Below are 57,671 nucleotides of genomic sequence, written 5' to 3'. Positions count from 1 at the left end.
CATGTACAGCCGTGAAAAACACAAGCTGCGCCAGACCGGCTACTATCTTCAGGACCAGATGTCCTGGGACCGCTGGCGCTTCACCCTGGGCGGGCGCTACGACCAGGTCAGCGTGTCGAATATCGATAAGCTGAATCAAACGCGCAGCGATCTGGATAAGAACAATTTCAGCACCCGCGCCGCCCTGCTGTATCTGTTCGACAACGGGTTTGCCCCGTACATCAGCTACTCTACCGCCTTTACGCCCACCAGCTTCGCCGACGAAAACGGCAACGTGCTCGATCCGATGAAAGGCAAGCAGTGGGAAGCCGGGCTGAAGTATGAGCCAGAAGGAATGAACAGCCAGTTCAGCGCCTCGGTATTCCGCATCAATCAGACCAATATCGCCACCAAAGAAGAGCCGACCGATCCGTACCGCTCGATTGGCGAAATTGAGTCGAAAGGGGTGGAGCTGGAGGCCATCAGTCAGCTAACCGACAGCCTCCGTCTGCAGGCGGCCTATACCTACACCGACATCCGCTATAAGAAAAGCAGCCCGGAAGAGCAAGGCAAGCGTGCCGTTTACGCCCCGCGCAACCAGGCCAGCGCCTGGCTGAGCTATGATGTGAAAAGCGGCCCGCTGGATGGTCTGACGCTGGGTTCCGGCGTGCGCTACGTCAACGGTATTACCAGCGACCGCTTGAATACGCATACCCTTCCATCCTATACGCTGGTGGATATGACGATTGGCTATGACCTGTCGCAGGTCGGGATTAAAGGCCTCAGCGCGCAGCTGAACGTCAATAACCTGACCGACAAGAGCTACGTTGCCGCCTGTAACTCGCTCTCTTACTGCTACTTTGGCGCAGAGCGCAGTATCGTCGGCAGCGTCTCCTGGAAGTTCTGATCGCGCTAAAAAGCCCGGAGTTTTTGCTCCGGGCTGCAGGTTAATCTTCCGCTTTATGAGCCCACGCGGGCATGGCCGTTAAATAGCGCATCGCTCGCTTGCGCGATTCCGCAGGCCCAACTTTCTGCCAGGAATCGAGGAACTCAGCCAGGCCGGAAACGGCATCCTCCCAGGACTTAAGCTTCCCCTCGCTATCGCAGCACCAGGCGCAGTAATCGTCGCTTGCGCTTTTCGCCTCCTCGGCGGACATCGGCATTCCGCAGGCCTGACAAAACCGTTCTTGCTGTGACATAGGGCGCTCCTTTCTCGCAAATTGAGCATAAAAAATACAGCATTGTTTGCACAATAACGTTCTGCCAGTTCAAATATCCGTAAATTATTGAGGGTTATTGTTGTATCACCCAGCACTGCTCCCGATTCTCTGAACGCGTTCGTCTACACTAAACAGGGACAGGTGTTTGACGCAGCTGATTCAGGCGCATCCACGGTTTAAAACAAATCAAGACAGGACGCAATCATGCAACTTAACGACCCTACCCTTTTTCGCCAGCAGGCATTTATTGACGGACGCTGGCGCGACGCCAGCAGCGGAGAAACCCTCGGGGTTACTAACCCCGCCAACGGTCAGCAGCTGGGCAGCGTGCCCAAAATGGGCGCCGAGGAAACTCGCGAGGCGATCGATGCCGCCGCTCGCGCGCTGCCCGCGTGGCGCGCCCTTACCGCCAGGGAGCGCGCCACTATCCTGCGCCGCTGGTTTGATTTGATGATGGAGCATCAGGACGATTTAGCGCGCCTGATGACGCTGGAGCAGGGGAAACCGCTGGCGGAAGCAAAAGGCGAGATCGGCTACGCCGCCTCCTTTATCGAGTGGTTTGCCGAAGAGGGTAAACGCATTTACGGCGACACCATTCCCGGTCATCAGGCCGACAAACGGCTGCTGGTGATTAAACAACCGATTGGCGTAACCGCCGCTATCACTCCGTGGAATTTCCCCTCGGCGATGATCACCCGTAAGGCGGGCCCGGCGCTGGCCGCAGGCTGCACGATGGTGCTCAAGCCCGCCAGCCAGACGCCGTTCTCCGCGCTGGCGCTGGCGGAGCTCGCTAATCGCGCCGGGATCCCCGAAGGCGTATTTAACGTGGTGACCGGTTCGGCCAGCGAAGTGGGTAACGAGCTCACCGGTAACCCGCTGGTGCGCAAACTCTCCTTTACCGGCTCGACGGAAATAGGTCGCCAGCTGATGGAACAGTGCGCGAAAGATATCAAGAAGGTCTCGCTGGAGCTGGGCGGCAACGCGCCGTTTATCGTTTTTGATGACGCCGATCTGGATAAAGCTGTCGAAGGCGCGTTGGCCTCCAAGTTCCGCAACGCCGGACAGACCTGCGTCTGCGCCAACCGCCTGTACATTCAGGATGGCGTCTACGATCGCTTCGCCGAAAAGCTTCAGCAGGCGGTCAGTAAGCTGCAAATCGGCGATGGCCTGCAGCCGAACGTCACCATCGGGCCGCTGATTGACGAGAAAGCGATCGCCAAAGTGCAGGAACATATTGCCGATGCGCTGGACAAAGGCGCGCGGGTGGCTACCGGCGGGAAATCCCATGAGCTGGGCGGAAACTTCTTTCAGCCCACAATTCTGGTGGACGTCCCCAGCGATGCGAAAGTAGCGAAAGAAGAGACCTTTGGGCCCCTCGCCCCGCTCTTCCGCTTTAAAGATGAGGCAGATGTTATCGCTCAGGCCAACGATACCGAGTTCGGCCTGGCGGCTTATTTCTACGCCCGCGATCTGGGCCGCGTCTTTCGCGTTGGCGAAGCGCTGGAATACGGCATTATCGGTATTAATACCGGCCTTATCTCCACCGAGGTGGCTCCCTTCGGCGGCGTGAAATCCTCCGGCCTCGGTCGCGAAGGTTCGAAGTATGGCATAGAGGATTACTTAGAAATCAAATACATGTGTATTGGGATTTAATCAACCCTCGCGCCAGCTTCTGCTGGCGCAGCTTATTTAACGGTCATTTCCCTCGGTAATAGCTGGAAATACGTTTCGCGGCTGGGTTCATGAGGACATCCCGATATCCTGCCCGTCTCAGCGCCATTCATTATGCTTAATAACAATGCGAAAAAGGGCGTTGGCTATAAGAAAAAGTTATCAATCATCCATTCCGGGCAGGTTCGACATAGGATTAATCGTAGGCTACAATAATCAACGCCGGTCTGAAGCTTAATTTCTTAATAGATTCATAGAGATAAATTTTGCTTTTCAGCGGGATATGACATCATTTTATTGACTATAAAACGAGCAAAAAGATGACGGATAGCACAATTAAAATTTATAACGCCCGCTACAGTAAGCTAATGAAGCTACTGGATTTTTTTGCCGTTAACCTGTTCATTTTTGCTTATTTAAAATACTTTCTCGTCGAACCATCTACGGCCTCTCTGTTCCTCGGAATAATATATTCCCTGATTTTTATCCGGGCCAACGAGCACTTTCAGTTATATTCAGGCCAGTTTAAAGGTCAGTATTTTAAAAAATTAACGAAGCTTTTTTTTAGCGTCTGTATTAGCGGGCTGCTGACGTTTTTATTGTTTGTGATTGCTGAACTATTAATGAACAATCATGCCAGTACGAACGCGCTGCTGCTGGCTGAAGTGATTGCACTATGCTCGCTGGCCATATTCATTAGTATGTTTCTTATTCGTATTATCTCCAGCCGCTATTTTTTCAAATCCAGACTCAAGGTGGCTATTTTAGGTATTACGCCAGCCGGGTTGGCCATTGAGCAGGCGCTGTTTAAGGAGTATACCCATAACGGTATTGAAATTACCTTCTTTGAGGACCGCGCCGTACAGCGCGACAGCCGCCTGCTCAGCATTGAGAAAAAAGGCAACTCGCGCGACCTGCTGGCGCTGGCAAAAGCAGGCGAGATAGATGAAGTCTATATCGCCCTGCCGATGGTCGCCCAGCAGCGCATTCGCCAGTTCTTAAACGAATTTTCCGATACCACCGTAGATGTGTTTCTGGTACCGGACCTGTTTTCCTATAGCTCACATATTTCGCAGCTGCGGATGTTTGGCAATATCCAGACCATCAGCATTTTTACGTCGCCGTTTGAAGGTGAAGGCGCGGTGCTCAAGCGTATCGAAGATATTGTTCTCGGCACCTTGTTCACCCTCGTCAGCCTGCCGGTAATGCTCGCGGTGGCCATCGGCATCAAGCTGACGTCGCCAGGCCCGGTGCTGTTTAAACAAAATCGTTATGGTCTGAACGGTAAGCAGATCGCGGTATGGAAGTTCAGAACCATGCGTGTGATGGAAAACAGCGCGGTCGTCACCCAAGCCACGCGTAACGATCCGCGTATTACCCGCTTCGGCGCCTTTCTACGCAAAACATCGCTTGATGAACTGCCGCAGTTTTTTAACGTGCTGCAGGGAACCATGTCGATAGTGGGTCCCCGCCCGCACGCGGTCGCGCACAATGAGCAATATCGCGTGCTGGTGGAAAACTACATGATTCGCCATAAAGTGAAGCCCGGCATTACCGGGCTGGCGCAAATTCACGGCTTTCGCGGCGAAACTGACACGATTGATAAAATGGAAAAACGCATTCAGTACGATCTGGAATATATTCAGTCGTGGTCGCTGCTGCTGGATATCAAAATCGTATTTTTAACGTTTTTCCGCGGATTTGTGGGCAAAAATGCGTTCTGAACTCACTTTCCTCGCGGGTCTGCTGGCGATACCTTGCGCATGGGCGGACCTGCAGGCAAAACCACATACCGGCGTGGCTGGCATCGATTTCGAGAGCCAGGTGGGTTATGACGTCGGTTACAATGACAACGTGACCTGGCAACGCTACGGCGGCAACGAAACCGCTTCCTCCTGGCAGGGTATTAAGCCGATTTTTAAAGCGATCGGCGAGCGCTATGAAGATCGCTATTTACTGATGTACTCGGGCGATTACCGCCGCTACGCCAGCGATAGCGCTGATAACCGTGATAACCATTTTTTTATGTTTAACGGTAAGTGGCGCTTCGGCAGTATGCATGGCCTGTCGTTGGATCTTGATGAAACGTTCGGCCATGAAGAGCGCGGCCGCGATACCACTGAGGGGTTTCTGCCCGAGCAGTTCAAAGAGTTTGGCATTAATAAACCCATCGCCACGCGCTTCTTTAACAGTGAACTACGCTATAGCTACGGGGTGCCGGAAGGGCGCGGCAAAGCTGAAGTTGCGCTGATGCATAAACAGCTGCGCTTTCGCAATCTTGACAGCATTGAGGACGCCAGCGCCGACTTTCATTACTACATGCACGATCAGGAGTGGCATGAAAACAGCCTGGTCGCCGAGCTTTTTGATCAAAAAGCCAAAACGCTGCGCTACCGCTACAGTTTTATTACCAACCAGCGTCGCTATGAGCTCAACCCGTTAAAAGACAGTAATGAATACTATCTGCTGATGGGTATGAAAAACCGCCTTTCCGGCAAGACCGAGATCAACGGCAACGTCGCATGGCTGTATAAAGATTTTATCCATAACCCCGACTCACAGGGGTTCAACGGCCTGAACTGGGATATTAATGCCGACTGGAAACCGCTTGAACAGATAAAACTCAACTTACACAGTTCACAACGGATAAAAGATCCCACCGACTCCGGCGGCTATATTCTGGTATCCAATTTTGGCCTGGGCTACGAGCACCACTGGCTGGTCGACAGATTCTCCACCCTGGTTGATTACTCTTATATTACAGAGGATTACAAGCACCAGACCAACGGACGTAAAGATCGATCAAACCTCGTATCGCTGACCTTCAACTACGACTATCGACCATCCGTTAATTTTCAGCTGAAGCTGCAATGGAACACGATGCATTCGAATAAAGAAAAAGATGCCTTTTATATTGGGCCAGACTATGACCATGAGGTCGAGCGCACGCTGGGCTACAACGACTCGGCCATTATTTTTATGACGCAGGTACAAATATGATCCTTAGCTATGGAAAACGGGCGGCGATTTCTCTTCTGGCGCTATGGCTGGCGGCCTGTTCGGCGCCGCCGCAGACGATCCGAACGCCGCCGGATGCCGTTTATCATCTGGACCAGGGGGATGAGATCAATATCGCGGTTTCCGGCGAGCAGGATCTCACTATGCGCGTAAAAATCGATAATAGCGGCAGCGTTGATTATCCTTATATAGGCTCCCTGATGCTGAAAGGAAAAACGCCCGAACAAGTCGGCAATGAAATTGCCGATAAGCTGCGCGGAAGCTATCTGCAGGCGCCAATGGTCACCGTGAGCATTGCCGAATACCGTAAAATTTATCTGTTAGGCGAAGTCAAAAAACCGGACGGCTACGCCTGGGAGCCCGGCTTAACGGCGGAAAAAGCCATTGCGCTGGCCGGAGGGTTCACCGACCGCGCCGATCGCCATGACATCCGCATTCGCCAGTTTCGCAGCGGTAAACTGCTGGAAAACGTCGCCGCCGACTCCGCCGTACAGGCCGGAGATACCATCATTATTGGCATGAGTTTCTTCTGATATGGCTATTTCATTAGTTGAAAATGGAAAGAAGAAAGAAGGCTTTATCGACTTCACGCCTTATTTCAACAAAATCAAGCACAAGCTGATTTGGTGCCTGGTGGTGGTCGTGGTGGCTGCGGCGGCGTCGTGGATCCTGACGCGCTTTATGTCATCCAGCTATACCGCAACCGCAACGGTGCTGTTTAAAGCGCAGTCGCAGGATGTAACCCCCCTGCCGCGGCTGGAAAACTACGATTCCACCCGCAGCGATTACTATGAAACCAAATACGCGCTGATGGGCTCCCGCGTGGTACTGGAAGCCGCAGTGAAAGCGCTAAAGCTGGATCAGGACCCGGAATTTAACGGCGGGGATAAGCTTGATGAGGCCGCGCGCGTCAATAATGCCGTGCGCTCCCTGCAAAAAAACCTGACCATCTCCGGCGTGCGCACCACGCAGCTGGTATCCGTTTCGATGGAGGCGAAATCGCCGCAAAAAGCCGCCGATATTGCCAACGGCGTGGCGCAGGCCTTTATCGATTACAGCCTGGCGCAGAAGCAGAAAATCTTACTTCAGGCTCAGGGCTGGAACGAAAAAATGATGGACGATCTGCGCAATAAACTCGATCGCCAGAAAGCCGATATCGATGATTTTCTCAAACAGAACGGTCTGCTGACTTTTCGCAGCATGGATGGCTACGAAACCGAGCGCCTGGGGATCGTGATTAACCATCTGGCTGACGCGACCCAGCGCCGTTTGAAAGCGCAAACGGTATGGGACAAAGTGCGCCGCCAGCAGGGAAAAGCGCCGGAAGCGATCATCTCACTGCCGGAAATTTCCGGTCATCCGCAGATTCAGGATCTGCGGATCGCGCTGATCCAGACGCGACGTAACTTATCGGAAGCGGCAAAACACTATGGTCCTAAGCATCCGAAATACCTCCAGGCTCAGGCCCAGCTGCAGGTCGTTAACGGACAAATAGGCCAGGTGCTGGGTGAACTGCTCAATGGGTTACGTCAGCAGTATCAGATTGCGCTGGACGATGAGCAGCACTATCAGCAGATGCTCAACGATCAGAAAGCCGACTTCCAGGCGCTGGGCGCTAAGCGCGATAAATACAACACCATGATGACCGCGCTGAACAAAACCGAAGAGCTGTATAAATCGCTGTATCAGCGGGCGAACGAGCAGAAGCTCTCCGAGAGCTTTTCGGTTCCTGATGAAGTGATCTACGATGCCGCCGTGCCGCCAAATCAACCGTCTAAACCGCAGCGCGGTCTGCTTATCGTGATGGCGACCCTGATGGCGCTGGCGCTGTACATTATGTACCTGATTGTCAGCACCGCGCTGGATAAAACGGTCAACAGCATCAGCGAACTTAAAGCTAAAACGGGCCTTGATGCCAGCGGTGAATTCCCGCAATTGCCTCAGGCGAACAGCGCGAAGCTGACGTTCCAGAACCTGCTGTATGCCGACATGATCCACAGCCTGCGCCTGGCGCTGCTCGGTCAGAATAATCATGGAGGGATGATACTGGTGACCTCGGCACAGGCCGATGCCGGCAGCAGCCTGATTGCCGAAATGCTGGCGTGGTCCGCCGCTAAGTCAGGTAAAACGCTGCTCATTGATGTGGACTACCTGGCAAGCGATGGGCTCTCCGCGCGCTATCCGCAGCATAAAACGGGCTTTAGCGAGCGTCTTGCTGACCGCAGCGCCGCGCCTCAGGCGGTGGTCCCCCTGGCCGACACGCTTGATTTTATGCCCCGAGGCGAGCTGAGCGACTCCGCGCTGCTGCTGTTCACCTCTGAGCGGCTCCCGGCGCTGCTGACGACGCTGCGGCAGACCTACGATTATCTGATTATTAATGCGCCTTCGCTCTGGCTGGCGCAGGACGCCCTGCTGCTGGCGCCGCACGTCGATATTACCCTGCTGGCGATCAACGCTGGCGAGCAGGCGTCGCGCATTCGCGACGCGCAGAATCGTCTGCAAACCGCCGCGCCTACGCCAGTCGCCACCATGCTTAACCGGGTTCAAGAAGAGAATCTGGAGACTCAGGAAGGCAAACGCCTGCCCGAGCGCGGCATGGGCGAATTGATTTCACCGAAGTAGCGATTATGAATTTAATTAAGAGTATTTCTTCAATCGCCAGCTCCTCGGTTCTTTCGCAGGCGATCGGCGCATTTTCCGTGTGGCTGATTTCCCATCGCTACGGCATGGCGGAAGTCGGACACTATGCGATGATCTACAGCAACGTGCTGATTGGCGCTCAGGTTTGCACCTTTGCGTCGCAGCTGCTGATCCCGCGCCAGGAGGAGCATGAGCTGGGGCAGAACGTAGTGTTTTGCCTGCTACAAAGCCTGATTCTGGCGCTGCCCTGGGCGGTCATCACCGGGCTGATTTTCCATCTCAATATTGCGTTTCTCTATCTGCTCACCTTCGGCTATGCGCTGGTTTTGATTGCCGAGAACCTCTCGCTGCGCGGCGGAAACTATCAGTTTCTGACCTTTCAGCGCATCGCCGTGTCGCTGGTCGTAGCGATAGCCCTGCTGGCGATGCCGAATACCACGCTGTTCTATATCGCCTGGATGGCCGGTATTTTGCTGCTGCTCAGCCTCTGTCTGCTGCGCTTGTTCCGCTTCAGTACCCTGACGCCAGCGCATTTTTCTCCGCGCGCGAACGCTCTTTTTGCGCGTCAGCACTGGCAGCATCTCAGCCGCGTCGGCAGCGCGGAAGTGCTGGCGATGGCCAGCAATAACCTGCCGACGATGTTGATAAATGTCTGGTTTTCACCGCTGGTCGCGGGCTATTTCTCGGTGGTAAGCCGCTTCTGTTTATCTCCGGTGATGATTGTCGGTAACGCGGTGCGCAACTCCATCTTTTCAAAATGGTCGATGGATTTTCGCAACAGCACCTTTAACTATCCGGAGTACAAAAAGATTCGCCTGCTGCTGATGGCCGCGGCGCTGATCTGTATCCTTGGGATCTGGATTTTCTATCCGCTGGTTATGCGCCTTGGCTTTAGCCAGGAGTGGCTCAATTCCATTCCGACCTCACGCTATATGTTGCCCTATCTGTTCGCCGCGCTGGCCGTCAGTCCGCTGACCGTTATTGAGCTTATCTTTGGTTCTAAACGCTATTTTTTACGTATTCAGATAGAGCAGTTGCTAATCATCGCCGTCGCTTTTGTCGTTCTGCCTAAGTTGGGCCAGAGCTATGAGATAGCCCTGCTGACGTTCTCTCTTCTGACCAGCATTCGCTATCTGTTCATCCTGCTGAAAATGAACAAACGGGCGCTACAGCTCTCCCGGCAGGAGCAGAAAATATGCAGCTAAATACCGGCCGCTATCTGGAGGCATTCGCGCTGACGACCATCGTCTTCTGCGGCACGATTCAGTATTTCACCGGCGTGGCAGCCGTACTGTGGCTTCCTTTTTTCATGGTGCTGGTGATGGTGGTTCTGCTGATGATGCAAAGCCGGGCGCAGCCGCTGGCGCTTAGCGCGCGCGAGAAGGTGGTGCTGGCGCTGTACCTGACTTTTATCATCCTCAGCCTCTGCGCCACGGTTTTACAATCCGGCATCGTCACCGCTATCGTCGGCTTTAAAAACGAACTGGCTCTGTCGCTGGTGATGTTTTGCATGCTGCTCGGCATGTTTCGCGAGTCGCAGCTGCATCGCCTGACACAGCTTTTTTACTGGCTATTCTACGTCCAGTTCCCGCTGGCTATCTATCAGGTGCTGGTAGTGGTGCCAAAACGCGTGGCGCTACGCGGTGAGGATGAAAAGTGGGATTCGGTGGTCGGCACGTTTGGCGGCGACCCGATGGGCGGCGGCAATACCGCAGCAATGGGGATGTTCTGCCTGCTGATTATGCTGCTGAAGGTGTCCGAATTCAAGCACGGTATCTGCTCGTTCAAGTCGATGGCGACGCATATCGTGCTGGCCTTTTTCCTCTGCGTGGTCGGCGAGGTAAAATTCGTGATTCTGCTGTCGCCGTTCTTACTGGCACTGCTGTGGATCATGCCCGCTTACGTTAGCGGTATCAGTAAAGTCACCCTGCGCTCATTGATGATTATCGCCGCCGGCATGGTGGTATTAATTTTTGCCGCTATCACTATTCTGGCGTCCAACTACTCGTCGGCCTTCGGCGGAGATCCGACAAAAAGCGCGCTCTCGGTATTTATCGATTCCCTCGGCTATATCTTTGATACCAACTACATTATGGAAAGCGGCGAGCTCGGCCGATTTACCACTATTTTCTTCTGGCTCCAGCATAACGAACTTTTTGGCCCCGGCGGAATGCTGTTTGGTTACGGTCTGAACGCCACCAACAGCGGCAGTACCGTCTCCCCCGGCTATATTGGCGCCTGGTATCACCTTATTCTCGATTCCACCGCGCTGAGCATGCTGCTGTGGGAAGTCGGTATTATCGGCGTGATCTTATTTATCGCCATGATTGCTTCTATTCTCGTCGGTATGCGGCCGAAAGAGACCTTTTCCCGCTACGATCTTAAACGTGAAGATTTACAGCTGCTCAGCTCCGCGCCTGCATTTTACGTCTTTGCCATTGGCTGTTTGCTCAGTCTTCCCTACAGCCAGATCCTGATGATCATTCCCATGCTACAGTTTTTATTATGGCTGGCCCTCGGGGCGCTTATTGTCATTCATCGTTCTGTCCGTCTGAATTCCGGTACCCAATATGAATAAAACGCCATCAATTACCGTCAGCATTAAAACCCTCAACGAAGCGCAGGGTATTGAAAAAACGATCGACAGCGTCCGCAAGCAATTGCAGCCTTATCCGCATCAAATTATCGTCGCCGATAGCCTGTCCACCGACAATACCCGGGAGCTGGCCGTCGCCAAAGACGCGATGGTGGTCTGCCTCGATAACGCGAAAGATCGCTGCTGCGGCGTGGGTCATCAGCTGGGCTGGTTGTTCAGCGAAGGGGATTACCTGCTGCTGCTGGATGGCGATATGGAGCTGGAGCCGGGTTTTCTCGACACCGCTGTGGCTTTTCTCGAAACGCATCCCGAGTATGCGGGCGTGGCGGGCAGCGTCGAGATGGATGACGCCGCTAACTATGAGTTTAAATCGCGCAAGCAGCGTCTGCATCTTATCTATCCGCAGGGCGATACCGATCATCTTGGCGGCGGCGGGCTCTATCGCCGTTCAGCAATCGAGAAAATAGGCTATCTGACTAATCTGAACCTTCACGGTTATGAAGAAGCTGAACTGGGGATCCGTTTGCAGGCCGCGGGCTATAAGCTCCATCGTCTTGCCGCACCCTATTTTAGCCATGCATCCTATACCATGCCGACCTTCAAAATGCTGGCCTATCGCTGGAAGAACGGCTTTTTATGGGCGCCGGGTGAACTATTACGCAACTGCTGGGGAAAAAAGCATTTCCCCGCCGCGCTTAAGATTGTTCGCAACGAACTGATATTCACGCTGTATATCCTGATATTGATTATTTGCCTGCTGACGTTCAATCCCGGGGTGATTATCATCGCCCTGCTTCCGCTGCTGGCGTTTATCGCGCTGAAGGCGATTAAAAATAAATCGCTGCGCGACGGCGTCCAGAGCGTAATCAACTTATCGTTATTTTCCGCAGGCATGGTGCGAGGCGTCATTAACCCCGTTCGCGATCCGCTGAAACAGCCCGCCGTGACCGTCTCTAACCCAAAACATATCCAGACAGAACATGAAAATATTATTCGTTAATAAATTCTTCTTTATTAAGGGCGGAGCGGAAACCGTTTTTTTTCAGGAACGAGACGCCATGCTGCAAGCCGGCTATCAGGTTGTCGACTTTAGCATGCAGCATGCGGAAAATAAGCCTTCGCCCTGGGAGAATTTCTTCGTACATAACGTGGATTATCATCAAAGCCACGGCCTGACGGGTAAGCTCAAAGCGGGTATCGATTTTATCTACAACGCCGAGGCCTGCAATAAACTCAATACGCTGCTGCTGGAACAGCGCCCGGATATTGTGCACTTTCACAATATCTATCATCAGCTGACGCCCGCATTGATTGGCGTCGCTAAACGCTTTGGCTGCAAAACGGTACTGACGGCGCACGATTATAAAATCGTTTGTCCATCTTACACCATGCTGCGCGATGGCCACGTCTGCGATGACTGTCTTACCGGTTCGGTGAGCAATGCCTTTCGCCATCGCTGCCAGCAGGGAGACACCTTTAAAAGCCTGCTGCTCTCGCTTGAGGCCTACTGGCAAAAGTTCGCGCAAAATTACGCCATGCTCGATTGCATTATCGCTCCCAGCGAATTTATGCGTCAGACGCTGCTGCGTAAATTACCCAGGTCGCGGATCGATGTGATCGTCAACGGTATTGATGCCAGCACCACGGTCCAGGGCGATACTGCGGGGGATTATTTCCTCTATATCGGCCGCTTGAGCCGTGAGAAAGGCGTGGCTACCCTGGCGCTGGCGCAGCAAAAAATGCAGCAGTCCATGCCGCTGAAAATCGTCGGCGATGGCCCTCTCGGCAGCGACCTGCGCGCCCGCTTTAGCGGTCCGGAATTTCTCGGCTATATGCGCCATGGAGAAGCGCTCAACGCGCTGATTCGCGGCGCGCGAGCGGTGATCGTCCCTTCCGAATATTATGAAAACTGCTCGATGTCGGTGCTGGAGGCGATGGCGTTCGGCCGCCCCGTCGTCGGCGGCAATATCGGCGGTATTCCGGAGCAGATTCGCGATGGCATTGATGGCTATCTGGTGGAACCTGGAGATGCCGACGCGCTGGCGCGCATCATGGATAGCCTGGCCGCCAATCCTCAGCAGGCGCGTGAAATGGGCATTAACGCACGCCAGCGGTTAGAGGATAAATACGATCTCGCCCGGCATATGCAGGTTCTGCAGGAACTCTATCAGCAGCTTGTGGGGGAAGCGAAATGAAGCTTAAAGTGACGGTGCTCGGCACCCGCGGTATACCGAACGTCCAGGGCGGCGTGGAGACCCATTGCCAGAATTTGTATCCCGAAATCTATCAACAGAATCATGCTGATATCTGCGTCATTGCCCGCTCGCCGTACGTCGACTACCGCCGTAGCGAATATAAAGGCGTACAGCTGAAAAGCCTGTGGGCGCCCAAAAGCCGCAAGTTCGAAGCCATTATTCACTCTACGCTGGCCGCCTTCAGTACCCTGTTCGACGGTTCAAATGTCGTGCACGTTCACGCGGTCGGGCCTGGCCTGGTGGTCCCGCTGCTGCGCCTGCTCGGCAAACGCGTCGTTTTTACCCACCACGGCCCGGACTATGACCGGCAGAAGTGGGGGAAAATGGCGAAGGAGATGCTGCGCCTCGGTGAAAAATGGGCGGTGAAATATGCCAACGAGGTCATTGTTATCTCGGAAGTGATTAATACGTTGATTCAGACCAAACATGGTCGTTATAACGCGAACGTGATCTATAACGGCGTGCGCCAGTCGCAGCTTCCCGCCGAAGAGGCCCGGCAGGCCACGTTGGATCAGTACTCTCTCAAAGCCGGGCAATACGTTGTCGCCGTCGCCCGCTTTGTTGAAGAAAAAGGGCTGCACGATCTGATTGCCGCCCACAAAGCCGCCAACTGCTCGCAGCCGCTGGTGCTGATTGGCGATGCCGATCATCCGGATGAGTATAGCGAGCGGCTGAAGAAACAGGCGGCCGCTACCCCGGGGGTGATCATGACCGGTTTTATTAGCGGCGATCCGTTGCATACCCTGTTCTCACAGGCCGGGCTTTTTGTTCTACCGTCTTACCATGAAGGGCTGCCTATTGCCCTGCTGGAGGCCATGTCCTGGTCACTGCCGGTTATCGTCAGCGATATCCCCGCTAACCTGGAGATTGGCCTGCCTGCCGGGGACTATTTCCCGGCAGGTGATGTCGCCGCGCTGGCGCAAAAGTTGCAGTCCTGGAGCGGCGAGGAGACCGTGGATTACAGCCAGTTAATGCCCAAATACCGCTGGCCGGACATTGCAGCGAAAACGGCTCAGGTCTATCAGCGATTAACGAATAAGAGTCAACCGTGACAAAATCAACATCCGACCTGGTCATCGAGCGCTTTTATTCCGCGCTTGACCCGGAAACAGAAGCCTCATTAACGCCGGAGCAGAAACGCGGTATCGAACAGGCGCTGGTGAGATCGAGCCTGGCGTCGCGCCATCGTATCGACTTTCGCCATAGCTTTCCGTTTCTGCATCGTCGCTATTTTGTAGTCTTTTTATGCGGTCGCGATCTGCGCAAAATTCCGCGAGAAAGCACGCTGCTCGGGCGTATATTTTCCACCCTGGCGATTACGTTTGCCGTACTGTTCGCCATTCTTGCCGTGCTGCTGGCGCTCTATATGCTTAAATCTGCGCTGGGTATCGATGTGTTTAAGAACTTCCACGTGGGTATCTGGACGTGGTTTGTAAACCTCCACGATAAAGTGAATTAACGATGAGCTCTTTTTCACTGCGCCGCGCCGCGCTGCTTTTGGCGCTACTGCTGGCCGGAGCCATACCCTCTGCAGCGGTACTGGCTGAACGTACGGTTGTCACCCCGCCGGCCTTCACCGGTCTGTTAACGAATCCTGGGATCGGCGTGGCCAGTTTCCACGATGGTTATGGTCAGAAGCCCTCTCTGAAAGAGTATCCGGACACCGGATTTGAATACGATCGCTTTTACTGGAGCGATCTGGAGCCTGAAGAAGGCGTCTATAATTTTGCGCCGATCGATCATGCCTTCAGCGTCGCCGCCCAACATCAGCCGGCAATGAACGTCGGATTACGTTTCATGGCGCTCGATGAGCCACAATCAGGCTCGAAAATCCCCGCCTGGCTTATCGCCAAAGGCATTCAGGGACAATGGGTCGAAAATGGCAAAACCTTTGTCCCGGATCTCAGCGATCCGACTTTTATCGCCTATGCGCAAAAGCTGCTTAACGCCCTCGGCGCGCGTTATGACGGCAATCCTGAACTGGCGTTTGTCGATATCGGCATGGTGGGTTCATGGGGCGAATGGCATAACTCCAATTTCCCTGACGTCGCGCCGTTGATGGAAAAGTACACTCCGCAACAGCTCAATCGCTACGTTGATATGCACTTCAGCAGTTTCCCGAAAACGCCCAAAATTATGTTAATCAGCGGCGGCGACTCGCTGGCCTGGGCCAGCCAAAAGGGCGCCGGATGGCGCGCGGACTGCTGGGGAGACTGGCATAACTTTTCCCCGGAGTGGAGCCATATGCGCGATGACTATCCTCAACGCCTGGCCGCAGCGCAGAAGGCGTGGGCCGGTTTTAACACTGGCTGGCAGCACGCTCCCGTTAGTCTTGAAATTTGCGGTTATATGGCGGAGTGGGAAAGCGTTCAGCACTATACCCGCGAGGAGGTTCAGGCCAGCTTTGACTGGGCATTAGCGCAGCACGCCAGTACCCTGAATCTGAAATCGCGTCCGGTACCGGCCGCCTATCGCGATATCGTTGATAACGCATTATTGCGTATCGGCTATCGCTACCGGGTGAGCCGGCTGGAATTTGATACGCCCGTGCGTAGCGGCACTCCGCTTACGCTGAATGTTACCTGGCGTAACGACGGCGTCGCTCCAGCCTATCTCCCGTGGCTTGTACAGTGGCGAATAGTGAATGATGCGGGTACGACGATGACGCAAGTCCGTACGTCGGACGATGTTCGCCAGTGGCTGCCCGGCGACCATCAAAGCAACGTCACGCTGCCGCTGCCTGCGGGCCTGCCTGACGGCCAGTACCGCCTGGAAGCGGCGCTGACCAACCATCAAAATCTACCGCGTATACAACTTGCTAACGAAGGTCAAACCGGTGACGGATGGTATTCACTGGCTTCGTTTAACCTTAAGGAATAACCATGTTTGAGGCTATCAGGCTGGTCGGACGGGAAATCAAATCCTGCGGCGGCATTAAAGCGAAAATCGCGCTTCTGCTCTATCGTCTGGCAACGCTCTACCGCAGTCGTAACCCGCTGTGGAAGATCTGCGCAATTCCCTTCGTTATTCTCAATATCGTGATTAACGAGTGTTTATTTTGCATTGAGCTGCCGTGGCGAGCGCGCATTGGATATGGGCTGAAGCTGTTTCATCCGCACTGCATCGTTATTAATCGGGGAACGATCATCGGCCAAAATTGTACTCTGCGCCAGGGGGTCACTATTGGCAGCGTGACCGATAGCCAGGGTCAGGAAGGCAACAGCCCGCGAATCGGCGATAACGTAGAATTTGGCGCCCACGCCGTGGTGATCGGCGCGGTCACGCTAGGCGATAACGTCAAAGTCGGGGCAGGCACGGTAGTGACCAAAGATCTGGCCGCAGGCATGATTGCCGTCGGTCAACCCTATCGGGTATTAAACGGCAATTAGTGTGGGTTTGCCTGGGGACAAAACCCACGCTGGTAGAAACGCGGGTTTTATTGCTAGCCGGATGGCAACAGAAGGTTGACTCTTAGGCTCTCAGCTTAACCGGCTCGCTAAAATCATCAGCAGGTTCCAGCTTAAGGTTAAACGTTGCCAATAGCGCTTCGGCTCGTTGGTGAAAATCGCGCAGCGTCTTTTCGAGCTTTTCGGTGACTTCAGGATCGTCAATCGCGACCGGACGCCAGTCGCCTTCTTTATCGAATAATCCAAACTGGTAGCTATAGGTGAAGCGCGATGCCTGCGCTTCCATCTCCATCCACCATCCCCAGAATTCGCGTTTTTCAGGCGCCGGTTTTACGTTGACGCAAACTGCCAGGCAATCGAAAAAGAAGCGGTTGTCTTCACATTGCTCCTCACGGATGTAAGGGCCCAGCGCCGTGAATTTCTTAATCAGCTTACTCTTTAGGTGTCCACTCGGTAACGTCATTGCAATCTCCTTTGGTGATGCCATGACGTTACCAAATCGATAGAATTTAGCAATATATTAACTAAATCTATGGCTAATCCAGCGGGCGATCTGCCGTAGGGCGTGATCGAAATTGCGATAAACCGGATTGAACGGGATCTCCAGCAGCTTGCCGTCGGATGAGGATGAAGTGATCAATCGCGACTCCTCTTCCGGGCTGAACGGATCGTCTTTCCAGAAGCCCGAAAGCATTGGCGTAGGGCAGCGGCGCCCCAGCAGTCCCTGAACCTTCAGGGAGTAGCGGTTAAGCTCCACGCGCAGCGCTTCGTCGGAAGCATCGTGCATTCCCAGACGCGAAGCCAGAACGTCAAGATACATTTCCGGCACCCGTCCCTGATGCAGCGGATCCACCAGCAGGCCGTGCACCACCGGGCCCAGGCAGGCAACCGCCTTCAGGCGCTGGGATTCCAGATAGCCCAGCCGTACGGCAATGTTGGCGCCAAAACGGAAACCAAAGGCGGCCACGCGGGTATGATCGACCCATGGCACATTGGCCAGATGCTGCAGCACATACTGGTGCAGCATACTCGTATCCTGGGTCAGCTTGCATTTTGACGAGAAACCAATTGAAGGCATATCCACGGTCAGCATAGCGATGCCCAATGGCGCAAAATAGTTCTCATACAGGTTGTAATAATCGGTCTGGAGCGCGTCAAGGCCGCCGCACATCAGCACCGTCGGGAACGGCCCCTCGCCTGGCGGCATATGCAGGAACCCGGTGATCGGCGCCGCGCCAGGGATGGAAAACTCCAGCTCGCGCAGCTTGCCGGGCAGCCGCTGAGCCGCCTCTTCGTAAGCCCGGTATGCCAGCACCTGCGCCTGTTCCGCCAGCTCATCGCCTTTAATGTGCGGATAGGCGGCAATGCTGTACAGGTTTGCCGCATGCAGCCAGTGGCGGCCACTGATGAGCAGATCCTCTTCCTGGCCGGCCTTTTGCTGCCAGTCCATCGCCTGTTTCGCCCATTCAAAGATCCAGTTGCCGCCGCGATAGCCGACAACCGTATCGTAAAGCTCCGGATCGGTTCGCTCCGCATCGCTCATGACGATGCGCGCCTGCACGTCGAGGATTTCCTGCGGCGTCACGCCACGCCAGATCCACATCAGGCGATTAATCAATCGATACCAGTGATCAACGTTATTGCCGCTGAGCGCGGACTGGATCGGTTGCTGCGCTCCGGTATTGAACCGGCGCACCAGCGTAGAGGTTTCCGGATGTTTGAATCGGGGTTTAAACAGCGTTTCGCTAAGGTTAGCCTGGGACATGTGCAGCCTCCATCATGTTGCCACTGAAGCTATTGTAACCTGCGCAAGGGTAAAAAAAACCACGCCCGGCAAAACCGGGCGTGGTAATTAGCATTTATGCGGGAAATTAACGACCTGCGATAGGCGGTACGAACACCACGCCCATATCCCACGGCTGTTCAATCCAGGTATCCTGCGGAATATCAATAACATAATCGTCAACCAGCGGACGACCGGCCGGTTTTGCGAAAATAGTGACAAAATGCGCTTTAGGATACATTTCGCGGATAGCAACGGCGGTACCGCCGGTATCGACCAGGTCATCGATAACGATGAAGCCTTCGCCGTCGCCTTCTGCACGTTTCAGAACCGTCAGCTCACGCTGGTTATCGTGGTCGTAGCTTGAGATGCAAACGGTGTCAACATGACGAATACCCAGTTCACGCGCCAGTAGTGCTCCCGGTACCAGACCGCCGCGGCTAACGGCAATAATGCCTTTCCACTGTTCAACCGGCAGCAGGCGGGTTGCCAGCTTGCGGGCGTGAATCTGCAACATGTCCCAGGTGACGACGTATTTTTCGCTCATGTGAAGTGTCCCAGCCTGTGTAATACGGCTTAAATAATGTTCGAGGGGGAAAATGGTTGCGCGAGATTATAGAGATCTGACGCGCTAAAAACCAGCGTTAAGCGGCCACGACGACTCTTTTTACGTGGTTTACACTACCAGAGTACGCGGAAAGTGGTATTCTCAACCCCATCGCGCAAGCCCGGGCTTGTAGTGTATTCGATTGCTAACCCTCGATCTGCAAACGACTTTTGCAGATGATTGTAAGGAGACTCATCGTGTCTGAACTGTCTCAATTATCCCCTCAGCCGCTGTGGGATATTTTTGCCAAAATCTGCTCTATTCCCCACCCGTCCTATCACGAAGAACAGCTCGCTGAGCACATTATGGGCTGGGCAAAAGAAAAAGGCTTACACGCGGAACGCGACCAGGTTGGCAACATTCTGATTCGTAAAGGCGCCACTGCCGGTATGGAAAACCGCAAACCGGTAGTGCTGCAGGCGCACCTCGATATGGTGCCGCAGAAAAACAACGATACCGTTCACGACTTCACTCAGGACCCGATTCAACCTTACATCGACGGCGAGTGGGTCAAAGCGCGCGGCACGACTCTGGGCGCCGATAACGGTATCGGCATGGCTTCCGCGCTGGCGGTGCTGGCTGACGACAACGTTGTTCATGGCCCGCTGGAAGTGCTGCTGACCATGACGGAAGAAGCCGGTATGGACGGCGCCTTTGGCCTGCAGCCCAACTGGCTGCAGGCGGATATCCTGATCAACACCGACTCCGAAGAAGAGGGTGAAATTTACATGGGCTGCGCGGGTGGGATCGACTTCACCTCTGACCTGGCGCTGACCCGTGAAGCCGTTCCGGCCGGTTTCCAGAGCTTTAAACTGACCCTTAAAGGGCTGAAAGGCGGCCACTCCGGCGGCGAGATCCACGTCGGTTTAGGCAATGCGAACAAACTGCTGGCACGCTTCCTGGCGGGCCATGCTGAAGAGCTCGATCTGCGCCTGGTCGATTTCAATGGCGGCACCCTGCGCAACGCCATCCCGCGCGAAGCGTTCGCGACGGTAGCCGTAGCCGCGGACAAAGCGGAAACGCTGAAAGCGCGAGCGAATGAGTACCAGGAGATCCTGCAAAACGAGCTGGCGGCTAAAGAGAAAAATCTCGCTGTGCTGCTGGAGTCGGCGGAAAATGGCCAGCCTGCGCTTACGACTCAATCTCGTGATACCTTTGTGCGCCTGCTTAACGCCACGCCGAACGGCGTCATCCGCAACTCTGACGTGGCAAAAGGGGTGGTGGAAACCTCTCTGAACGTCGGCGTGGTGACCATGACCAGCGACAACGTGCAGATTCACTGCCTGATTCGTTCGCTGATTGACAGCGGTAAAGATTACGTCGTGAGCATGCTGGACTCTCTGGGCAAGCTGGCCGGTGCGAAAACCGAAGCCAAAGGCGCCTATCCAGGCTGGCAGCCGGACGCCAACTCTCCGGTGATGCATCTGGTACGTGAAACCTATCAGCGTCTGTTCAACAAAACGCCGAATATCCAGATTATCCACGCGGGCCTGGAGTGCGGTCTGTTCAAGAAACCGTATCCGGAACTGGATATGGTTTCCATCGGGCCAACCATTACTGGCCCTCACTCTCCGGATGAACAGGTGCATATCGAAAGCGTGGGCCAGTACTGGACGCTGCTGACTGAGCTGCTGAAATCCATTCCGGCGAAGTAAGACAACAAAGGCCCACTCCTCAGGAAGTGGGCCTTTTCTTTATAACGACTCGCTCATTAACGCCCGCTAAACGTTCGCAGCGGATTACCGCGCTCAATCTGATGATGGAACATTCTCCGCTCAGACTTCAACGCCGCACTCTCATTCTGCCGCTGCTGTTCCAGCTTCCAGGCAATCAGCAGACGCGCCAGCCGTTTGTTCGCATGCTGACTCCGCTCCGACTGCACCTTTACGCTGATGCCGCTTGCCGTATGAATGGCGCGCACCGCGGAATCGGTCTTGTTCACGTGCTGCCCGCCAGGCCCGGAAGAGCGCAGCGTTTCAAAACGGATCTCGCTGGAGAGCATCTGTTCATCGCAGGAAAAGCGCCCTACGCCAACATACCAGTTTTTGCGCCCGTGATGCGGCCTGAACGGACTGGAAAAGACCCATTGCAAAGTGCCGCGCCAGCTTTCGCTGAAAGCAAACGCGCCGTCGCCATTCAGCGAAAGCAGAACAGAACGCAGGGTGCCGGCATGACGTCCTGGCTCACTTTCCAGCAGCGTCAGGGAAAGCCGCCGCTCTGCGGCTTCCTTTATGAGCCGCTCCAACGTCAGTTTCACCGCCAGACAGCATTCATCCGGCCCCTGAGCGGAAGAGAGTTGCAATAAAATCATGCGCTTTTCCCTCCGCTGGTTTTCAGCGTCAGCAGCGGACGCAGACGGGCGATCGGTTCGACCAGTCCGGCCTGCACCAGACAGTTAAGTACGCTTTCCACGGATTTATACGCCTGCGGCGCTTCTTCATAGATCAGCTGACGATCGCGGCAGATCACCCTGCTTCCCAGCTCGGTGCGCGCCAGCTGAGCCGGCGTATATTTGCCGGACAGGCGCCCTTTGCATTCGGTTCGCATCCATTTCCGCCCGGCGCCATGCGCCAGCGAATGCAGGGTCTCCTCGCGGGTAACAGGCTGCACCAGCCAGCTGTGGTCCCCGCGAGAGCCCGGGATTATCACCAGGCCCCGGTCGTCCGGCGTAGCCCCTTTGCGATGCAGCCAACCCTGCAGCCCGTCAACAGAACAGGACTCGACAAAGTTATGCGCGATATCCAGTACGCTCCGTCCGTCGGCCCGTATCTGTTGCAGGATGCGGGTGGCAATCAGATAACGATTCACGCGTGCAAAAGCCAGCGCATCATCATGTTCTGCCAGATAATCCCGAGCCGCAGCGCTACCTTCCGCCAGGCCATCGTGCGAAAAAGCCGCAATATGGCGCTGCAGTATGGATTGCCCGAGGCCGCGCGATCCGCTGTGCGCCAGCAGCAGCAGGCGCTGAGCATCAAGGCCGGCCTGCTGGAAACGGTCGTTATCCACAACCTGCTCCACCTGCTGCAGTTCAGCGAAATGGTTACCGCCGCCAATCGATCCCAGGGCGCTGCGCCAGGGATGGGTCAATAAATGTTCCGGCAGATGCTCGTCCAGCCAGCTTGCTTGCGCAACGTCCTCCATAGCGGACAGTTTCTTCTCAAACTTATCCGCATTGTATTTTCGCGCGAGGATATCCGTTTGCCACAGCGCCATGCCGCAGCCGATATCGTTACCCACCAGTGCCGGGTAGAGATGGCCCAGCGAGAAGAAGACTGCGCCGATGGGATAGCCACGCCCGGGATGTAAGTCTGGCATTCCCACCACGCGCTGCATGTGGGGTAAATTTGCCGTCGTGTGTAATTGTTGGATCGCTAAACCTTCGATCCACAGATCGTCTGAACGAATATAAGAAATAGATTCAGACGTATAATGAACATTATTGCCCATATACCAATCCATATTAAAAAATAAATAAAGGATGTGGCAGACGTTACCAGGGCAAAAAAGAGAGTTATTCCTGGGAAGGCCTGCAAAGTGCGTTCTGGAAATCTGTATTCATGGTGAACCTCCTTTGCAGTTAATAAATAGGTGAAAGTGCGCGTATAGTAATCAGGCGTTAAATCTATTGCAAGCCGATTTGCCGCCGCATCAAATAATTAAGAAAACGTTCACCCCGCGCCTCCACTTCCTGTGGCTGAATAACCGTGAAGCCATGACGCGCAAAAAAGGGCTTTGCCGTAATACTGGCCTCTACCGTATAAATGCGCTCAGGAAGCTGCCTCAATAGCGTATTGAGCAGCGCGCTGGCGACGCCCTGGCGGCTATAGTCGGGAGAAACGAAGAGTAAATCGATATAGTCATCTACGGCGGTAATAAACCCGACCGGCGAGGCATCATTTATTGCCACCAGTACGCGTGACGCCGCGAGTTTTTGCCGCCAGCGGGCTTCATCAACCTGCGCCCAGGCGGCAATTTGCCGGGGGGAATAATCGGCGCTGGCTGTCTCTTTAACGGCGCGTAAAAATAGTGCGCATAGCGCCGGAAAATCCCGCTCTTCGTACATTCTTATTGTTAACATTGTTACAGTCCCAAAACGAGTTGTCGCTCCAGCTGCGGATCAAGCAGCGTCACATGTAGCCCCACCAGCCTGACTCCCCGACCTCCGCGCCGCTCGTGCCAGGTTTTATGCGCGGTAGAAATCAAATCATCTTTATTCAGCCGGGGCCAGACATGCTCCTGGGTCGTGAGCTGGAAATCATTAAACTTCAGCTTGACCCCCTGGCGAGCAATCCGCAAATCCGGTTTAACTTTCGCCAGGCGCCGTTCAAGTTCTGGATAGAGGTTCTCAATAATCGACTCACACTCCGCCCATTCGTGGATATCCTCTATCAGGGTTCGCTCAACCCCCACCGATTTGCGCTGGCGCTCGCTGCTGATTTCTCGTTCATCAATGCCGTGGCTGCGTTCCCACAATATTCGCCCGAATTTACCAAAGCGCTTGAGCAACATTGCCAGATCGCTGTTCTGTACATCTTCGCAGGTTCTCAGGCCCATGCTTTCCAGCTTCGCGGCGGAGACTTTGCCGACGCCCGGGATCTTCGACAGCGACAGCGTTTTGACAAACTCCGCTACCTGGTGCGGCGCAATGACAAACTGGCCGTCAGGTTTATTCAGATCCGAGGCGATTTTTGCCAAAAATTTTACCGGCGCAATGCCGGCAGAAGCAGTCAGATTGAGCTCGCGATGGATGGTCTCACGGATCTCCTGCGCCATCAGCGTTGCTGACCCCTGACAATGGACGCTGTCGCTGACGTCAAGATAGGCTTCATCCAGCGATAGGGGTTCGATTAACGAGGTATAGCGGGAAAAAATCTCCCGGATATGGTTCGAGGCCTCTTTGTAAGCGTCGAAACGGCCGGGAAGGAGCGTCAGGTGTGGGCAAAGTTTCAGGGCGGTGGCGGTAGGCATAGCGCTGCGCACGCCGAACTTACGCGCCGGATAGTTAGCCGTACTGATAACGCCGCGCTGTACCCGACTGCCGCCAATGGCGATAGGGATATCGCGCAGCGCCGGGTTATCACGCATTTCAACCGCTGCGAAGAAGCAGTCCATATCTACATGGATGATTTTACGCATAGCCAAACCTTAGACTGTACATGCATACAGTATAGCAAACTATGGCGAAATTTAATCTTTTTAAATCCACAACCTTAAAAAACGTGCTACAACATAAAAATGCAACAAATATGATTTATTTTTCATATAGTTATATTAATAAATAAGGTAAAACCCAATCATGAAATCAATAGTAACTGCGCTCGGTTTACTTATTGCCAGCAGCGCCTGCGCAGCACCTCAGCTTATTGCTCATCGCGGAGGTACCGGCGATGCCCCGGAAAATACACTTCCAGCAATAAAACTCGCCCTGGAAAATAAGGCCGAGGCGATCTGGATAACGGTGCAATTAAGCCAGGATGGCGTCCCGGTTTTATATCGTCCTGGCGATCTTTCCGCGCTGACTAATCATACAGGGAAAATCTCAAGCTATAGCGCAGCCGAACTGGCACGCATGGACGCGGGGTGGAAATGGGGCGATGAAACTCACCCCTGGCGCGGTAAAAATGCAACGATTCCCACGCTACAATCGGTGCTGGAACAGTGGCCGGAGACCTTCTTTTACATCGATATCAAATCGCCTGATGCCGACCCTGCGATAATGGCGGCTCGGCTTGGCGATGTGTTAAATAAAACCCATAGCCTCGCCCGCGTACGCGTGTATTCAACGGACGCTCGCTATATCGCAGCGCTACCAGAGTCAATTCCCCATTTCGTCAGCCGGGACGAAACGCGAACAAAGCTGGCGACCATTTCTCTTAGCCACCAGTGTCAGCCCACCAACTCACCAGGGGACGAGCACTGGTACGGCCTTGAGCTGAAACGCAAAGTAGAAGTCATCGAGAAGTTCACCCTGGGCGAAGGCGTATCGCCGGCCACACTCACCTGGGATAAAGAAGCGATGGACTGTTTCCGCTCACAGGGCAAAGCCCATATCATATTCTTCGGCATTAATAATGCTGATGATTTTCGTACGGCAAGCGAGCTTGGCGCCGACGGCGTAATGGTTGACTCACCGGCAAAAGCGAAAACGTGGTAAATCAAAAAAGGCCGCACGGTGCGGCCTGCTAGTTAAATGATGCGATCCTGATTGCGCTGCGCTTCGCGTGCCATGCGTTTTTTACGCGCATCGCAGGGCTCAGGGCAGTCGCAGACCTTTTCCAGACCCAGCGATGAGATCCCCCCGCAGCTGCCCTGGATAGTTTTTCGCTTGATCAGATACCCGAGCGACATTCCCAGAATAACCAGCGCGAAAATCACAAAGGTCGCGACAAATACCGTCAGCATCATTAGCCTCCAAAATCGTCGAGCATGATGTTTTCATCCTCAACGCCGAGATCTTTCAGCATTTTGATGACCGCGGCGTTCATCACCGGCGGCCCGCACATATAGAATTCACAATCTTCCGGCGCCGGGTGATCGCGCAGATAGTTTTCATACAGGACGTTGTGAATAAAGCCGGTATGACCGGTCCAGTTATCTTCAGGCTGCGGATCGGAGAGCGCCACGTGGAAGGTAAAGTTCGGATTTTCACGTGCCAGCTGCTCGAATTCGTCATCATAGAACATTTCTCGCAGAGAGCGCGCGCCGTACCAGAAGCTGATTTTACGCTTACTGTGCAGGCGCTTAAGCTGATCGAAAATATGCGAGCGCATCGGCGCCATCCCGGCACCGCCGCCGATAAAGACCATTTCAGCGTCCGTTTCTTTGGCAAAAAATTCCCCAAACGGCCCGGAAATCGTCACTTTATCGCCCGGCTTCAACGACCAGATATAGGAAGACATAATTCCCGGAGGCGCATCAGGTACCTGCGGCGGCGGGGTTGCGATACGCACGTTGAGCATGATGATGCCCCTCTCTTCCGGATAGTTAGCCATGGAGTAGGCGCGTAACGTAGGCTCTTTTACATCCGAGACATAGCGGAAGAGATTAAATTTATCCCAATCGCCGCGATACTCATCCGGAACGTCAAAGTCAGCATAAGCGACCTTGTGCGATGGACATTCGATCTGAATATACCCGCCTGCGCGGAACGGAACCGCGTCGCCGTCCGGCACGCGCAGCTTCAGCTCTTTGATAAAAGTGGCTTTGTTATCGTTCGAGATAACTTCACATTCCCACTTCTTAACGCCAAAAATCTCCTCCGGCAGCTCAATTTTCATGTTCTGCTTCACCGCGACCTGGCAGGCCAGGCGGCATCCCTCTCTCGCCTCACGCTTGGTGATATGAGAAAGTTCGGTAGGCAGGATATCACCGCCGCCCTCTTTCACCGTCACCCGGCATTGGCCGCAGGAGCCGCCCCCACCGCAGGCCGACGAGACGAAGATTCCGTTGCTGGAGAGCGTATTCAGCAGCTTGTCACCCGCCGGAGTACGGATCTGTTTATCCGCTTCGTTATTGATTTCAATGACCACATCGCCCGCATTCACCAGCTTCGAACGCGCGGCCAATATCAGCCCGGATAGCACCAGGACGATCAGCGTGAACATCACTACGCCAAGAATTATTTCCATACTTTCCGCCCTTATAGCTGCACACCGGAGAATGACATAAAGCCCAGCGCCATCAGACCCGTGGTAATAAAGGTGATCCCTAACCCGCGCAGACCCGCAGGCACGTTTGCGTATTTCATTTTTTCGCGAATACCCGCCATCGCCACAATCGCCAGCAGCCAGCCGACGCCGGAACCAAAGCCGTAAACGATGGATTCGGTGAAGTTATAGTCGCGCTGTACCATGAAGGAGACGCCGCCAAAAATCGCACAGTTAACGGCAATCAGCGGCAGAAAGATCCCCAGCGCGTTATAAAGCGTCGGGAAGTACTTATCGAGGATCATCTCCAGAATTTGTACCAGCGCGGCAATCACGCCAATAAAGGTGATGAAGTTCAGAAAGCTTAAGTCAACGCCTTCCACCAGCGCGCCGTCGCGCAGCACGAGGTTATACACGAGGTTATTGATCGGTACCGCCAGTCCGAGTACGACCGTTACCGCAACGCCGAGACCGAAAGCGGTTGAGACCTTTTTCGACACGGCGAGGAAGGTACACATTCCCAGGAAGAAGGCCAGCGCCATGTTTTCAACAAACACGGCGCGGACAAACAGGCTAATGTAGTGAGCCATGGTCGGTTACTCCTTTTCCTGCTGTTCAGGCTTCCAGCTGCGCACCGCCCAAATCAACAAACCGATAATGAAGAACGCACTGGGTGCCAGAAGAAACAGACCATTTGGCTGATACCAGCCGCCGTTCTGCACCGTTTCCAGCACAGTAATACCGAATAGCTTACCACTGCCGATCAGCTCTCTCAGGAAACCGACGATGATTAGGATCGCCCCGTATCCCAGACCGTTGCCAATACCGTCCATAAAGCTCGCCAACGGCGGCGACTTCATGGCATAGGCTTCGGCGCGCCCCATCACGATACAGTTAGTGATGATCAAACCGACGAAAACCGAAAGCTGTTTCGAGATCTCATAGGCAAACGCGCGTAGCACCTGATCGACGACGATAACCAGCGAAGCGATAATCGCCATCTGTACAATGATGCGCACGCTATTCGGAATGTGGTGGCGAATCATGGAGATAAACATGCTGGAGAATGCCGTAACCAGCGTCACCGCAATGGTCATTACAAAAGCGGTCTCCAGCTTGGTGGTCACCGCCAGCGCGGAGCAGACGCCCAGTACCTGCAGAGTGATAGGGTTATTAGCGATAAGCGGCCCCACCAGCACGCGCTTCATTTCTTTCATGTCGCCCAAATCAGCCATTATTCAGCTCCCCTTCTCGCACCTTTTGCAGGAATGGGCCAAAGCCCAGTTTGCCCATCCAGAAATCAAAGCTATGCTGCACGCCGTTTGATGTCAGCGTTGCGCCCGACAGGCCATCAACGGCGTGCAGGTCGCCAGGACGCGCGCCGCCTTTGACGATTCTCAGCGCAGGCATCCCTTTATCATCAAGCACCTGTTTACCGACGAACTGCTGGCGCCAGTTGGGGTTTTCAATTTCCCCGCCCAGCCCCGGCGTTTCGCCATGATCGTAATAAGTGATCCCTTTTACCGTACGGCCATCGGTTTCCAGCGCCACAAACGCGTACATCACCGACCACAGACCGTTGCCGTAAATAGGGAGTACGACTTCCTGAATCTGCTGTTTTTCATCACGCACCAGATATATTTCGGCGATATTACTGCGGCGTTTAATACCCGCCGGATCCTGGCTGGCTTCCAGCTGCAAGCTCTGCTGCGGATCTTTCAGGGCCTGGGCCTGATTAAATTTGCTCGGGTCTTTATCCAGCAGCTCCCCGCTAGCGAGATCGACTAATCGTGGAGAGATGCGGGCCTTAAAAATATCGGCCACTTCATCTGCGCTCATTCCCTGCTTCATCAGACCGGCAACCGCCAGGATATTGCGCTGTTTATCAAGCGCGCGCTGCTCCTGCTGGCGCGATTTTAGCCCGACGGCAGAACCGGCGACCACGATTGAGCAGACCAGGCAAAGCACCAGCACCACCAGCAGCGTTTTGCCGATGCTATCGTTACTTTTATTCTCAGCCACGCGACTTCCTCCGCTTAATATTGGCCCGCACCACCAGGTAATCGAACAGCGGCGCAAAGAGGTTGGCGAAGAGGATCGCCAGCATCATCCCTTCCGGATAGGCCGGGTTGACGACGCGAATCAGGACGCACATCACGCCGATCAGCAGGCCGTAGCTCCATTTACCCTTATCCGTAAACGACGCGGACACCGGATCCGTCGCCATAAACATCATGCCGAAAGCAAAACCGCCGAGAACCAGATGCCAGTACCACGGCATGGCAAACATCGGGTTGGTATCAGAGCCAATGAAGTTAAACAGCGTCGCGGTAGCCACCATGCCGAGGAATACCCCAGCGACAATGCGCCAGGAAGCCACGCGACCGAAAATGATGATGGCGCCGCCGATCAGAATCATCAGCGTCGAAACCTCGCCAATCGAGCCCGGAATATTGCCGAGGAAGGCATCCATCCAGCTTACCGGCTGTCCGCTTGTGACATTAACCAGCGATTCACCGCCGCCGCTAGCCCACTGGGACAGCGGCGTCGCGCCGGAAAAACCATCCGCTGCGGTCCACACCAGATCGCCGGAAATTTGCGCCGGCCAGGCAAAGAACAGAAAGGCCCGCCCCGCCAGCGCCGGGTTGAGAAAGTTACGCCCGGTTCCGCCAAAGATCTCCTTGGCCATGACGACGCCAAACGTGATCCCGAGCGCAGCCTGCCATAGTGGCAGCGATGGCGGTACAATCAGCGCGAACAGGATTGAGGTCACGAAGAAGCCTTCGTTTATTTCGTGCTTACGCACGATAGCAAACAGGACTTCCCAGAACCCACCGACAAGAAACACGGTGATGTAGATAGGCAGGAAAAATACCGCACCCAGCGTCATCATACTGAGCCAGCCGGCATCAGCGGTGAAGTTTACCCCCAGCCACTGGGCAATGCTGTAGTGCCAGTTCCCGGCGATGACCTGCTGCAGCTGTTCAGCGCTATATAATTTAGCCAGTGCCGGTATGGTCTGCAGACCAACGTTATACATTCCCCAGAACATCGCCGGGAAAACGGCGAACCACACCAGTATCATCATCCGCTTAAGGTCGATGGCGTCTCTGACGTGCGCCGCTCCGCGCGTCACCTGACCGGGTGTATAGAACAGGGTCGCCGTCGCTTCGAACAACGGGTAGTATTTTTCCAGCTTGCCGCCGTGCGTAAAGTGCGGCTCAAGTTTGTCAAACAGTTGCTTTAAGCCCATCACTTATCCTTCCTGCTCAATCTGGGTTAACACGCTGCGCAATGCCGGACCATATTCATACTTGCCGGGACAAACGTAGGTGCAAAGCGCCAGGTCTTCTTCATCCAGTTCCAGACAGCCCAGCGCCTGCGCGCTGTCGGTATCGCCCGCCAGCAAATCGCGCAGCAGCATGGTGGGCAGAATATCCAGCGGCATCACTCGCTCATAGTTGCCAATCGGTACCATAGCCCGCTCGCCGCCGTTGGTATCCGTCGAGAAATTAAATAGCTTACGCTTCAGAAAGTGGCCGACGGTGGTACGGGTAATGGAGAATTTATCTTTCCCCGGCATCACCCAGCCGAATAGCTCTTTCTCGCGCCCCTCTTTCACAACGCTTATCTGTAAATGAAAGCGCCCAAGGAAAGCATGAGGCCCGCGCGCATGGGTTCCGCTGAGGACTGAACCAGAGATAATGCGGTTTTCATCGTCCAGCAGCTCATCTTCAAGCAGTTCATCAAGGCTGGCGCCTAAGCAGGTCTTTAACAAACGAGGCTCTTTGACCTGCGGGCCGCCAAGAGCAACGATGCGTTCGTTGTACAACTCCCCTTCAAGGAACACTTTGCCGACGGCGATAACATCCTGATAGTTAAGATGCCAGATCTGCTTTTTCAGGCTGACCGGCTCAAGAAAATGAATGTGAGTCCCCGCCAGCCCGGCCGGATGCGGACCGGCAAACTGATTAAAGGTCACCTGGCCGACAGGATGCCCGCCAAGCTTGCCGCCGCCAGCCTGACACACGTGAACTTTACCGTCGGTCAACCGCGTCAACAGCGTCAAACCGGCGTCAAACGCTTCGCGCTGGGCCAGAATGATTGGCTGAGGATCGGCCGCCAGCGGATTCGTGTCTATCGCGGTGACAAAAATGGCCGCAGGAACGCTGCCCGGCGCAGGTATTTTACTGAAAGGGCGGGTGCGAAATGCCGTCCACAGCCCGGACTCCAGCAGCTGCTGCTGAACGCTCTCGCGCGTCAATCCGGCAAGTTCGGCTAATTCATAGCGGGGAAAATGAACGGACTCTTCGCCATCCACATCAATAACGACCGACTGCAGAACCCGGCGCTCGCCGCGATGAATGGCGCTGACGGTTCCACTCGCAGGTGCAGTAAAACGCACGCCAGGATTTTTTTTATCTTCGAACAGAAGTTGACCTTTTTGCACCCGGTCCCCTTCACGCACCGCCATTGATGGGCGCATACCGATGTACTCTTCACCCAACAGCGCAACGCGCTTGACCGCAGTCTTCGAAGAAATCTGCTGTGATGGCATGCCAGCTATGGGCAAATTCAGCCCTTTCGTGATTTTAATCATATCGTTAGCAGGTATCCGTTACTTAAACCCCGGTTTCAGGCCGAGGCCAGCATAATTAATGGAATATATGAGGAAGAAAGGAACATCATAGTCCTGGTGATTCACAAGACGGGAGAGAAGCATCCTTTCTTACCCTGAACAGTTAGCAGGCCAAGTGTAACATTTCGTGAGCTGCGCCTGTAGACAAACCGCCACTAAGTGGTTCTAAAATGCGAGCTATTACGCAAAGTTCTGACTGCGCTTTGCCCCAGGATTCGCTATAACGGAAAACTCAGACGTAAACGCAGCACGTCGTGCTTGCGAAAAAATGCCGTGATGCTAATGTGAGCGCTCTAAAACCAGAATACTCTGATTTCGGGTCTCTCTTGCCGTCCTGGCAATGTGGTTATTTGTTTTATCAAGGAACAAGTAGTATGCGCAAAATCGCATTATTTATTGCGATGCTTCTGTTGCCATGCGTTTCATTCGCAGGGCTACTTAGCAGTAACAGCTCGACAACGCCGATGAGCAAAGAGTATAAGCAGCAGCTCATGGGCTCGCCGGTCTACATTGAGATCTTTAAAGAAGAGCGCATGCTCGATCTTTACGTCAAGATGGGCGAAACCTGGCAGCTTCTCGACAGCTACCGCATTTGTAACTACTCCGGCGGTCTCGGGCCAAAGCAGCGTCAGGGCGACTTCAAAAGCCCGGAAGGTTTTTACAATGTTTCCCGTAACCAGTTAAAACCCGATAGTCGTTTCTATAAAGCGATCAATATCGGCTTTCCGAACGCCTACGATCGGGCGCATGGTTACGAAGGCAAATATCTGATGATTCACGGCGCCTGCGTATCGGTCGGCTGCTACGCCATGACCGATACCGGCATTGACGAGATTTTCCAGTTCGTCACCGGCGCCTTAGTTTTTGGTCAGCCCAACGTTCAGGTGAGTATTTATCCTTTCCGCATGACCGATGCCAACATGGCGCGCCACAAGTTTTCCTACTTCGCGGATTTCTGGAAGCAGCTGAAACCCGGGTATGATTACTTCCGCCTGACGCACAAGCCGCCGGTGGTTTCCGTAGTCGATGGCCGCTACGTAGTGAGCAAACCGCTCAGCCACGAAGTCGTTCAGCCACAGCTTGCTTCAAACTACACGGTCCCCGAGGCAAAATAGCGCCCACTCGCCTGGCATGATTTTATGCCAGGTTTCGTTACCGGTCAGCGGCTGGGTGGCGATAACGGTGACCACATCATTCGGTGTGGTCTCGCGTTGAAAGTCAATCTCGACATCCTGATCCAGCAGCGTCGCTACGCCAAACGGTGCCCGTCGCGTAATCCAGTATAAATTCGTTGAGCAAAACGCCATGACGTAGCGCCCATCGGAGAGCAGCATGTTAAACACGCCTTTTTCACGCAGCTCCCCGGCGAGCGTGGCGATAAACCGGAAAACCTCAACCATGTCTCCCGGCATTTCCGGATAGCGTTCGGTGATGCTATGTAGCAGCCAGCAGAACGCCTTTTCGCTATCGGTTTCCCCGACAGGATACAGATTTCCCGTCTCGAGAGACTCATACCCCTCCAGCTGGCCGTTATGCGCATAGGTCCAGTTACGTCCCCAGAGTTCGCGGGTAAAGGGATGAGTATTTTCCAGCGCGACAATACCGCGGTTGGCCTGACGAATATGGGCGATAACCGAGCAGGATTTAATGGGGTATTCCTGCACCAGCTTAGCGATGGGCGATTGAAAGCTAGGCTGCGGATCTTTAAATGTGCGACAGCCTTTACCTTCATAAAAGGTAATTCCCCAGCCGTCCTTATGCGGCCCGGTTCCGCCACCGCGCTGAACCAGCCCGGTAAAGCTGAAACAAATATCAGTTGGCACATTCGCGCTCATCCCGAGCAGTTCGCACATAGATCACCTCATACCACTTACTGAAACATAAAAGGCGTTACTGGTGCTGTCAGTTTGGACACGGCCAGCGCACAGAAACCGGAGCGTACTTCATGTACGTGAGGATGATTCGCTACGCTCACCCTCCGGGCCGCCCTGAAGGGCGTTCAAAACTCGGTGAGTTTTGTCTGAGCACTGACCGGGTTCAAAATGGCTAACAAAATAGCCTTTTAAGCTTTAACCATCTCTTTTTCGATCAGCATAATCAGGATATGTATCACTTTAATATGGATTTCCTGAATGCGGTCGGCATAGCCAAAATGCGGTACGCGGATTTCAACGTCCGCAGAGCCTGCCATTTTACCGCCGTCTTTACCGGTCAGGGTAATAACTTTCATGCCCTGAGCGCGGGCAGCTTCGATCGCTTTGATGACGTTACCAGAATTTCCGGAAGTGGAGATCCCCAGCAGTACGTCCCCTGCACGCCCCACAGATTCCACATAGCGCGAGAAAACATATTCATAGCCAAAATCATTACTCACGCAAGAAAGGTGGCTCACGTCTGAAATCGCAATGGCCGGATAGCCGGGGCGATTTTCACGATAGCGCCCGGTCAGCTCTTCCGCAAAGTGCATCGCATCGCAGTGCGAACCGCCATTACCGCAGGAGAGCACCTTACCGCCGGCCTTAAAGCTATCCGCCAGCAGCACCGCTGCGCGCTGAATCGCATGGATATTGGCTTCGTCCTGCAGAAAATTGGCCAGCGTTTCGGCGGCTTCGTTCAGTTCGTTACGAATAAGATCCTGGTACATGAGGATAATCCTTCAGTATGGGTGGGATAACCCAGGCAGTTTACCGGATAGCCGGCGAAGCGAGAAGCCGCAGGCGCGGTTATCCTCTGGCGTTTTGCTTTTATGTGCCGCAATTCCGTACAACAATGTGAGCAAGGTTGTAATTATTTTGTAAACACATTGCTAAAACAAATTACATCCACTACAACCATATCATCACAAGTGGTCAGACCTCCTACAAGACAGGGAGCATTTCTCTATGATGATTTTGAGTATTGTTGCAACCGTTGTTTTACTCGGTGCGCTCTTCTATCACCGAATCAGTCTGCTGCTCAGCAGCGCGATTTTGCTGCTCTGGACCGCCGCGCTCGGCATTGCAGGGCTGTGGAATATCTGGCTGCTGGTCCCGCTGGCAATCCTTTTACTGCCGTTCAATTTTGCGCCGATGCGCAAATCTATGATTTCAGTGCCAGCCTTCCGCGCTTTCCGTAAGGTCATGCCGCCGATGTCGCGTACCGAGAAAGAAGCAATTGATGCCGGGACAACATGGTGGGAAGGCGATCTGTTCCGCGGCAATCCCGACTGGCAGAAACTGCACAACTACCCGCAGCCGCGCCTGACTGCCGAAGAACAAGCCTTTATTGACGGCCCGGTTGAAGAAGCCTGCCGAATGGCGAACGACTTCGAAATCACTCACGAAATGGCGGATCTGCCGCCGGAGCTGTGGGCTTATCTGAAAGAGCATCGCTTCTTTGCGATGATCATTAAGAAAGAGTACGGCGGGCTGGAGTTCTCCGCTTATGCACAGGCTCGCGTTCTGCAAAAGTTGTCGGGCGTCTCCGGTATTCTGGCGATTACCGTCGGCGTGCCTAACTCATTAGGCCCGGGCGAGCTGCTGCAGCATTACGGTACGGAAGAACAGAAAAATCACTATCTGCCACGCCTGGCTCGCGGCCAGGAAATTCCCTGCTTCGCGCTGACCAGCCCGGAAGCGGGTTCAGATGCCGGCGCGATTCCGGATACCGGCGTGGTCTGCATGGGCGAATGGCAAGGCCAGCAGGTGCTGGGTATGCGTCTGACCTGGAACAAACGCTATATTACGCTTGCCCCTATCGCCACCGTGCTGGGGCTGGCATTTAAACTCTCCGACCCCGACCGTCTGCTGGGAGGTGAAGAAGAGCTGGGTATTACCTGCGCCCTCATCCCGACAACCACGCCGGGCGTTGAGATCGGTCGTCGTCATTTCCCGCTGAACGTTCCATTCCAGAATGGTCCGACCCAGGGTAAAGATATTTTCGTTCCTATCGACTACATTATCGGTGGCCCGACCATGGCCGGCCAGGGCTGGCGGATGCTCGTTGAGTGCTTATCCGTAGGTCGCGGTATCACCCTGCCATCGAACGCCACCGGGGGCCTGAAGTCTGTCGCCATGGCCACCGGCGCCTATGCGCACATTCGCCGCCAGTTCAAAATCTCCATCGGTAAAATGGAAGGGATCGAAGAACCGCTGGCGCGTATTGCAGGCAACGCCTACGTAATGGATGCTGCCGCCTCGTTGATAACCTACGGCATTATGCTTGGCGAAAAACCTGCGGTACTGTCGGCAATCGTGAAGTACCACTGTACCCACCGCGGCCAGCGCTCGATCATCGATGCAATGGATATTACCGGTGGTAAAGGCATTATGCTCGGCAGCGGAAACTTCCTGGCGCGGGCTTATCAGGGCGCGCCAATCGCCATCACCGTTGAAGGCGCGAATATTCTTACCCGCAGCATGATGATCTTCGGCCAGGGGGCGATTCGTTGCCATCCATACGTGCTGGATGAAATGGCGGCGGCGCAGAATAACGACGTTAACGCTTTCGATAAGCTGCTGTTTAAACACATCGGCCACGTAGGAAGCAACAAGGTACGCAGTTTCTGGCTGGGCCTGACTCGCGGCCTTACCAGCAGCTCGCCGACCCGCGATGCCACTCGTCGCTACTATCAGCATATGAACCGCCTGAGCGCCAACCTGGCTCTGCTGTCCGATGTCTCAATGGCGGTACTGGGCGGTAGTCTGAAGCGTCGTGAAAGAATTTCTGCGCGTCTGGGCGATGTGCTGAGCCAGCTCTACCTGGCGTCGGCGGTCCTGAAACGCTATGACGATGAGGGGCGTAACGAAGCGGACTTACCGCTGGTGCACTGGGGGGTGCAGGATGCGCTGTATCAGGCCGAGCAGGCGATTGACGATCTGTTGGTGAACTTCCCGAATCGTCTGGTAGCGGGCGCGCTTCGCGTGGCTATCTTCCCGACCGGACGTCATTACCTGGCGCCTTCAGACAAGCTGGATCATAAAGTCGCGAAAATCCTGCAGGTTCCGAGCGCGACGCGTTCTCGTATCGGCCGCGGTCAGTATCTGACGCCGAGCGAGCATAACCCGGTCGGTCTGCTGGAGGAAGCGCTGCTTGATGTGATGGCGGCAGATCCTATCCACCAGCGTATCTGTAAAGAGCTGGGCAAGAATCTGTCCTTTACCCGACTTGATGAACTGGCCCGTAACGCGCTGGCAAAAGGGTTAATCAATCAGGACGAGGCGGACATCCTGGTCCGTGCTGAAACCAGCCGTCTGCGCAGCATCAACGTCGACGACTTCGCCCCGGATGAACTGGCGACCCGACCGGTAAAGCTGCCGGAGAAGGTTCGCAAGATTGAAGCGGCCTAAAACTAAAAAATAATCACATCACGATCGAGGCGGGCCTCCCGCCTCTCTTTTTTCTGGCAGTTCTCCATAAGCGATATCCCGTCCTGTCATTTCTTTGACAAACTATTCCGTGAGCCCTCCGCCTGCTGATATGGTGTTAAAGTATTTATCATTCCTTTCACAACGCTGGAGTTACCACCGTGCCCGGACTGAAAATTACCCTTTTACAACAACCGCTGGTGTGGATGGACGGTCCCGCCAACCTGCGTCATTTCGATCGTCAACTGGAAGGGATTACCGGGCGGGACCTCATTGTTTTACCCGAAATGTTCACCACCGGTTTCGCGATGGAGGCGGCAAAACAGTCGCTATCGCAAGAGGAAGTGGTTGCCTGGATGGGAGCTAAAGCCGCGCAAACCAATGCGCTGATTGCCGGCAGCGCGGCGCTGCAAACGGAACGCGGGCCCGTTAACCGTTTTTTGCTGGTGGAGCCCGAGGGTAAAATCCATTTCTATGATAAACGACATCTGTTCCGCATGGCGGATGAACATCACCATTACCAGGCGGGTAACGAACGGGTCATTTTTGCATGGCGCGGCTGGAGGATCCTGCCGCTGGTGTGCTACGACCTGCGCTTCCCGGTCTGGTCGCGCAATCATAACGACTACGATTTAGCGCTGTATGTTGCCAACTGGCCCGCACCACGCTCAACGCACTGGCAGTCGCTACTGGTGGCCAGGGCTATCGAAAATCAGGCTTATGTTGCCGGATGCAATCGCGTCGGTACCGACGGCAATGGCCACCATTACCGGGGCGACAGTCGGATAATTACGCCGCAGGGCGAAATTATCGCCACCGCCGAGCCGCATCAGGCCACTCGCCTTGACGCAGAGCTTTCATTGACGGCGCTGAACGAGTATCGCGAGAAGTTTCCAGCCTGGCAGGATGCCGACCCCTTCACGCTCAATTAAAGACCGCATATCAGGGAGCCTGTGCTCCCTTTCTTTATGCCTTAAACCCCCGCGATAACGCGCCCCTGAGACCCCAGAGAAAACTCACGCTGCTCAGAGCAAAAGCGTTAATGCGGCATACCGCTCGCTGGCGAAAAGAGGGAAGAGTAATGATTCAGCAGGCTAAAACGACGAAAGCCTGAATCATTTCTGATTCAGGCTTTCTGAATAGTGGCGGAACGGACGGGACTCGAACCCGCGACCCCCTGCGTGACAGGCAGGTATTCTAACCGACTGAACTACCGCTCCACATACTGTTCCGTTGGGAACGAGGCGAATATTACGGTTTCCCCTCTACTCCGTCAACGCTTTTTCTTCATTTTTGAATCGCTTGCTGCAAAAATCACCCATCAGATTATTTTTAACGCGTTTACTGCACAATCATGCCCGCCACAGGCAGCTTCCGCCTTTCTTTTGTACCAGATCGAGGCGGGATTCATGGTTCACCAGCTCTTCATCAGTGGCATAAACTACGCGTAGCTTACTGGCTGCCCGGACAACGCGCTGTATTCCCGTATCTCCGGCCTGCCGCTGCCCTTCCCCTTCCATAGAGAAAGCCATCGTCGTCTGACCGCCGGTCATCATCAGATAAACATCGGCCAGAATCTGGGCATCGAGCAGAGCCCCATGGAGCGTTCGCTTGCTGTTATCTATTTCATAACGCGAGCAAAGAGCATCAAGGCTATTGCGCTTGCCCGGGAACATCTTACGCGCCAGGGCCAGGCTGTCGGTCACCTTGCAAAAAGTATCGGTCTTCGGAATGCCGCGATTCAGCTTGCTAAATTCATAGTCCATAAAGCCGATATCGAACGATGCGTTATGGATGACCAGCTCCGCGCCGCGGATGTAATCGAGAAACTCATCGACAACATCGCCAAACACGGGCTTATCCATGAGGAATTCGTCCGCAATACCGTGGACGCCAAAAGCTTCAGGGTCCACCAGGCGATCCGGCTTAAGATAGACGTGGAAGTTGTTCCCGGTCAGGCGGCGGTTGATCACCTCTACCGCGCCGATCTCGATTATCTTATGCCCCTCATAGTGCGCACCAATCTGATTCATACCGGTGGTTTCGGTATCGAGAACGATCTGTCGTGTAATTGCAGTGCTCATAGCGGTCATTTATGTCAGACTTACCGTTTTACGTATCGATTTCAATTACAGGAAGTCTACCAGAGATGCTCAAACAGGTAGAAATTTTCACCGATGGTTCCTGCCTGGGCAATCCAGGCCCCGGCGGCTACGGTGCAATTTTACGCTATCGCGGAAAAGAAAAAACCTTTAGCGAAGGCTTTAACCTCACGACGAATAACCGCATGGAGATGATGGCCGCCATCGTCGCCCTCGAAGCGCTGAAAGAACATTGCGAAGTGATCCTCAGTACCGACAGCCAGTATGTGCGTCAGGGTATTACTCAGTGGATCCACAACTGGAAAAAGCGCGGCTGGAAAACGGCGGATAAAAAACCGGTCAAAAATGTCGATCTCTGGCAGCGCCTGGACGCTGCGCTGGGTCAACACAAAATAAAATGGGAGTGGGTCAAAGGCCACGCGGGGCATCCGGAAAACGAACGCTGCGACGAACTGGCGCGCGCGGCCGCCTCTCATCCCACCCGGGATGATACCGGTTATCTGGCAGAGCGCTAATTTTGCCCCTTGCGCCACTGACGTGTGGCGCCCACCGCCTGCGGTATCCGTTTTTTTGCTTTGCCCGATTTCATCGGGTTTAGCGTCAAGGGGATCGTACGTTTACGGGCAATAATGAGCTGTAAACATCCTAAAGCAGGTAAATGGGTGCTGAGCATTTTCCCCCCGTGACGAGACCAGGGAAGGACCTGGTAGCAACCGTGATGCATCACTTCAAAATTCAGCAGCGCCAGCCAGTCCATCTGACGCGTTAAAGTAAACATGCGGCTGTTATAGGGGGGCTTATTGCGCAAGACCGGCACCAGCTTGCGTAATCCCATCAGGCTCATGGGGTTAAAACTGGTCAAAATGATCCAGCCATCGTCAATCAGCACTCGGTCTGCTTCCCGCAGCAGTCGATGCGGATCGCTACACCAGGGTAAGGTATGCGCCAGCAGGCAGGCATCAACCGACTTCTCGGCAAAAGGCAAATGCAGCGGATCGGCCTTTACCTGCACGGGATTACCCTGTAAAGAGACATTCACCTGATGGGAAATCGCGCAGGACTCCGTATTGATTTCCGCGCTCAGATTGCCAATCTTAAGTAAATGAAAGCCATATAATTTAGCCAGCCACGGTTTCATCTGCCGTTCCAGCGATTCGCGGTAGTATTCGCCCCAGGGCATGCTGGACCAGTGCTCTGGCGCTGTAACTGTCTGAGGTATCCTTGCCGGCTTCATCGCAACCTTCCGCTACGCTTTAGAGGTAATTTATGAATCTTATCAGTATTCCCGCATTTCAGGACAACTACATCTGGGTTCTCAGTGAAGATAGCGGCCGCTGTCTGATAGTCGACCCGGGAGAAGCCGCGCCGGTGCTCGCCGCGATAGAACAAAACCGCTGGCAGCCGGAAGCCATCTTCTTAACGCATCACCATCACGACCACGTTGGCGGCGTAAAACAACTATGTGAAAAATTCCCGGCAATAGCGGTTTACGGACCGGCAGAAACCCAGGATAAGGGAGCAACCTGCATCGTAAAGGACGGAGAAAGCCTGTCCGTTTTGGGCCGCGAATTTTCTATTTTTGCTACGCCAGGTCACACTTTAGGACACATCTGTTTCTACAGTAAACCTTATCTATTTTGTGGCGATACAATGTTTTCCGGCGGCTGCGGCAGACTCTTTGAAGGCACACCAGACCAGATGTATCAATCATTTAAAAAGATTAACGCCCTTCCTGATGAAACGTTAATATGTTGCGCACATGAGTACACTTTAGCAAATATGAAGTTTGCAATGAGCATCTTGCCCCATGATAAGGATATAAATGATTACTATCGCAAAGTTAATGAGTTACGCGCAAAAAAACAAAAGACACTACCCGTAACTCTGAAAAATGAACGTCGTATAAATTTATTTTTACGTACAGATGATCATGATTTAATTGAAGAAATAAACAAAGAAACAAATTTGCAACACTCTGTTCAGAGATTTGCGTGGTTAAGGTCAAAGAAAGACGACTTCTGAGATTTAATTCTTGTCTTCGGGGGACTTCACCGTTATCCTTGCTCGTCTTTTAAGCAACTATTGACACACACATGAAGGCACGAGCGATTTTACTCGCCTCTGTCCTGCTGGTGGGGTGCCAGGCGTCTAAGAACGATGGCACCGTACAACAGCACGCACAGAGCCTTTCTGCAGCGAGTCAAGGGGAAGCAAGCAAGTTCACAAGTCGAGCGCGCTGGTTAGATGATGGAACCTTCTACGCGCAAGACCAGGATCTGTGGACTTCGATAGGCGACGAGCTAAAGATGGGAATTCCGGAAAACGTCCGGATTCGCGAACAAAAACAGAAGTATTTAAGAAATAAGAGCTATCTCCACGATGTAACTTTACGGGCAGAGCCGTATATGTACTGGATAGCCGGGCAAGTTAAGAAACGTAACATGCCGATGGAACTGGTATTACTACCCATAGTGGAGAGCGCTTTTGACCCGCACGCAACGTCTGGCGCCAATGCCGCAGGCATCTGGCAGATCATTCCGAGCACCGGGCGCAATTATGGTTTGAAACAGACCCGCAGTTACGATGCGCGTCGTGACATCGTTGCCTCAACCACGGCAGCGTTAAACATGATGCAACGTCTGAACAAAATGTTCGACGGCGACTGGTTGTTAACCGTTGCGGCGTATAACAGCGGCGAAGGCCGGGTCATGAAGGCGATCAAAGCGAACAAAGCGCGTGGTAAACCCACCGATTTCTGGTCGCTGTCTTTGCCGCATGAAACCAAAATATACGTACCGAAAATGCTGGCCCTGAGCGATATCCTCAAGAACAGCAAGCGCTACGGCGTGAGGCTGCCGACGGCAGACGAAAGCCGGGCTCTGGCGCGCGTACGTCTCGACAGCCCGGTTGAGATTTCACAGTTAGCCGATATGGCAGGAATGCCGGTCAGCAAGCTGAAGACCTTCAATGCTGGCGTCAAAGGATCAACCCTGGGCGCGAATGGGCCAAACTACGTGCTGGTGCCGCAGAAGCACGCCGCACAGCTGCGCGAATCGTTGGCTTCCGGCGATATTGCAGCCGTGCAGCCGACGCTGCTGGCTGACAACAAGCCGTTAACCAGCCGTAGCTACAAGGTGCGTTCCGGCGATACGATTTCCGGCATTGCGTCGCGTCTCGGCGTATCAACCAAAGATCTGCAGCAGTGGAACGGTATTCGCGGTTCTAACCTGAAGGTTGGTCAGAATCTGGTGATTGGCGCAGGCAGCAGCGCCGAGCGTCTGGCTAACAACAGCGATAGCATCACTTATCGCGTGCGCAAAGGCGACTCCCTGTCGAGCATTGCGAAACGCCATGGCGTCAACATTCGTGATGTCATGCGCTGGAATAGCGATACTGGCAACCTGAAGCCCGGCGATCAGCTGACGCTGTTCGTGAAAAACAGCGACAGACCAGAATCCTGATGATTCATCAGGCATGATAAAGGCACCCATGCGGTGCCTTTTTTTATCCCGGCGTCAGGCCGCCTTGTGGGCCTCAAACATAATCGTATCGCTGGTGAACGAACCATCGTGCTGCAGGGCAAAATAGGCCTTAACCTCAGCCGATGCGCTCTCCTGATATAAGCGAATCGCTTCCGCCAGCGCCGCTGGCGTTCGCATGCGCGCAATCCATGAGCCAAACTCCAGCGGCAAGCGGTCGGTCAGCAGATGATTAATCACCAGACCCGCCTCACTCGTCATTGCCAGCCATTCGCCGCTGGAATAGTTGCGGACATGGGAAGTATCGCGCAGGGCCTCAACGGTCTGCAGCCAGACGTCGCGAACCGGATGCCCGGGCGACATCACATCCATAATAATCATTACTCCGCCCGGCTTCAGCACTCGCTTCACTTCACGCAGCGCCAGACCGACATCGTGCCAGTGATGCGCAGAATAACGACTGATCGCTACATCAAAGCTGGCGTCAGCGAAAGGCAAAGACTCGGCATATCCCTGCTGAGTGGTAATATTAGCAAAACCTTTATCACGTGCGGCCTGAGCCACAACGTCCAGCATCTGGCTGGATAAATCATACGCCGTCACCTGTGCAACCTGCCCTGCCGCCGCAAAGCTGGCGTGGCCGGCGCCGCATCCCATATCCAGCACGTGCGCTTGAGGAAAATCCGCCAGCCTTTCGGCCAGACGTTGCAGATCGCGCCCGGAGGCGTGTACGGCGCTGGTCAGGTAGGCGCTGGCCTGTGAGCCAAACTGCATTTCTACATGGTCATGATGAGAGCGTGTTGTCATTGCATTGTCCTTCGGTTTTTTTGAGTAATAAAGGCAGCACCATGCATACGCAGGCCTGCCCCGTGGCAGGCCTGACATACCTTAATTAATCAGGCTTGCCGGGACTGAATTCGACTAGTAGAGGGTTGTGGTCGGAGGCACGCGTCACCAGTACGGAAGCATCGTGTACGCTTAACCCACGATAGAAGACAAAATCAAGCGGGCGGCCAAACGTACGGCGGCGCTGATCGTCAGAGAAACGAACTTCGCGCAGCGACATTTCGCGCGCAAAGCGGTACAGGGCATTCATTCGCGGGCGGCTCCAGGCATTAAAGTCGCCTGCCATAATCACCGGCCCGCTGTGATGGGCGATCTGATCGCCAATCGGCAGCAGCTGCTTGCTGTAGACATCGACGCCAAGGCTGAAGTTAACCGCATGAATATTGACCACCATCAGCAGGCGGGAATCCGGTAACGGATACACGGTCACTAATGCCGACTTCGCCAACCGCAGGATAGGCTCGCGTTCACGCAGAGGACAACAGTAGATAGGATGCGCAGAGGCTAACGTCATCACGCCGGAAGGATGCTGGGGCAGCACCAGCGCCGGAACCTGATCCGCTGCAAGGTAGTTGGACGTGGCAAACTTCACTAATTCAGGTGTAGTTTGCGCTTCCTGTAACAACACCAGGTGCGCATCTTTACCAAAGTTGTTAAGAACTGATTTCCACTCGGCGCGCTGCTGCTTGAAGATGTTCCACACCAGTACGCGGATTTTTTCATCCGAACTTAACGGTACTCCCGCCGGAAAAGCCGGAGTCATGCCTGCAAACGACCCCGGAGGTAAAATTCTCTCCGCAGGCTGTCCGGCGACATAGCGCATGGCATAGGTATTCTTTCGCAATTTAGGCATCAAACCTCGATAACAGGAAACCAGCCCGACTGCAGCTGGTTCTTCTGTTATAGGGATTTTTGTAGACACTTTCAATGCAATTTGCCAGAAACCTTTAGCCTTCTACGCCAGGGCCGTTAGCGCGAAGTCCTGGCTTATCAAGCCGGCCGCTAATTCCGACCAGTAAAAGCGCCACCAGCACAATCAGAGCGCCGATCCACGGCGTCTGGGCCAGACCATAATGCGCTACGATCTGCCCGCCAATCACCGAACCTAACGCAATGCCAATGTTAAATGCCGCAATATTCAGGCCAGAGGCAACGTCAACCGCGCCAGGGGTGTATTGCTCCGCTTTCTGCACCACATACACCTGCAGTCCCGGAACGTTACCAAAAGCAAAGATCCCCATCACCAAAACCGTCGCCAGGGCAGCATAATGCACACTGGCCGTAAATTGAAAGATCGCCAGTAGCGCAGACAGGGCGGCAAAAATCAGCTTCAGCGCGGGCACGGCGCCATGTTTATCCGCCAGCCTTCCGCCCCATACGTTACCTATCGCCACTGAAACACCGTAGCCCAAAAGGGTCCAGCTGACGGCCGATGGGCTAAATCCGGCAAGATCCTGCATCATCGGCGCCAGGAAGGTAAATGCCGTAAATACGCCGCCATACCCCAGAGCAGTGATCGCGTAGATAATCAGTAAACGCGGATGAGTCAGAACCTTAAGCTGAGCGCGCAGACCCGCGCTGACGCGGCCCGGAATGTTATTAGGCACCAGAATAAGGCTGCTCATTAACGCGATTACGCCAAGAATAGACACGGCCAGGAATGTTTCACGCCAGCCAAAGTGTTGGCCAATGAAGGTGCCTAACGGCACGCCGGTCACCAGCGCAACGGTTAACCCGCCGAACATAATCGCAATCGCCGAGGCCGCTTTCTCCTTCGCGACCAGACTGGTCGCAATTGTCGAACCGATCGAAAAGAATACCCCATGCGCCAGCCCGGTCAGCAGGCGCGCCAGAACCAGAGTCTCGTAACCCGGCGCCTGCCATGCCAGCAGATTGCCAGCGGTAAACAGCGCCATTAACGCCAGCAGTAGCTGCTTACGCGGCATACGCCCGGTCAGCGCGGTGAGCACAGGAGCCCCTATCGCTACGCCCAACGCATAGATAGAAACCAGCAGCCCTGCAGAGGGTAGCGAAATAGCTAGTTGCTCAGCGATGTCAGGCACCAGGCCCACAATGACAAATTCAGTCGTGCCAATCGCAAAGGCACCGATAGTTAAGGCAAGTAGCGCCAGCGGCATAATGTACTCCGTATCAACAGGATTAAGATGACACGTAGTATGAAGAGATGTTTTAATGACAAAAATAGCCAAAGTATCAATATAATTTTGCCACAGGTGCAACAATGAGAGCTACCTCAGAAGAAATCGCCATTTTTGTCGCCGTGGTAGAGAGCGGCAGTTTTAGTCGCGCTGCCGAACAGCTTGGTCAGGCTAATTCCGCCGTCAGCCGGGCAGTAAAAAAGCTGGAGTCAAAGCTCGGCGTCAGCCTGCTTAACCGTACTACCCGCCAGCTAAGCCTGACCGAAGAGGGCGAGCGTTATTTCCGCCGAGTGCAGGTTGTGCTTCAGGAGATGGCCGCCGCCGAAAATGAGCTTCTGGAAAGCCGAACGACGCCAAGAGGATTACTTCGCGTTGATGCCGCGACGCCGGTGATATTGCATTTTCTGATGCCTTTGATCAGGCCCTTCCGTGAGCGCTACCCGGAAATGAGCCTTTCGCTGGTCTCGTCAGAGACCTTTATCAATCTGATTGAGCGGAAAGTGGACGTCGCGATCCGCGCCGGCACGCTAACCGATTCCAGCCTGCGCGCCCGACCGCTGTTCAATAGCTACCGCAAAATTATCGCCTCGCCGGACTATCTTGCCCGGCACGGAACGCCGCAAAGCGTCGCCGAGCTAAAACATCATCAGTGCCTCGGCTTTAGCGAGCCCGTATCCCTGAATACCTGGCCAGTTTCCTGCTGCGATGGCCAACTGCTGGAAATCGAAAGCGAGATATCTTCCAATAGCGGGGAAACGCTCAAGCAGCTGTGCCTGGCCGGTAACGGTATAGCCTGTCTGTCGGACTATATGGTGGATAAAGAAATTGCTGAAGGGGCGTTTGTCGAACTGCTGGCTGACAAACGGCTGCCGATTGAAATGCCGTTTAGCGCGGTGTACTACAGCGACAGGGCGGTAAGCACGCGGATCAGGGCTTTTATCGACTTTCTTAGTGAGCATGTAAAACAGCTCCCGCAGGAGCTGTAAGAGGGTTGTAGAGTACAGAGGGGTTAGCTTAATCCCATTCAGGCGCCAGACCTTCCGGGCTAACCAGACGATCGTGACAGTCCAGCGCGGCGATCGCCAGGCGATCGTCTTCATCAAGCTGCAGCTCCTGAGCTTTCAGGTTGCTTGCCAGGTTTTCGCGCCTGGTCGAAGATGGGATCACCGCATAGCCTTCACCCATTGCCCACGCGAGGATAACCTGCGCCGGAGTGGCATTGTGTTTCGCCGCAATCCGGGCAATGGCTTCATCTTTTAACGCTTTACCATAAGCCAGAGTCATATAAGAGGTAATGTGAATGCCATGCTCAGAGGCCCAATCGACGACCTTACGATTTTGCAAATAAGGCGACAGTTCAATCTGGTTGGTCGCGATATTCTCTACCCCAACGGCAGCAATGGCGCGCTCCATCAGCGGAATAGTGAAGTTAGAGATACCCATCTGGCGAGTTAGTCCCTGGCGTTTCGCCTCCAGCAGAGCAGCCATGTACTCTTCCACGGCAACCGCATCGTTTGGCGACGGCCAGTGGATCAGCGTGAGATCGACATATTCGGTGCGCAGCTTCTGCAGACTCTCTTTCAGGCTTGCGATGAGCTTATCTTTGCTTAAATTTTCAATCCAGATCTTGGTGGTGATGAACAGTTCATCGCGCGCGACGCCGCTTTCTGCGATAGCCTGGCCCACGGCCGCTTCATTGTCATAGATTTGCGCGGTATCAATGGCGCGATAGCCCAGCTCAAGCGCTGTTTTTACAGATGCGATCACTACGTCATCTTTCAGACGGAAGGTCCCAAGACCAAATGCAGGGATTGTCATGATTTTCCTCATTATTTATCAATAGCGGTTAATGAGAAACATTATGACCAACGAGAGGATCGAGAAAAAGATCGTTTAACGCAGAGGATTTTTGCTAAAACAGCAATAATCAAATGGCGGGCTGAAAAAATCCTGGGCCAACTTTTCCCGTCTGTTTTTACTCTACCGCAGCCGACATCCTACTACTGAGGGTTCGGTTTCACTTCCGTGCTATCCAGCAAAATAGCGTAGCGGCTTAGCAACTGCTTAAAATGAAAATCAATCTGCATTTGCAGCACCGGTGAGAGACTTCCGGCTCGTACCTGAGCCTCCAGTTGCCTGAGCTGTTCTTCCAGCGGCGGCGTCTGTAACAGCTGCCGGATGCTGAAAATTGCCGATTTCAACTCAGAAGCAGTCATATACCGCCCCTTGCGTTCATCCAGCGCATCCAGCCTTAGCGAAAGCTGCCGTAGCTTCGCCTGCGCCTGGGCATAGCGCTGTAAGTCAGGCACCGGCAGCGCGCTGGCTTCCCGCTGCTTACGCCACTCGGCGCTCATCGCCTTAATTTGCGAATTATTCGGCCAGCGGCGTTCAAGGGCCAGGAGCAGCGCCTCTTCCTGGCGCAGGGGCCACAGCGGCGGCAGGTCATTCAGCCTCTTCAGCTGCGCGCGGGTCGTCGCCATTCCCTGCGCCCAGCTCAGCATCTTGTTGCCATCCCTCCCCGGCGCTGAGGGCAACGCCAACACCGACGTCGCGGTCTGTGCCTCACGTAGGCCCATTTCTGGCGGGTTCAGCCATGACCAACCCCAGAAACCGCAACCTCCCAGGCAAACCATCGTCAGCATCCCGGCGATAAAGCCGGGCCATACCCGCCGCTGGCGAGGACTCTCCGTAGTTTTCTTCAATAACAAGCTTTCGTCATGCTTTCGCGATGCCTGCGCTTCAGCGGTTTTTTTGGCCCCATTTTTTACATCTCTCGGCCAGGGGCGCTCCCTGGCGATTTTCTTCGCCGCCGTTTTTTCGCCCTGCGGCGCCAGCCGCTCCAGGCGCATCGCCGCATTTCGCAACTGAACGGCCAGTTGCTCCAGTTTTGACATATGCCAGACCTCGCACCGCCGCAGCACGTTCTCTATTTCCGTCAGGTGCTGGCTGCAGTGGTTAATCTGCGCCAGATCCTGATACTGAAGATCCTGCGCGCGCAGCGCCTGCTTCATCTTCTCGGCAAGCCACGCCAGCAGCGCGATCCTTGAATGGACCTGCAGCGGCCAGAAATCTCCCCAGCGCTGGTTTATCAATGCCGCGAGGGCATCCAGAGCGTCCACCATTCCTGCTATCCCATACTGCCGGGTCCTCGCCAGCGCGTAACAGACCAGCGTTTGCAACTCCACGCCGTTTTGCCGAAACAGAGCCAGACTCAGGCTCTCTACCCTGCCCCAGTCCACATCCGGCCGCGCCGGATGCGTAAGTTTGCCTATTTCGGCCTGCAGTTCGCCGGCCTCCCGAAAGGTACAGGGATCGCCGCCCGTGCGGAACGGGCTGATAAATGAAGAGTGCGGCGTCTTCATATACGCTCCTGTTGCTGCAAATAATGCATAATCGCCCGGCAATAGTGAGTACATTGCATATTATGACTCCCTGAAAGAAGCCGCCGATCCTTTTCACTGCCCTGAGCTCGCGGCCATTCATGATTGAAATTAAACGTCGGCATTGGGTTTAACGAAGCGATTTCCATACTATTTTTATCCTTTAGCGGAAACAGCCGCTGCTTGCTATTTATCTTCTCAATGGCGCGCGGTCAGGGTAAGCCGGGCATAGTCTCTGTCGGCTTCTTATCGGTAGCGTATTTCGGCTTTGCAATAACGTCAGGATTGGCGCCTTTAAACTCGATACCGGGTGAGTTCTCAGTCTTTATATTGCGTATCACAAAGTACTGCCGCCCGCGCAGGATCCATCGCCACCAGCGCCGCCAGCAGATTTTCCATTTTCCGCGCCAGATGGGCTTTATCTGCATAGCGGTGCGCCCGCAGGCGCAGCAGCTTCAGCTGTCGTGCCGTGACTTCGAAAATTAACTCCGGCTCCCATTGTGTCAACGTCAGCCCCTGCGCAGCGCCATGCAGCTCTTCCAGCAGCAGCAGCGCCATTTCGCTTTTACCGTACTGCTCCGCTATGCGAGCCATCAACAGACGCAACAGCAAACGCTGGCGTGCCGTGACGATCCCCGCACGGGACTGGAGCCAGCCCAGCGCAGCATCAACGCCCTCGCGGTCCGCCAGCGCCAGCGCCTCCGGTTCCAGCGCCAGCACATCGTTGTCCGGCTCTTCCACCGGGGCCGTTGGCGTCCTGCTAAGCCAGTTCCCCTCATCTTGCGGCAGCACCTGCCGGGTAATCCAACTGCGGGTCACCTCATCGGCAAACGGCGTGCCGTCGTTCCACGCCAGGCTCTCCAGCCCAGGTAAACGCTCAAGCAACAGCATCAGGTCCTGGCGGATAATTGCCGTCCACTTGTCCCACGGCGCGCCCGCTTTGCCCAGCGCCTGATACAAATACCATTGAATATCAAACCAGAAATGATTGACCCCGGCGCTGAACATCAGGTCGGCCTGTTCCAGCAGCTCGGTCCAGTTCTGTTGCGAGTACAACCGTTTAAGCTGAGTACGTGACTCGCTACGCGGCGGAGCCAGTCGGGTTCTGCCATCCACATCAGGCGGCAGTTCATGCACGGTGTCCCAGCGCAGAGTTTTCATCAACCGATGCGCCGCCAGCCAGCCCTGCGGCTGCGCGTTCAGGTAGCGGGCCAGCGCTTTTGCCTGATCCAGCAGGTCGCGCCCGGAACTGATGGACTGTATCTGTAGCGAATTTGTCGGAGGTGAAGCGGTTGCCGCGCTGTTCTGCGGCACCACCGCGCTCATCCCGCCCGACTGCGCCAGCCGCGACTCCAGCGCCTGGATCAGCGGTATCAGGGACGGCGGCTGTTGTTCTTCCGGCCATGTAGAAAAAGAAGCGTCCAGCAGATTGAGAGCCGCGACAATATTGGCAAAGTCTTCTTTTGCCACTTCCGGGTAACGCGCCAGGCTGTCGAGTATCTTTTCGCCAGTTAACCATTCCAGCGCCATTTTCCGGCCCGCCGGACGAGAGGGAAGCAGTTGCGTCCCGAAGCGCTGCACCAGCCCGGCCAGTAGGGCGAGACCTTCCGCTAATCCGCGTTCGCCGTCGCGGTGCAATCGCGCCCAGATATAGCAGGTGGCGATGCGTACATCTTTTGCCTGAGTGAGCAGCAGGGATTCCGCAAGCTGACAAATCAGAGCGGTATCCGCGCCGGAAAGCTTATTCAGCTCGTCGCGCATCAGCTGGAAATCGTCGTGGTAGACGGGGTCTCTCCCGACCGGAGACTCCGTCGTCACTGGCAGCAGCCACGTCTGCCACAGCGCCGCCTGTTGTTGTCCCGCCTCAAGCGCATTCCGATCGGGAAAACAGCTGCGGGTTAACTGCTGCAGTAATTCACTCATTCGCATCGCCCCCTCACTTAGGCTATCGGTTATGATTTTTTCCGGTCCGGAATATTTTCCCGGCGAGGGGAAGGCTTGCATCACTATCGGCCATGACGGGTTTCGGGATGAACGGGAAACGGCAGTCGTAACGCCCAGAGCACAGCGCATTCATCGCCATCCCCGTTATTCCGTATCTAATTCCAGTACGATACCGTCCTCTTGACTCCAGCCGAGCGCCAGCAGCCTGGGTTGCCGTCGCGCCGCCTGATTCGCCAGCAGCTGCTGGCTCAGTACAGGCAGAATCTGCTGGTTCAGTAAGCTGTCGATATTACGCGCCCCGGTATCCGGCAGCAGACAGGAGGAGGCCAGTTGATCGTAAAGACTGGCCCCGATCACCGTCTCCATACCGTAATGTTCGCGCAGGCGGCGGCTCACTGCCGCCAGCTTCATTTCCACAATGGACCGCATCGCCTCCCACCCGAGAGGGCGGTAAATTACCGTTTGGAAACGCGCCAGCAGCGCAGGCTGGAAGTGCTCCCGCAACAGCGGATACAGCAGTTCCTGCAGATCCCCGTCCGTGGCCGCCGGCCTCTTTTCCAGCAGTTGTATAATGTGATCGCTTCCGAGATTAGCGGTCATCAGGATAATGGTGTTGCGAAAGTCGATTTCCCTGCCTTCCCCATCGCGCATAAAACCGCGATCGAACACCTGGTAAAAAAGGTTCATGACGTCGCGGTGCGCCTTTTCTACCTCGTCGAGCAGAACCAGACTATACGGACGTTTTCTGACGGCTTCCGTCAATACGCCACCCTGGCCGAAGCCAACATAACCCGGCGGCGCTCCCTTGAGCTGAGAAACCGTATGTGGTTCCTGATACTCTGAGAGATTGATGGTAATAAGCGACTTTTCGCCGCCGAACAGCGCATCCGCCATCGCCAGCGCAGTTTCGGTCTTACCGGTGCCGCCAGGACCGGTCAGCAGAAATACGCCCTGCGGGCCATTTTCCGGCGTGAGCCCGGTTTTTGCCGCCCGCAACCGCTGCGCAATAGCCTTTAGCGCACCATCCTGGCCTACCACCCGCCTGGCGAGCATCTGTTCCATATTCAGCAGCTCGCTCTGCTCATCTTTCAGCAGGGAAGTGAGCGGTACGCCGGTCCAGTCAGCTACGACGGTAGCGACGGCCCGGGCATCCACATCCAGCGCCAGCAATGGCGTTAATCCCTGTTGCTGTAGCAGCTGCTGTTGTAGTTGAGGTAACCGTTCACTGTCCGGACTTTCCCGGCGTAGCGCTATAATCTGCTGCACCAGCGCTTTTTCTTGTTGGTACTGATACTCCAGCTGATCCGCCTTTTGCTGGAGTTGATCCCGCTGGTCGGCGAGCTCTGCCAGTCGAGCCTGCGCGGATGCAGGATAAAACGCGCGATCCTTTTCAAGCGCCTTCTGCTCAATATCCAGCGCGGCCAGATGTCCCTGAAGCTGAGTTAACGGCTCCGGCAGGGTATCAAGACTCATCCGGACACGCGCCCCGGCAGTGTCCAGCAGATCTACCGCCTTGTCAGGCAGCTGGCGTCCGGACAAATAACGCCGTGACAGACGTACCGCGGCCTGAATGGCGCTATCCTGGATGTGCACCCCATGGTGCTCCGCGTAGTAGGTCTTCAGCCCGCGCAGCATCAGGCAGGCCGTGTCCTCATCAGGCTCGTCCACTTTGACCAATTGAAAACGGCGGTCCAGAGCGGCATCGCGCTCAAAATATTGTTTGTACTCGCTCCAGGTCGTCGCTGCGATAGTGCGTAGCTCACCGCGGGCCAAAGCAGGTTTCAGTAAATTAGCCGCATCTGCGCCGCCCGCAGGATTTCCCGCGCCGATGATAGTATGGGCTTCATCGATAAACAGCAGCACCGGCTCCGGCGATGCCTGCACCGCGTCGATGACGTTTTTTAGCCGCTGCTCGAATTCCCCCTTAACGCCAGCCCCTGCCTGTAGCAGCCCCAGATCCAGCGAGTGAATATGCACGATTTTCAGGCTATCCGGCACGTTGCCATCTACAATACGCAGCGCCAGCCCTTCCACCAGCGCGGTTTTGCCGACGCCAGGCTCGCCCACAAGCAGCGGATTGTTCTTGCGACGGCGCGACAGAATATCCACCATCTGGCGGATCTCAACATCGCGGCCAAACACCGGATCGATCTGGCCCATCCGGGCCTTTTCTGTAATATTCGAAGTGAAACGTTTAAGGACAGCTCGATGCGCATCATCTTGTCTATCATCCGCCGCAAGCGCAGAAGAATTTGTACTTATATCTTCCACCAGCGGTTCGCCTGCCTGCCTTTGCCGCACCGGACACTCTTCCGACTGCTCGTCCAGTAGCGCGCGCAGCCGCCCTAACTGGACGCGACCCACGCTCAACAACACCCACAGATCGTCGCAAGCCAGCAGTTCGGACTTCTCCGTCAGCGCCATCAGCAAGTGCTGACTACGGATCTGCGGCTCGTTGCTCTCCAGCGAAGCGAACAACCATGCCTGCGTCATCAGCGCCGTCAGGCGTTTAGAAAGCTGCGGACGCTCACGTACCGAGCGTGGAAGCGTTTCAAGATGCCCCAGCAACGCTTGCCAGAGAATCTCCATATCCCACTCATAGCGCCGGGCAATGACGGTGATATCCCCTTCTCCCTGTTCCAGCAGCTTCAATAACCAGTGCTCAATAGTAATCTCGGCGTGAGCGCGGGTCTGGCACAGCGATGCGGCGGAGTCCAGCGCGCGGGCGCAGAACGGGTTGAGGCGGCGTAGCAGTGCAGCTGGCTGGTTTACGGTCATAGATATCCCTTCTTCAATGTAGTGATTTTTCCTTTACTGAATCCTGTTCAGGCACGCTACCGCCCGTAGCCGTAACCCTGTGCCTGGCAGGTTTCTGTCAGAATGTGATAGGGTTTGCCCCACCGGAAGGACCGGCTTATCAGCAAATACGCATAAAAAAGCAGACAGTTGCCTGTCTGCCGCGGTTATCAGGCCGAAGGACGTTCATTCCATGCATCGGAATGAATGATGTTTCCGTCCTTGTAGGTCCAGGTAATCTTTTCGTAACGGAATTCGATACGCTCCAGATGATTGTGCCTCTCGCGCGCAGGATCCTTAATGTCGTGCATCAGCGGAGCCACTCTGACCAGCTTGACGTTATCCAGCGTAATGTTGAAATACTCAACTTCCTGACCGGCGTCATTTATCCGGTAAAACTTGAACTCTGCCGTTTTCAGAGTCTGACCCGTCGTGACGGCCTTGTAGAGATACGGGCTGGATACGTCGATTTCCTTAGTGAAGGTAAATGGCTTATGGGTACGGGTGCCGGTCAGTTTGCCGGTATTGTTATCCGTCGGGATATACACATCGTGGTCCAGCGCCACGACCTCGATGCTGCCCTCACGTCCCTGTACGTCTACGGAACCTTTGATATCCGCGCCACCGTCATCTTTCAGCCAAAGGTAAGCAGGAATTGCCATGAGAATTACTCTCCTTGTTAGTGTGATTGAGGTACCGCCGCCTCCGACGGTATGTTCTGCTCCGCGTCCACCGTATTCTCTTCCGCACGCGTATTCAGGTCGCAAGCAGAAGAGAGCCCATCTGATACTTCCGTACCATCAACGTATCGTTGGGGAAACACAGGCGCAGGAATGGCATCTTTAGTTTTTTCAACGCCAGCACCGCGCTATCTAACGCCACAGCAGCCACTCCGAGGGAGGGCAGATGGCGAGTTGAGCAAAGCCATTATTACTGAAGGTTTCCCAACGAAATTGCCGCTGAGAGGAAGGTCGATCTCCTCAGCCCGCAGCAGACGAGAGATTTTCATCGCGCCTGTGGCTTACGATTTAGCCTTCGGCATTTGCGATACCAGCGACAGGCTGATATCCATTCCTTCAATCTGAAAATGCGGCACGGCATAAAGCCTGATACGGAAGAAGCCCGGATTGTCCTCAATATCTTCCACAACCACTTTTCCATCGCGCAGCGGATGCGATGCCTGAAGCGCATCACCAGGATCGGTCATTTCCGTCACCAGGTTACGCAGCCAGGTATTAAGCTCCAGTTCCAGCAAACGTCGGTCTTTGGTGGTACCAATATTCTCGCGCTGAATAATCTTCAGATAGTGCGCAATTCGCGACAGCAGGAAGACATACGGCAGGCGGGCATTAATGCGGCTGTTAGCAGTGGCATCCGCCGTCTCATACAGCGCCGGTTTCTGTGCCGAGTTAGCCGAAAAGAAGCATGCGTAATCACGATTTTTGTAATAAGAGAGTGGAATAAATCCAAGGTTGGCAAATTCGAATTCACGGGTCTCCGGGATCATCACCTCCGAGGGGATCTTGATCTGATTGCCGGTACCGAGGTCGTAAAGATGGATCGGTAAATCGGTGACCGCTCCCCCCGCCTGCGGTCCGCGAATTTGTACGCACCAGCCGTTGTTAACAAAGCTTTTCACCATATTCGCCGCAAAGGCGAATGACGCGTTGGTCCAGAGATATTTTTCGTGATCGGGCCCTTTCACCTCTTCCACATAGTTGAAACTGCGGACGGGAATCGTATCCGGGCCATACGGCAGACGGCCAAGTACACGGGGCATTACAAGACCGATATAGCGGGAATCATCAGTGTCGCGAAAACTTTTCCATTTGATATATTCGGCACGATCGAAATAACTACCGATATCTTTTATGGCAGCCACCTCTTCCATTGAGTTTTTAAGGAAGAATTCAGGTCCGACAGAACCAATAAACGGCATATGCGAAGCCGCGGCCACACGAGAGATATTACGCAGCAACGCGATGTCCTGCGGGCTGTTATCAAACTCATAGCTGGAAATCACTGAGGCTATTGGCTCGCCGCCGGGAGTGTCATATTCCTGCACATAAGTGTGGTGATAAAGCCCGCTCTGGACAATTTCCGGCGCATCATCAAAGTCCTGACGTAAGTCTTCCTTGCTGACATCCAGAAGCTCAATTTTGGTATTCTTTCGAGGGTCGGTTCGCTGGACGAGAAACCACAGGCCGCGCCAGAGCGATTCGAGCGCCTGAAAGTCCGGGTGGTGCATCACGGTATCCAGCTGCTGGCTGATTTTTTGATCCAGCTCGCTGATATGAAAATCCAGCAGTGATTTATCTAACTTTTCAACATTTTTTCCGGATTTCGCCACGCAGGAAAGCAATACCTGGATGGCTGCAGAGACCCTCTCCTCCGTTGATGCTTCCGCCATTGCTTCACTATCCTGCCACTCTCCGAGTTGTTTCAGAGAAGAAACCGGCGTCAGGTGAATTTTTTTAAACAGAGACTGATAAACATTTTCTCTGGTCACAGCCTGCGCCTGCGCTACCGGTGCGTCATGTTCTTGTACAGACATCAGCATGCCCTCCTCTTCATTTCCTTGATGAACCGTATTTATTCCGGTCGTTGTCCATTACTTTTTTACGGTGCGAGTGCCGTTAGCTCTGCGCGTAGTTCACTACTCATCGCAGGATCTTTCATAATCTTTTCCAGTTCACGACGGAACTCGACGTTATCCAGCAAGTTGGCTTTGAGATCGCGTAGTAAATTACGCATAGAAATCAATGCACGAAGCGATGGGATATTGCGAGCAACCTGTTCTGGTTCAAAATCTTTGACGCTACCAAAGTTAAGTTTAATATTTTCTATCCGGGCCTCTCCTGACAGAGTGCTTTCGACCAGCAAATCGACCGTAGGTAAGAGTTCAGCCATTACGCTATCAAAATTGTTTTTATTGATATTTATTTTATTTCTTTCAGATAAAGACCGTTGTTCTTTTCCGTTACTAAAATCGCCTACCGCAAGTAACTTTAACGGTAACTCGCTTTTCTTTCCCGCCCCGCCAGTGTGAAGATCCAATTGAAGATTAACTCGAGATTTTGGCACCTCATTTTGAAAACTATTACCCATATTACTCCTCCTCAGGATATATACCCACCAGACGGTGAGCAAAAACAAAATATCACCTCACTAATACAAATTGCAATAATTGAAGATAGACGCACTACGGTCTCGATTAATATTATACTTGCAAAGAAGTCTTTATATCTCACAAAAAGCTCTCAACTAAAACAAACTTCAAAAACCTTCACAATTAAAAAATACCACTTAAAAAACAAAGGGATTAACTATGATTCATATGAATTTATAGTACTTCATCTCATTCTCAAAGTTCTTAACATGAAATTCAATGCTAGCTGACCACTCTGAAAAATATATTTTCACTCCATTAAATAATAACCATAAACGCTAATAAATGATAAAAATCACATTAATGAATCAGTTCATCATCGTAATATAATAAACATTTAAGCGAAATATATTCTCGGGATAGATATATCAAACGTTATTAAAATTAGAAAAGATAGTTTCATTTTAAATCATTCTGTATTAAATGAATAAAATGATGAAGCCTGATACCAAATAACAGCCTCGAGGACCGCGAATGTTCCGCCGGAAAGAGCTCCTGAAGCGGCGACAAAAAGTAAAAAGGCCGGAGAACATATCTGTGTTCTCCGGCCTTGCAAGCGGCGATCGTTGTACGATGACAGACACATTATGATTGGCTATCCGTCTGCCTGACAGACTGCCGGGTCTGTAATTTTTCAGCCCGCGTTAAGCGTTAAGCGTTAAGCGTTAAGCGTTAAGCGTTAAGCGTTAAGCGTTAATGATAGATTGTCGTAGATGTAATCTGCAATTACTTTAGATCCAACAACGACCTGCATACAAAAACAAAAAAACCGCAAGTCACGTCAATGACTTGCGGTTCTATATAATAAGTGGCGGAACGGACGGGACTCGAACCCGCGACCCCCTGCGTGACAGGCAGGTATTCTAACCGACTGAACTACCGCTCCACCGAATACTTCTGTAACCACCGGATTTATGCACCGGCTTACTACTTAATTTGATGCCTGGCAGTTCCCTACTCTCACATGGGGAGACCCCACACTACCATCGG

Annotated in this window: 52 protein-coding genes and 2 tRNA genes (1 of these 54 running past the window's edge); 23 read left to right on the top strand and 31 right to left on the bottom strand. The window is 54.1% G+C overall.

Annotation, left to right across the window (positions count from 1 at the left end; genetic code table 11):
- Positions 1 to 886, top strand: the 3' end of a protein-coding gene (gene foxA / locus ABLV75_RS11995; protein ID WP_016809599.1) for a ferrioxamine B receptor FoxA. It extends 1,223 nt beyond the left edge of the window; 886 of the gene's 2,109 nt are visible here — the last part of the coding sequence; its start codon lies beyond the left edge, outside the window; the stop codon is at positions 884 to 886.
- Between the two features lie 40 nt (positions 887 to 926).
- Here the strand turns inward: foxA and ABLV75_RS11990 are convergent, their stop codons facing one another.
- On the bottom strand, positions 927 to 1,178 hold the full coding sequence (locus ABLV75_RS11990; protein WP_004099220.1) for a zinc ribbon domain-containing protein: 252 nt from the start codon (positions 1,176 to 1,178) through the stop codon (positions 927 to 929).
- A 225-nt stretch (positions 1,179 to 1,403) separates the two neighbouring features.
- Here ABLV75_RS11990 and gabD point away from each other — a divergent pair, with 225 nt between their 5' ends.
- The 13 genes from gabD to ABLV75_RS11925 all read left to right on the top strand — a co-directional run bounded on the left by gabD (position 1,404) and on the right by ABLV75_RS11925 (position 16,768).
- Complete coding sequence (gene gabD / locus ABLV75_RS11985) at positions 1,404 to 2,852, top strand: NADP-dependent succinate-semialdehyde dehydrogenase (RefSeq protein WP_004099219.1); 1,449 nt, start codon at positions 1,404 to 1,406, stop codon at positions 2,850 to 2,852.
- A 338-nt stretch (positions 2,853 to 3,190) separates the two neighbouring features.
- Positions 3,191 to 4,594, top strand: coding sequence for an undecaprenyl-phosphate glucose phosphotransferase (locus ABLV75_RS11980; RefSeq protein WP_016809601.1), 1,404 nt, complete (start codon positions 3,191 to 3,193; stop codon positions 4,592 to 4,594).
- Positions 4,584 to 5,870, top strand: coding sequence for an outer membrane beta-barrel protein (locus ABLV75_RS11975; protein ID WP_348854979.1), 1,287 nt, complete (start codon positions 4,584 to 4,586; stop codon positions 5,868 to 5,870). The genes ABLV75_RS11980 and ABLV75_RS11975 overlap by 11 nt, the downstream gene beginning before the upstream one ends.
- Positions 5,867 to 6,421, top strand: coding sequence for a polysaccharide biosynthesis/export family protein (locus ABLV75_RS11970; protein WP_023320370.1), 555 nt, complete (start codon positions 5,867 to 5,869; stop codon positions 6,419 to 6,421). Before ABLV75_RS11975 ends, ABLV75_RS11970 begins: the two co-directional genes overlap by 4 nt.
- Before the next feature lies 1 nt (position 6,422).
- Entirely contained in the window at positions 6,423 to 8,510 is a 2,088-nt protein-coding gene (locus ABLV75_RS11965) for a polysaccharide biosynthesis tyrosine autokinase (RefSeq protein ID WP_105889752.1), read from the top strand.
- A gap of 5 nt (positions 8,511 to 8,515) precedes the next feature.
- Complete coding sequence (locus tag ABLV75_RS11960) at positions 8,516 to 9,733, top strand: capsular biosynthesis protein (protein ID WP_024273758.1); 1,218 nt, start codon at positions 8,516 to 8,518, stop codon at positions 9,731 to 9,733.
- Positions 9,724 to 11,106, top strand: coding sequence for a capsular biosynthesis protein (locus ABLV75_RS11955; protein WP_105889751.1), 1,383 nt, complete (start codon positions 9,724 to 9,726; stop codon positions 11,104 to 11,106). Before ABLV75_RS11960 ends, ABLV75_RS11955 begins: the two co-directional genes overlap by 10 nt.
- Positions 11,099 to 12,124, top strand: a complete 1,026-nt coding sequence (locus ABLV75_RS11950; RefSeq protein WP_004099199.1) for a glycosyltransferase — start codon at positions 11,099 to 11,101, stop codon at positions 12,122 to 12,124. Before ABLV75_RS11955 ends, ABLV75_RS11950 begins: the two co-directional genes overlap by 8 nt.
- On the top strand, positions 12,105 to 13,319 hold the full coding sequence (locus ABLV75_RS11945) for a glycosyltransferase family 4 protein (RefSeq protein ID WP_133497330.1): 1,215 nt from the start codon (positions 12,105 to 12,107) through the stop codon (positions 13,317 to 13,319). The genes ABLV75_RS11950 and ABLV75_RS11945 overlap by 20 nt, the downstream gene beginning before the upstream one ends.
- Positions 13,316 to 14,431 (top strand): glycosyltransferase family 4 protein, encoded by a 1,116-nt coding sequence (locus ABLV75_RS11940; RefSeq protein ID WP_023320367.1) that lies wholly within the window; start codon positions 13,316 to 13,318, stop codon positions 14,429 to 14,431. Before ABLV75_RS11945 ends, ABLV75_RS11940 begins: the two co-directional genes overlap by 4 nt.
- The gene (locus ABLV75_RS11935; protein ID WP_004110797.1) at positions 14,428 to 14,838 is read left to right on the top strand and encodes a hypothetical protein; all 411 of its coding nucleotides are present in this window, start codon (positions 14,428 to 14,430) and stop codon (positions 14,836 to 14,838) included. Before ABLV75_RS11940 ends, ABLV75_RS11935 begins: the two co-directional genes overlap by 4 nt.
- 2 nt (positions 14,839 to 14,840) lie before the next feature.
- Complete coding sequence (locus ABLV75_RS11930) at positions 14,841 to 16,259, top strand: DUF4832 domain-containing protein (RefSeq protein WP_024273757.1); 1,419 nt, start codon at positions 14,841 to 14,843, stop codon at positions 16,257 to 16,259.
- Positions 16,260 to 16,261: 2 nt separating this feature from the next.
- Positions 16,262 to 16,768 (top strand): serine acetyltransferase, encoded by a 507-nt coding sequence (locus ABLV75_RS11925; protein WP_004099190.1) that lies wholly within the window; start codon positions 16,262 to 16,264, stop codon positions 16,766 to 16,768.
- Positions 16,769 to 16,850: 82 nt separating this feature from the next.
- Here the strand turns inward: ABLV75_RS11925 and crl are convergent, their stop codons facing one another.
- The 3 genes from crl to gpt form a co-directional block, all read right to left on the bottom strand.
- Positions 16,851 to 17,249 carry a sigma factor-binding protein Crl gene (crl, locus tag ABLV75_RS11920; protein ID WP_004099188.1) on the bottom strand — a complete coding sequence of 133 codons (399 nt, stop codon included), beginning with the start codon at positions 17,247 to 17,249 and terminating at the stop codon, positions 16,851 to 16,853.
- Positions 17,250 to 17,306: 57 nt separating this feature from the next.
- Positions 17,307 to 18,551, bottom strand: a complete 1,245-nt coding sequence (gene frsA / locus ABLV75_RS11915; protein WP_004099186.1) for an esterase FrsA — start codon at positions 18,549 to 18,551, stop codon at positions 17,307 to 17,309.
- A 106-nt stretch (positions 18,552 to 18,657) separates the two neighbouring features.
- Positions 18,658 to 19,116 (bottom strand): xanthine phosphoribosyltransferase, encoded by a 459-nt coding sequence (gpt, locus tag ABLV75_RS11910; protein WP_004099178.1) that lies wholly within the window; start codon positions 19,114 to 19,116, stop codon positions 18,658 to 18,660.
- A 257-nt stretch (positions 19,117 to 19,373) separates the two neighbouring features.
- On the opposite strand from gpt, the gene pepD reads away from it, so the two are divergent.
- Positions 19,374 to 20,831 (top strand): cytosol nonspecific dipeptidase, encoded by a 1,458-nt coding sequence (gene pepD / locus ABLV75_RS11905; RefSeq protein ID WP_004099176.1) that lies wholly within the window; start codon positions 19,374 to 19,376, stop codon positions 20,829 to 20,831.
- Positions 20,832 to 20,887: 56 nt separating this feature from the next.
- On the opposite strand, the gene prfH is transcribed toward pepD, so the two are convergent.
- The 4 genes from prfH to dinB all read right to left on the bottom strand — a co-directional run bounded on the left by prfH (position 20,888) and on the right by dinB (position 24,312).
- Complete coding sequence (gene prfH / locus ABLV75_RS11900; RefSeq protein ID WP_004099175.1) at positions 20,888 to 21,487, bottom strand: peptide chain release factor H; 600 nt, start codon at positions 21,485 to 21,487, stop codon at positions 20,888 to 20,890.
- A complete protein-coding gene (locus ABLV75_RS11895; protein ID WP_004099174.1) occupies positions 21,484 to 22,623 on the bottom strand; it encodes an RNA ligase RtcB family protein in 1,140 nt (379 codons plus the stop codon). The genes prfH and ABLV75_RS11895 overlap by 4 nt, the downstream gene beginning before the upstream one ends.
- A gap of 175 nt (positions 22,624 to 22,798) precedes the next feature.
- Positions 22,799 to 23,254, bottom strand: coding sequence for a GNAT family N-acetyltransferase (locus ABLV75_RS11890; protein ID WP_004099173.1), 456 nt, complete (start codon positions 23,252 to 23,254; stop codon positions 22,799 to 22,801).
- 2 nt (positions 23,255 to 23,256) lie between these two features.
- Entirely contained in the window at positions 23,257 to 24,312 is a 1,056-nt protein-coding gene (gene dinB / locus ABLV75_RS11885; RefSeq protein ID WP_004099172.1) for a DNA polymerase IV, read from the bottom strand.
- Between the two features lie 160 nt (positions 24,313 to 24,472).
- Here dinB and ABLV75_RS11880 point away from each other — a divergent pair, with 160 nt between their 5' ends.
- Positions 24,473 to 25,330, top strand: a complete 858-nt coding sequence (locus tag ABLV75_RS11880) for a glycerophosphodiester phosphodiesterase family protein (RefSeq protein ID WP_004099170.1) — start codon at positions 24,473 to 24,475, stop codon at positions 25,328 to 25,330.
- Positions 25,331 to 25,362: 32 nt separating this feature from the next.
- Here ABLV75_RS11880 and nqrM read toward each other — a convergent pair whose 3' ends face one another.
- The 7 genes from nqrM to ABLV75_RS11845 are packed head-to-tail and all read right to left on the bottom strand — an operon-like array spanning position 25,363 to position 31,422.
- Positions 25,363 to 25,578, bottom strand: a complete 216-nt coding sequence (gene nqrM / locus ABLV75_RS11875; RefSeq protein ID WP_004099168.1) for a (Na+)-NQR maturation NqrM — start codon at positions 25,576 to 25,578, stop codon at positions 25,363 to 25,365.
- 2 nt (positions 25,579 to 25,580) lie between these two features.
- Positions 25,581 to 26,804, bottom strand: a complete 1,224-nt coding sequence (gene nqrF, locus ABLV75_RS11870; protein ID WP_004099166.1) for an NADH:ubiquinone reductase (Na(+)-transporting) subunit F — start codon at positions 26,802 to 26,804, stop codon at positions 25,581 to 25,583.
- Positions 26,805 to 26,815: 11 nt separating this feature from the next.
- On the bottom strand, positions 26,816 to 27,412 hold the full coding sequence (gene nqrE / locus ABLV75_RS11865) for an NADH:ubiquinone reductase (Na(+)-transporting) subunit E (protein ID WP_004099164.1): 597 nt from the start codon (positions 27,410 to 27,412) through the stop codon (positions 26,816 to 26,818).
- A gap of 6 nt (positions 27,413 to 27,418) precedes the next feature.
- Positions 27,419 to 28,057: an NADH:ubiquinone reductase (Na(+)-transporting) subunit D gene (locus ABLV75_RS11860; RefSeq protein WP_004099162.1), complete on the bottom strand. Its 639-nt coding sequence runs from the start codon at positions 28,055 to 28,057 to the stop codon at positions 27,419 to 27,421.
- Positions 28,050 to 28,844, bottom strand: coding sequence for a Na(+)-translocating NADH-quinone reductase subunit C (locus ABLV75_RS11855; RefSeq protein ID WP_004099160.1), 795 nt, complete (start codon positions 28,842 to 28,844; stop codon positions 28,050 to 28,052). The genes ABLV75_RS11860 and ABLV75_RS11855 overlap by 8 nt, the downstream gene beginning before the upstream one ends.
- The gene (locus tag ABLV75_RS11850; RefSeq protein ID WP_004099158.1) at positions 28,837 to 30,075 is read right to left on the bottom strand and encodes an NADH:ubiquinone reductase (Na(+)-transporting) subunit B; all 1,239 of its coding nucleotides are present in this window, start codon (positions 30,073 to 30,075) and stop codon (positions 28,837 to 28,839) included. Before ABLV75_RS11850 ends, ABLV75_RS11855 begins: the two co-directional genes overlap by 8 nt.
- A 3-nt stretch (positions 30,076 to 30,078) precedes the next feature.
- Positions 30,079 to 31,422, bottom strand: a complete 1,344-nt coding sequence (locus tag ABLV75_RS11845) for a Na(+)-translocating NADH-quinone reductase subunit A (RefSeq protein ID WP_017146579.1) — start codon at positions 31,420 to 31,422, stop codon at positions 30,079 to 30,081.
- A 413-nt stretch (positions 31,423 to 31,835) separates the two neighbouring features.
- On the opposite strand from ABLV75_RS11845, the gene dpaA reads away from it, so the two are divergent.
- Positions 31,836 to 32,576 (top strand): peptidoglycan meso-diaminopimelic acid protein amidase, encoded by a 741-nt coding sequence (dpaA, locus tag ABLV75_RS11840; protein ID WP_004099152.1) that lies wholly within the window; start codon positions 31,836 to 31,838, stop codon positions 32,574 to 32,576.
- Here the strand turns inward: dpaA and ABLV75_RS11835 are convergent.
- Both ABLV75_RS11835 and lpcA read right to left on the bottom strand, forming a co-directional pair.
- A complete protein-coding gene (locus ABLV75_RS11835; protein WP_004099151.1) occupies positions 32,547 to 33,314 on the bottom strand; it encodes a class II glutamine amidotransferase in 768 nt (255 codons plus the stop codon). The two genes, dpaA and ABLV75_RS11835, sit on opposite strands and share 30 nt — an antisense overlap.
- A 209-nt stretch (positions 33,315 to 33,523) precedes the next feature.
- Positions 33,524 to 34,105, bottom strand: a complete 582-nt coding sequence (lpcA, locus tag ABLV75_RS11830) for a D-sedoheptulose 7-phosphate isomerase (protein WP_004099149.1) — start codon at positions 34,103 to 34,105, stop codon at positions 33,524 to 33,526.
- A gap of 238 nt (positions 34,106 to 34,343) precedes the next feature.
- Between lpcA and fadE the strand changes: the two genes are divergently transcribed.
- Both fadE and ABLV75_RS11820 read left to right on the top strand, forming a co-directional pair.
- Positions 34,344 to 36,788: an acyl-CoA dehydrogenase FadE gene (fadE, locus tag ABLV75_RS11825; RefSeq protein WP_004099146.1), complete on the top strand. Its 2,445-nt coding sequence runs from the start codon at positions 34,344 to 34,346 to the stop codon at positions 36,786 to 36,788.
- 179 nt (positions 36,789 to 36,967) lie between these two features.
- The gene (locus ABLV75_RS11820; RefSeq protein ID WP_004099144.1) at positions 36,968 to 37,738 is read left to right on the top strand and encodes an amidohydrolase; all 771 of its coding nucleotides are present in this window, start codon (positions 36,968 to 36,970) and stop codon (positions 37,736 to 37,738) included.
- Positions 37,739 to 37,949: 211 nt separating this feature from the next.
- On the opposite strand, the gene ABLV75_RS11815 is transcribed toward ABLV75_RS11820, so the two are convergent.
- Both ABLV75_RS11815 and dnaQ read right to left on the bottom strand, forming a co-directional pair.
- Positions 37,950 to 38,026: transfer RNA gene (locus tag ABLV75_RS11815), tRNA-Asp, on the bottom strand.
- Between the two features lie 132 nt (positions 38,027 to 38,158).
- Positions 38,159 to 38,890 carry a DNA polymerase III subunit epsilon gene (dnaQ, locus tag ABLV75_RS11810; protein ID WP_085955793.1) on the bottom strand — a complete coding sequence of 244 codons (732 nt, stop codon included), beginning with the start codon at positions 38,888 to 38,890 and terminating at the stop codon, positions 38,159 to 38,161.
- Positions 38,891 to 38,955: 65 nt separating this feature from the next.
- Between dnaQ and rnhA the strand changes: the two genes are divergently transcribed.
- Positions 38,956 to 39,423: a ribonuclease HI gene (rnhA, locus tag ABLV75_RS11805; protein WP_004099142.1), complete on the top strand. Its 468-nt coding sequence runs from the start codon at positions 38,956 to 38,958 to the stop codon at positions 39,421 to 39,423.
- Here the strand turns inward: rnhA and ABLV75_RS11800 are convergent.
- Positions 39,420 to 40,142, bottom strand: a complete 723-nt coding sequence (locus ABLV75_RS11800; protein ID WP_004099141.1) for a class I SAM-dependent methyltransferase — start codon at positions 40,140 to 40,142, stop codon at positions 39,420 to 39,422. The two genes, rnhA and ABLV75_RS11800, sit on opposite strands and share 4 nt — an antisense overlap.
- Before the next feature lie 32 nt (positions 40,143 to 40,174).
- Here ABLV75_RS11800 and gloB point away from each other — a divergent pair, with 32 nt between their 5' ends.
- Complete coding sequence (gene gloB / locus ABLV75_RS11795; protein WP_004099140.1) at positions 40,175 to 40,930, top strand: hydroxyacylglutathione hydrolase; 756 nt, start codon at positions 40,175 to 40,177, stop codon at positions 40,928 to 40,930.
- Positions 40,931 to 41,001: 71 nt separating this feature from the next.
- Complete coding sequence (gene mltD / locus ABLV75_RS11790; RefSeq protein ID WP_004099139.1) at positions 41,002 to 42,369, top strand: murein transglycosylase D; 1,368 nt, start codon at positions 41,002 to 41,004, stop codon at positions 42,367 to 42,369.
- 54 nt (positions 42,370 to 42,423) lie between these two features.
- Here the strand turns inward: mltD and ABLV75_RS11785 are convergent, their stop codons facing one another.
- From ABLV75_RS11785 to ABLV75_RS11775, 3 genes are all read right to left on the bottom strand, one after another.
- On the bottom strand, positions 42,424 to 43,194 hold the full coding sequence (locus tag ABLV75_RS11785) for a class I SAM-dependent methyltransferase (RefSeq protein ID WP_004099138.1): 771 nt from the start codon (positions 43,192 to 43,194) through the stop codon (positions 42,424 to 42,426).
- Positions 43,195 to 43,279: 85 nt separating this feature from the next.
- Entirely contained in the window at positions 43,280 to 44,077 is a 798-nt protein-coding gene (locus ABLV75_RS11780) for an endonuclease/exonuclease/phosphatase family protein (RefSeq protein ID WP_024359141.1), read from the bottom strand.
- Between the two features lie 103 nt (positions 44,078 to 44,180).
- Positions 44,181 to 45,371, bottom strand: a complete 1,191-nt coding sequence (locus ABLV75_RS11775) for an MFS transporter (protein WP_004099136.1) — start codon at positions 45,369 to 45,371, stop codon at positions 44,181 to 44,183.
- 104 nt (positions 45,372 to 45,475) lie between these two features.
- On the opposite strand from ABLV75_RS11775, the gene yafC reads away from it, so the two are divergent.
- Positions 45,476 to 46,378, top strand: a complete 903-nt coding sequence (gene yafC / locus ABLV75_RS11770) for a DNA-binding transcriptional regulator YafC (RefSeq protein ID WP_004099134.1) — start codon at positions 45,476 to 45,478, stop codon at positions 46,376 to 46,378.
- Between the two features lie 28 nt (positions 46,379 to 46,406).
- On the opposite strand, the gene dkgB is transcribed toward yafC, so the two are convergent.
- The 8 genes from dkgB to ABLV75_RS11730 all read right to left on the bottom strand — a co-directional run bounded on the left by dkgB (position 46,407) and on the right by ABLV75_RS11730 (position 57,567).
- A complete protein-coding gene (gene dkgB / locus ABLV75_RS11765) occupies positions 46,407 to 47,210 on the bottom strand; it encodes a 2,5-didehydrogluconate reductase DkgB (RefSeq protein ID WP_004099132.1) in 804 nt (267 codons plus the stop codon).
- 182 nt (positions 47,211 to 47,392) lie between these two features.
- Positions 47,393 to 48,754 carry a VasL domain-containing protein gene (locus ABLV75_RS11760; protein ID WP_004099130.1) on the bottom strand — a complete coding sequence of 454 codons (1,362 nt, stop codon included), beginning with the start codon at positions 48,752 to 48,754 and terminating at the stop codon, positions 47,393 to 47,395.
- 336 nt (positions 48,755 to 49,090) lie between these two features.
- On the bottom strand, positions 49,091 to 50,695 hold the full coding sequence (gene tssA, locus ABLV75_RS11755; RefSeq protein ID WP_017146585.1) for a type VI secretion system protein TssA: 1,605 nt from the start codon (positions 50,693 to 50,695) through the stop codon (positions 49,091 to 49,093).
- A 165-nt stretch (positions 50,696 to 50,860) separates the two neighbouring features.
- Positions 50,861 to 53,494, bottom strand: a complete 2,634-nt coding sequence (gene tssH, locus ABLV75_RS11750) for a type VI secretion system ATPase TssH (protein ID WP_004099113.1) — start codon at positions 53,492 to 53,494, stop codon at positions 50,861 to 50,863.
- A gap of 188 nt (positions 53,495 to 53,682) precedes the next feature.
- On the bottom strand, positions 53,683 to 54,174 hold the full coding sequence (locus ABLV75_RS11745) for an Hcp family type VI secretion system effector (protein ID WP_004099111.1): 492 nt from the start codon (positions 54,172 to 54,174) through the stop codon (positions 53,683 to 53,685).
- 359 nt (positions 54,175 to 54,533) lie between these two features.
- Complete coding sequence (gene tssC, locus ABLV75_RS11740; RefSeq protein WP_004099110.1) at positions 54,534 to 56,066, bottom strand: type VI secretion system contractile sheath large subunit; 1,533 nt, start codon at positions 56,064 to 56,066, stop codon at positions 54,534 to 54,536.
- A 65-nt stretch (positions 56,067 to 56,131) separates the two neighbouring features.
- Positions 56,132 to 56,620, bottom strand: coding sequence for a type VI secretion system contractile sheath small subunit (gene tssB / locus ABLV75_RS11735; RefSeq protein WP_004099108.1), 489 nt, complete (start codon positions 56,618 to 56,620; stop codon positions 56,132 to 56,134).
- An 870-nt stretch (positions 56,621 to 57,490) separates the two neighbouring features.
- Positions 57,491 to 57,567: transfer RNA gene (locus tag ABLV75_RS11730), tRNA-Asp, on the bottom strand.
- Positions 57,568 to 57,671 lie beyond the last annotated feature (104 nt).

The organism is Klebsiella sp. CN_Kp066 (assembly GCF_040065135.1).
Lineage (GTDB): Bacteria > Pseudomonadota > Gammaproteobacteria > Enterobacterales > Enterobacteriaceae > Klebsiella > Klebsiella oxytoca.
This window is presented reverse-complemented; position numbering and strand designations above follow the sequence as displayed.

Bases quoted from the DNA above. Each gene is read 5' to 3' on its own strand.
- ABLV75_RS11990 (WP_004099220.1), bottom strand. From the start codon at position 1,178: ATGTCACAGCAAGAACGGTTTTGTCAGGCCTGCGGAATGCCGATGTCC.
- gabD (WP_004099219.1), top strand. From the start codon at position 1,404: ATGCAACTTAACGACCCTACCCTTTTTCGCCAGCAGGCATTTATTGAC.
- ABLV75_RS11980 (WP_016809601.1), top strand. From the start codon at position 3,191: ATGACGGATAGCACAATTAAAATTTATAACGCCCGCTACAGTAAGCTA.
- ABLV75_RS11975 (WP_348854979.1), top strand. From the start codon at position 4,584: ATGCGTTCTGAACTCACTTTCCTCGCGGGTCTGCTGGCGATACCTTGC.
- ABLV75_RS11970 (WP_023320370.1), top strand. From the start codon at position 5,867: ATGATCCTTAGCTATGGAAAACGGGCGGCGATTTCTCTTCTGGCGCTA.
- ABLV75_RS11965 (WP_105889752.1), top strand. From the start codon at position 6,423: ATGGCTATTTCATTAGTTGAAAATGGAAAGAAGAAAGAAGGCTTTATC.
- ABLV75_RS11960 (WP_024273758.1), top strand. From the start codon at position 8,516: ATGAATTTAATTAAGAGTATTTCTTCAATCGCCAGCTCCTCGGTTCTT.
- ABLV75_RS11955 (WP_105889751.1), top strand. From the start codon at position 9,724: ATGCAGCTAAATACCGGCCGCTATCTGGAGGCATTCGCGCTGACGACC.
- ABLV75_RS11950 (WP_004099199.1), top strand. From the start codon at position 11,099: ATGAATAAAACGCCATCAATTACCGTCAGCATTAAAACCCTCAACGAA.
- ABLV75_RS11945 (WP_133497330.1), top strand. From the start codon at position 12,105: ATGAAAATATTATTCGTTAATAAATTCTTCTTTATTAAGGGCGGAGCG.
- ABLV75_RS11940 (WP_023320367.1), top strand. From the start codon at position 13,316: ATGAAGCTTAAAGTGACGGTGCTCGGCACCCGCGGTATACCGAACGTC.
- ABLV75_RS11930 (WP_024273757.1), top strand. From the start codon at position 14,841: ATGAGCTCTTTTTCACTGCGCCGCGCCGCGCTGCTTTTGGCGCTACTG.
- ABLV75_RS11925 (WP_004099190.1), top strand. From the start codon at position 16,262: ATGTTTGAGGCTATCAGGCTGGTCGGACGGGAAATCAAATCCTGCGGC.
- crl (WP_004099188.1), bottom strand. From the start codon at position 17,249: ATGACGTTACCGAGTGGACACCTAAAGAGTAAGCTGATTAAGAAATTC.
- frsA (WP_004099186.1), bottom strand. From the start codon at position 18,551: ATGTCCCAGGCTAACCTTAGCGAAACGCTGTTTAAACCCCGATTCAAA.
- gpt (WP_004099178.1), bottom strand. From the start codon at position 19,116: ATGAGCGAAAAATACGTCGTCACCTGGGACATGTTGCAGATTCACGCC.
- prfH (WP_004099175.1), bottom strand. From the start codon at position 21,487: ATGATTTTATTGCAACTCTCTTCCGCTCAGGGGCCGGATGAATGCTGT.
- ABLV75_RS11895 (WP_004099174.1), bottom strand. From the start codon at position 22,623: ATGGGCAATAATGTTCATTATACGTCTGAATCTATTTCTTATATTCGT.
- ABLV75_RS11890 (WP_004099173.1), bottom strand. From the start codon at position 23,254: ATGTTAACAATAAGAATGTACGAAGAGCGGGATTTTCCGGCGCTATGC.
- dinB (WP_004099172.1), bottom strand. From the start codon at position 24,312: ATGCGTAAAATCATCCATGTAGATATGGACTGCTTCTTCGCAGCGGTT.
- ABLV75_RS11880 (WP_004099170.1), top strand. From the start codon at position 24,473: ATGAAATCAATAGTAACTGCGCTCGGTTTACTTATTGCCAGCAGCGCC.
- nqrM (WP_004099168.1), bottom strand. From the start codon at position 25,578: ATGCTGACGGTATTTGTCGCGACCTTTGTGATTTTCGCGCTGGTTATT.
- nqrF (WP_004099166.1), bottom strand. From the start codon at position 26,804: ATGGAAATAATTCTTGGCGTAGTGATGTTCACGCTGATCGTCCTGGTG.
- nqrE (WP_004099164.1), bottom strand. From the start codon at position 27,412: ATGGCTCACTACATTAGCCTGTTTGTCCGCGCCGTGTTTGTTGAAAAC.
- ABLV75_RS11860 (WP_004099162.1), bottom strand. From the start codon at position 28,057: ATGGCTGATTTGGGCGACATGAAAGAAATGAAGCGCGTGCTGGTGGGG.
- ABLV75_RS11850 (WP_004099158.1), bottom strand. From the start codon at position 30,075: ATGGGCTTAAAGCAACTGTTTGACAAACTTGAGCCGCACTTTACGCAC.
- ABLV75_RS11845 (WP_017146579.1), bottom strand. From the start codon at position 31,422: ATGATTAAAATCACGAAAGGGCTGAATTTGCCCATAGCTGGCATGCCA.
- dpaA (WP_004099152.1), top strand. From the start codon at position 31,836: ATGCGCAAAATCGCATTATTTATTGCGATGCTTCTGTTGCCATGCGTT.
- ABLV75_RS11835 (WP_004099151.1), bottom strand. From the start codon at position 33,314: ATGTGCGAACTGCTCGGGATGAGCGCGAATGTGCCAACTGATATTTGT.
- lpcA (WP_004099149.1), bottom strand. From the start codon at position 34,105: ATGTACCAGGATCTTATTCGTAACGAACTGAACGAAGCCGCCGAAACG.
- fadE (WP_004099146.1), top strand. From the start codon at position 34,344: ATGATGATTTTGAGTATTGTTGCAACCGTTGTTTTACTCGGTGCGCTC.
- dnaQ (WP_085955793.1), bottom strand. From the start codon at position 38,890: ATGAGCACTGCAATTACACGACAGATCGTTCTCGATACCGAAACCACC.
- rnhA (WP_004099142.1), top strand. From the start codon at position 38,956: ATGCTCAAACAGGTAGAAATTTTCACCGATGGTTCCTGCCTGGGCAAT.
- ABLV75_RS11800 (WP_004099141.1), bottom strand. From the start codon at position 40,142: ATGAAGCCGGCAAGGATACCTCAGACAGTTACAGCGCCAGAGCACTGG.
- gloB (WP_004099140.1), top strand. From the start codon at position 40,175: ATGAATCTTATCAGTATTCCCGCATTTCAGGACAACTACATCTGGGTT.
- mltD (WP_004099139.1), top strand. From the start codon at position 41,002: ATGAAGGCACGAGCGATTTTACTCGCCTCTGTCCTGCTGGTGGGGTGC.
- ABLV75_RS11785 (WP_004099138.1), bottom strand. From the start codon at position 43,194: ATGACAACACGCTCTCATCATGACCATGTAGAAATGCAGTTTGGCTCA.
- ABLV75_RS11775 (WP_004099136.1), bottom strand. From the start codon at position 45,371: ATGCCGCTGGCGCTACTTGCCTTAACTATCGGTGCCTTTGCGATTGGC.
- yafC (WP_004099134.1), top strand. From the start codon at position 45,476: ATGAGAGCTACCTCAGAAGAAATCGCCATTTTTGTCGCCGTGGTAGAG.
- dkgB (WP_004099132.1), bottom strand. From the start codon at position 47,210: ATGACAATCCCTGCATTTGGTCTTGGGACCTTCCGTCTGAAAGATGAC.
- ABLV75_RS11760 (WP_004099130.1), bottom strand. From the start codon at position 48,754: ATGAAGACGCCGCACTCTTCATTTATCAGCCCGTTCCGCACGGGCGGC.
- tssA (WP_017146585.1), bottom strand. From the start codon at position 50,695: ATGAGTGAATTACTGCAGCAGTTAACCCGCAGCTGTTTTCCCGATCGG.
- tssH (WP_004099113.1), bottom strand. From the start codon at position 53,494: ATGACCGTAAACCAGCCAGCTGCACTGCTACGCCGCCTCAACCCGTTC.
- ABLV75_RS11745 (WP_004099111.1), bottom strand. From the start codon at position 54,174: ATGGCAATTCCTGCTTACCTTTGGCTGAAAGATGACGGTGGCGCGGAT.
- tssC (WP_004099110.1), bottom strand. From the start codon at position 56,066: ATGTCTGTACAAGAACATGACGCACCGGTAGCGCAGGCGCAGGCTGTG.
- tssB (WP_004099108.1), bottom strand. From the start codon at position 56,620: ATGGGTAATAGTTTTCAAAATGAGGTGCCAAAATCTCGAGTTAATCTT.